The sequence below is a fragment of the Nocardioides marmoriginsengisoli genome (assembly GCF_003725695.1).
GTDB lineage: Bacteria > Actinomycetota > Actinomycetes > Propionibacteriales > Nocardioidaceae > Marmoricola > Marmoricola marmoriginsengisoli.
This window is the reverse complement of the sequence record NZ_RJSE01000007.1, coordinates 758963-814465: the sequence shown is the minus strand read 5'-3', so window position 1 is coordinate 814465 and position 55503 is coordinate 758963. Positions and strand designations below refer to the sequence as shown.

Annotated in this window: 56 protein-coding genes and 1 pseudogene (1 of these 57 running past the window's edge); 16 read left to right on the top strand and 41 right to left on the bottom strand. The window is 71.6% G+C overall.

From position 1 onward, the window contains the following. The 5 genes from EFK50_RS12430 to rsmI all read right to left on the bottom strand — a co-directional run. On the bottom strand, positions 1-729 hold the 5' portion of the coding sequence (locus tag EFK50_RS12430; RefSeq protein WP_123227862.1) for a 4-(cytidine 5'-diphospho)-2-C-methyl-D-erythritol kinase. The gene continues 186 nt to the left of window position 1, outside the view; only the first 729 of its 915 coding nucleotides appear in the window; it begins with the start codon at positions 727-729; the stop codon falls past the left edge of the window. Further along, the gene (gene rsmA, locus EFK50_RS12425; RefSeq protein WP_123228645.1) at positions 726-1571 is read right to left on the bottom strand and encodes a 16S rRNA (adenine(1518)-N(6)/adenine(1519)-N(6))-dimethyltransferase RsmA; all 846 of its coding nucleotides are present in this window, start codon (positions 1569-1571) and stop codon (positions 726-728) included. The genes EFK50_RS12430 and rsmA overlap by 4 nt, the downstream gene beginning before the upstream one ends. 163 nt (positions 1572-1734) lie before the next feature. Next, positions 1735-2847 carry a resuscitation-promoting factor gene (locus EFK50_RS22820; RefSeq protein WP_183407797.1) on the bottom strand — a complete coding sequence of 371 codons (1113 nt, stop codon included), beginning with the start codon at positions 2845-2847 and terminating at the stop codon, positions 1735-1737. A 221-nt stretch (positions 2848-3068) separates the two neighbouring features. Next, positions 3069-3935 carry a TatD family hydrolase gene (locus EFK50_RS12415; protein WP_123227860.1) on the bottom strand — a complete coding sequence of 289 codons (867 nt, stop codon included), beginning with the start codon at positions 3933-3935 and terminating at the stop codon, positions 3069-3071. Then, positions 3932-4789 carry a 16S rRNA (cytidine(1402)-2'-O)-methyltransferase gene (rsmI, locus tag EFK50_RS12410; RefSeq protein WP_123227859.1) on the bottom strand — a complete coding sequence of 286 codons (858 nt, stop codon included), beginning with the start codon at positions 4787-4789 and terminating at the stop codon, positions 3932-3934. Before rsmI ends, EFK50_RS12415 begins: the two co-directional genes overlap by 4 nt. A gap of 52 nt (positions 4790-4841) precedes the next feature. Between rsmI and EFK50_RS12405 the strand changes: the two genes are divergently transcribed. Next, positions 4842-6503 carry a dolichyl-phosphate-mannose--protein mannosyltransferase gene (locus EFK50_RS12405; RefSeq protein ID WP_246004137.1) on the top strand — a complete coding sequence of 554 codons (1662 nt, stop codon included), beginning with the start codon at positions 4842-4844 and terminating at the stop codon, positions 6501-6503. A gap of 64 nt (positions 6504-6567) precedes the next feature. On the opposite strand, the gene EFK50_RS12400 is transcribed toward EFK50_RS12405, so the two are convergent. Genes EFK50_RS12400 through EFK50_RS12390 form a run of 3 tightly spaced genes read right to left on the bottom strand, consistent with a single transcriptional unit; the run spans position 6568 to position 7961 of the window. Continuing rightward, positions 6568-7092, bottom strand: coding sequence for a ferritin (locus EFK50_RS12400; protein WP_123227857.1), 525 nt, complete (start codon positions 7090-7092; stop codon positions 6568-6570). A gap of 21 nt (positions 7093-7113) precedes the next feature. Beyond that, a complete protein-coding gene (locus EFK50_RS12395; RefSeq protein WP_123227856.1) occupies positions 7114-7401 on the bottom strand; it encodes a hypothetical protein in 288 nt (95 codons plus the stop codon). Positions 7402-7454: 53 nt separating this feature from the next. Beyond that, entirely contained in the window at positions 7455-7961 is a 507-nt protein-coding gene (locus EFK50_RS12390) for a nitroreductase family deazaflavin-dependent oxidoreductase (RefSeq protein ID WP_123227855.1), read from the bottom strand. A 95-nt stretch (positions 7962-8056) separates the two neighbouring features. Here EFK50_RS12390 and EFK50_RS12385 point away from each other — a divergent pair, with 95 nt between their 5' ends. Then, a complete protein-coding gene (locus EFK50_RS12385; protein WP_123227854.1) occupies positions 8057-9667 on the top strand; it encodes an AMP-binding protein in 1611 nt (536 codons plus the stop codon). Here EFK50_RS12385 and EFK50_RS12380 read toward each other — a convergent pair. Both EFK50_RS12380 and EFK50_RS12375 read right to left on the bottom strand, forming a co-directional pair. Next, positions 9662-10516, bottom strand: a complete 855-nt coding sequence (locus tag EFK50_RS12380) for an LLM class F420-dependent oxidoreductase (RefSeq protein ID WP_123227853.1) — start codon at positions 10514-10516, stop codon at positions 9662-9664. The two genes, EFK50_RS12385 and EFK50_RS12380, sit on opposite strands and share 6 nt — an antisense overlap. Positions 10517-10556: 40 nt before the next feature. Next, the gene (locus EFK50_RS12375) at positions 10557-12731 is read right to left on the bottom strand and encodes a glutamine synthetase III family protein (RefSeq protein ID WP_123227852.1); all 2175 of its coding nucleotides are present in this window, start codon (positions 12729-12731) and stop codon (positions 10557-10559) included. Positions 12732-12955: 224 nt separating this feature from the next. Between EFK50_RS12375 and EFK50_RS12370 the strand changes: the two genes are divergently transcribed. Next, the gene (locus EFK50_RS12370; RefSeq protein WP_246004136.1) at positions 12956-13219 is read left to right on the top strand and encodes a DUF3263 domain-containing protein; all 264 of its coding nucleotides are present in this window, start codon (positions 12956-12958) and stop codon (positions 13217-13219) included. 12 nt (positions 13220-13231) lie between these two features. Here EFK50_RS12370 and EFK50_RS12365 read toward each other — a convergent pair whose 3' ends face one another. Continuing rightward, positions 13232-14428 carry a sulfotransferase family protein gene (locus EFK50_RS12365; RefSeq protein ID WP_123227850.1) on the bottom strand — a complete coding sequence of 399 codons (1197 nt, stop codon included), beginning with the start codon at positions 14426-14428 and terminating at the stop codon, positions 13232-13234. Beyond that, complete coding sequence (locus EFK50_RS12360) at positions 14425-15090, bottom strand: TetR family transcriptional regulator (protein WP_123227849.1); 666 nt, start codon at positions 15088-15090, stop codon at positions 14425-14427. The genes EFK50_RS12365 and EFK50_RS12360 overlap by 4 nt, the downstream gene beginning before the upstream one ends. 54 nt (positions 15091-15144) lie before the next feature. Here EFK50_RS12360 and EFK50_RS12355 point away from each other — a divergent pair, with 54 nt between their 5' ends. Continuing rightward, the gene (locus EFK50_RS12355; RefSeq protein ID WP_123227848.1) at positions 15145-16173 is read left to right on the top strand and encodes a quinone oxidoreductase family protein; all 1029 of its coding nucleotides are present in this window, start codon (positions 15145-15147) and stop codon (positions 16171-16173) included. A gap of 9 nt (positions 16174-16182) precedes the next feature. Here the strand turns inward: EFK50_RS12355 and EFK50_RS12350 are convergent, their stop codons facing one another. The 3 genes from EFK50_RS12350 to EFK50_RS12340 all read right to left on the bottom strand — a co-directional run bounded on the left by EFK50_RS12350 (position 16183) and on the right by EFK50_RS12340 (position 19016). Beyond that, a complete protein-coding gene (locus tag EFK50_RS12350; protein WP_123227847.1) occupies positions 16183-16989 on the bottom strand; it encodes an ABC transporter permease in 807 nt (268 codons plus the stop codon). Next, complete coding sequence (locus EFK50_RS12345) at positions 16986-17981, bottom strand: ATP-binding cassette domain-containing protein (RefSeq protein ID WP_425454382.1); 996 nt, start codon at positions 17979-17981, stop codon at positions 16986-16988. Before EFK50_RS12345 ends, EFK50_RS12350 begins: the two co-directional genes overlap by 4 nt. Before the next feature lie 105 nt (positions 17982-18086). Next, positions 18087-19016 carry a siderophore-interacting protein gene (locus EFK50_RS12340; protein WP_123227846.1) on the bottom strand — a complete coding sequence of 310 codons (930 nt, stop codon included), beginning with the start codon at positions 19014-19016 and terminating at the stop codon, positions 18087-18089. A 62-nt stretch (positions 19017-19078) separates the two neighbouring features. On the opposite strand from EFK50_RS12340, the gene EFK50_RS12335 reads away from it, so the two are divergent. Further along, a complete protein-coding gene (locus EFK50_RS12335) occupies positions 19079-19453 on the top strand; it encodes a nuclear transport factor 2 family protein (protein WP_123227845.1) in 375 nt (124 codons plus the stop codon). A 1-nt stretch (position 19454) separates the two neighbouring features. Further along, the gene (locus EFK50_RS12330; RefSeq protein ID WP_123227844.1) at positions 19455-19928 is read left to right on the top strand and encodes an acyl-CoA thioesterase; all 474 of its coding nucleotides are present in this window, start codon (positions 19455-19457) and stop codon (positions 19926-19928) included. 10 nt (positions 19929-19938) lie between these two features. Here EFK50_RS12330 and EFK50_RS12325 read toward each other — a convergent pair whose 3' ends face one another. Next, on the bottom strand, positions 19939-20277 hold the full coding sequence (locus tag EFK50_RS12325) for a hypothetical protein (RefSeq protein ID WP_123227843.1): 339 nt from the start codon (positions 20275-20277) through the stop codon (positions 19939-19941). Positions 20278-20528: 251 nt separating this feature from the next. Between EFK50_RS12325 and EFK50_RS12320 the strand changes: the two genes are divergently transcribed. Together EFK50_RS12320 and EFK50_RS22650 are read left to right on the top strand one after the other, a co-directional pair. Continuing rightward, a complete protein-coding gene (locus tag EFK50_RS12320) occupies positions 20529-21101 on the top strand; it encodes an RNA polymerase sigma factor (protein ID WP_123227842.1) in 573 nt (190 codons plus the stop codon). Positions 21102-21161: 60 nt separating this feature from the next. Further along, complete coding sequence (locus tag EFK50_RS22650; RefSeq protein WP_148046143.1) at positions 21162-22727, top strand: LuxR family transcriptional regulator; 1566 nt, start codon at positions 21162-21164, stop codon at positions 22725-22727. A 6-nt stretch (positions 22728-22733) separates the two neighbouring features. On the opposite strand, the gene EFK50_RS12310 is transcribed toward EFK50_RS22650, so the two are convergent. Beyond that, positions 22734-23951 (bottom strand): cytochrome P450, encoded by a 1218-nt coding sequence (locus EFK50_RS12310; RefSeq protein WP_123227840.1) that lies wholly within the window; start codon positions 23949-23951, stop codon positions 22734-22736. A gap of 208 nt (positions 23952-24159) precedes the next feature. On the opposite strand from EFK50_RS12310, the gene EFK50_RS12305 reads away from it, so the two are divergent. After that, a complete protein-coding gene (locus tag EFK50_RS12305) occupies positions 24160-24720 on the top strand; it encodes a TetR/AcrR family transcriptional regulator (protein ID WP_123227839.1) in 561 nt (186 codons plus the stop codon). A gap of 8 nt (positions 24721-24728) precedes the next feature. Further along, on the top strand, positions 24729-25016 hold the full coding sequence (locus EFK50_RS12300; RefSeq protein WP_123227838.1) for a DUF1905 domain-containing protein: 288 nt from the start codon (positions 24729-24731) through the stop codon (positions 25014-25016). On the opposite strand, the gene EFK50_RS12295 is transcribed toward EFK50_RS12300, so the two are convergent. The 5 genes from EFK50_RS12295 to EFK50_RS12275 are packed head-to-tail and all read right to left on the bottom strand — an operon-like array spanning position 25013 to position 32061. Next, positions 25013-25834 carry a class I SAM-dependent methyltransferase gene (locus tag EFK50_RS12295; protein ID WP_123227837.1) on the bottom strand — a complete coding sequence of 274 codons (822 nt, stop codon included), beginning with the start codon at positions 25832-25834 and terminating at the stop codon, positions 25013-25015. The two genes, EFK50_RS12300 and EFK50_RS12295, sit on opposite strands and share 4 nt — an antisense overlap. 49 nt (positions 25835-25883) lie before the next feature. Beyond that, a complete protein-coding gene (locus EFK50_RS12290; protein ID WP_123227836.1) occupies positions 25884-29261 on the bottom strand; it encodes a pyruvate carboxylase in 3378 nt (1125 codons plus the stop codon). A 3-nt stretch (positions 29262-29264) separates the two neighbouring features. Continuing rightward, a complete protein-coding gene (locus EFK50_RS12285; RefSeq protein ID WP_123227835.1) occupies positions 29265-29888 on the bottom strand; it encodes a LutC/YkgG family protein in 624 nt (207 codons plus the stop codon). Further along, positions 29885-31324, bottom strand: a complete 1440-nt coding sequence (locus EFK50_RS12280) for a lactate utilization protein B (protein WP_342772430.1) — start codon at positions 31322-31324, stop codon at positions 29885-29887. The genes EFK50_RS12285 and EFK50_RS12280 overlap by 4 nt, the downstream gene beginning before the upstream one ends. Beyond that, positions 31321-32061 (bottom strand): (Fe-S)-binding protein, encoded by a 741-nt coding sequence (locus EFK50_RS12275; RefSeq protein ID WP_123227834.1) that lies wholly within the window; start codon positions 32059-32061, stop codon positions 31321-31323. The genes EFK50_RS12280 and EFK50_RS12275 overlap by 4 nt, the downstream gene beginning before the upstream one ends. A gap of 143 nt (positions 32062-32204) precedes the next feature. Between EFK50_RS12275 and EFK50_RS12270 the strand changes: the two genes are divergently transcribed. The 3 genes from EFK50_RS12270 to EFK50_RS12260 are packed head-to-tail and all read left to right on the top strand — an operon-like array spanning position 32205 to position 34549. Beyond that, a complete protein-coding gene (locus EFK50_RS12270) occupies positions 32205-33065 on the top strand; it encodes a fumarylacetoacetate hydrolase family protein (RefSeq protein WP_123227833.1) in 861 nt (286 codons plus the stop codon). Next, a complete protein-coding gene (locus EFK50_RS12265) occupies positions 33062-33814 on the top strand; it encodes an SDR family NAD(P)-dependent oxidoreductase (protein WP_123227832.1) in 753 nt (250 codons plus the stop codon). The genes EFK50_RS12270 and EFK50_RS12265 overlap by 4 nt, the downstream gene beginning before the upstream one ends. A 51-nt stretch (positions 33815-33865) precedes the next feature. Then, entirely contained in the window at positions 33866-34549 is a 684-nt protein-coding gene (locus EFK50_RS12260) for a FadR/GntR family transcriptional regulator (RefSeq protein ID WP_123227831.1), read from the top strand. Between the two features lie 15 nt (positions 34550-34564). Here EFK50_RS12260 and EFK50_RS12255 read toward each other — a convergent pair whose 3' ends face one another. The 8 genes from EFK50_RS12255 to EFK50_RS12220 all read right to left on the bottom strand — a co-directional run bounded on the left by EFK50_RS12255 (position 34565) and on the right by EFK50_RS12220 (position 42449). After that, on the bottom strand, positions 34565-35359 hold the full coding sequence (locus EFK50_RS12255) for an MBL fold metallo-hydrolase (RefSeq protein WP_123227830.1): 795 nt from the start codon (positions 35357-35359) through the stop codon (positions 34565-34567). Then, entirely contained in the window at positions 35352-36329 is a 978-nt protein-coding gene (locus EFK50_RS12250) for a Gfo/Idh/MocA family protein (protein WP_123227829.1), read from the bottom strand. The genes EFK50_RS12255 and EFK50_RS12250 overlap by 8 nt, the downstream gene beginning before the upstream one ends. 5 nt (positions 36330-36334) lie before the next feature. Beyond that, the gene (locus EFK50_RS12245; protein ID WP_123227828.1) at positions 36335-37093 is read right to left on the bottom strand and encodes an SDR family NAD(P)-dependent oxidoreductase; all 759 of its coding nucleotides are present in this window, start codon (positions 37091-37093) and stop codon (positions 36335-36337) included. Between the two features lie 85 nt (positions 37094-37178). Beyond that, the gene (locus EFK50_RS12240; RefSeq protein ID WP_123227827.1) at positions 37179-38003 is read right to left on the bottom strand and encodes an ATP-binding cassette domain-containing protein; all 825 of its coding nucleotides are present in this window, start codon (positions 38001-38003) and stop codon (positions 37179-37181) included. Next, positions 38000-39022 carry an ABC transporter ATP-binding protein gene (locus EFK50_RS12235; RefSeq protein WP_123227826.1) on the bottom strand — a complete coding sequence of 341 codons (1023 nt, stop codon included), beginning with the start codon at positions 39020-39022 and terminating at the stop codon, positions 38000-38002. The genes EFK50_RS12240 and EFK50_RS12235 overlap by 4 nt, the downstream gene beginning before the upstream one ends. 2 nt (positions 39023-39024) lie before the next feature. After that, entirely contained in the window at positions 39025-39870 is an 846-nt protein-coding gene (locus EFK50_RS12230) for an ABC transporter permease (protein WP_148046142.1), read from the bottom strand. Continuing rightward, positions 39863-40810: an ABC transporter permease gene (locus EFK50_RS12225; protein ID WP_123227824.1), complete on the bottom strand. Its 948-nt coding sequence runs from the start codon at positions 40808-40810 to the stop codon at positions 39863-39865. Before EFK50_RS12225 ends, EFK50_RS12230 begins: the two co-directional genes overlap by 8 nt. Positions 40811-40838: 28 nt before the next feature. Then, positions 40839-42449: an ABC transporter substrate-binding protein gene (locus EFK50_RS12220; RefSeq protein WP_123227823.1), complete on the bottom strand. Its 1611-nt coding sequence runs from the start codon at positions 42447-42449 to the stop codon at positions 40839-40841. 204 nt (positions 42450-42653) lie between these two features. Between EFK50_RS12220 and EFK50_RS12215 the strand changes: the two genes are divergently transcribed. Next, the gene (locus EFK50_RS12215; protein WP_123227822.1) at positions 42654-44666 is read left to right on the top strand and encodes an acetoacetate--CoA ligase; all 2013 of its coding nucleotides are present in this window, start codon (positions 42654-42656) and stop codon (positions 44664-44666) included. A 47-nt stretch (positions 44667-44713) separates the two neighbouring features. After that, on the top strand, positions 44714-45508 hold the full coding sequence (locus EFK50_RS12210; protein ID WP_183407796.1) for an IclR family transcriptional regulator: 795 nt from the start codon (positions 44714-44716) through the stop codon (positions 45506-45508). 4 nt (positions 45509-45512) lie between these two features. Here the strand turns inward: EFK50_RS12210 and EFK50_RS12205 are convergent, their stop codons facing one another. The 10 genes from EFK50_RS12205 to EFK50_RS12160 form a co-directional block, all read right to left on the bottom strand. After that, complete coding sequence (locus EFK50_RS12205) at positions 45513-46652, bottom strand: amidohydrolase family protein (RefSeq protein ID WP_123227820.1); 1140 nt, start codon at positions 46650-46652, stop codon at positions 45513-45515. 7 nt (positions 46653-46659) lie between these two features. Further along, complete coding sequence (locus tag EFK50_RS12200) at positions 46660-47049, bottom strand: RidA family protein (RefSeq protein WP_123227819.1); 390 nt, start codon at positions 47047-47049, stop codon at positions 46660-46662. A gap of 26 nt (positions 47050-47075) precedes the next feature. After that, positions 47076-48002: a phosphotriesterase family protein gene (locus EFK50_RS12195; protein ID WP_123227818.1), complete on the bottom strand. Its 927-nt coding sequence runs from the start codon at positions 48000-48002 to the stop codon at positions 47076-47078. 26 nt (positions 48003-48028) lie between these two features. Further along, the gene (locus EFK50_RS12190; RefSeq protein WP_148046141.1) at positions 48029-49183 is read right to left on the bottom strand and encodes an aminotransferase class V-fold PLP-dependent enzyme; all 1155 of its coding nucleotides are present in this window, start codon (positions 49181-49183) and stop codon (positions 48029-48031) included. Between the two features lie 2 nt (positions 49184-49185). Further along, a complete protein-coding gene (locus EFK50_RS12185; RefSeq protein WP_148046140.1) occupies positions 49186-49974 on the bottom strand; it encodes an IclR family transcriptional regulator in 789 nt (262 codons plus the stop codon). A gap of 27 nt (positions 49975-50001) precedes the next feature. After that, entirely contained in the window at positions 50002-50787 is a 786-nt protein-coding gene (locus EFK50_RS12180; RefSeq protein WP_123227815.1) for an amino acid ABC transporter ATP-binding protein, read from the bottom strand. After that, positions 50784-51443 (bottom strand): ectoine/hydroxyectoine ABC transporter permease subunit EhuD, encoded by a 660-nt coding sequence (gene ehuD, locus EFK50_RS12175; protein ID WP_123227814.1) that lies wholly within the window; start codon positions 51441-51443, stop codon positions 50784-50786. The genes EFK50_RS12180 and ehuD overlap by 4 nt, the downstream gene beginning before the upstream one ends. Positions 51444-51445: 2 nt before the next feature. Continuing rightward, on the bottom strand, positions 51446-52105 hold the full coding sequence (locus tag EFK50_RS12170) for an amino acid ABC transporter permease (protein WP_123227813.1): 660 nt from the start codon (positions 52103-52105) through the stop codon (positions 51446-51448). Between the two features lie 53 nt (positions 52106-52158). Then, on the bottom strand, positions 52159-53043 hold the full coding sequence (gene ehuB / locus EFK50_RS12165) for an ectoine/hydroxyectoine ABC transporter substrate-binding protein EhuB (RefSeq protein ID WP_183407795.1): 885 nt from the start codon (positions 53041-53043) through the stop codon (positions 52159-52161). A 132-nt stretch (positions 53044-53175) separates the two neighbouring features. Continuing rightward, positions 53176-54309: an epoxide hydrolase family protein gene (locus EFK50_RS12160; RefSeq protein WP_123227811.1), complete on the bottom strand. Its 1134-nt coding sequence runs from the start codon at positions 54307-54309 to the stop codon at positions 53176-53178. A 101-nt stretch (positions 54310-54410) separates the two neighbouring features. Between EFK50_RS12160 and EFK50_RS12155 the strand changes: the two genes are divergently transcribed. Beyond that, the gene (locus tag EFK50_RS12155) at positions 54411-55361 is read left to right on the top strand and encodes a helix-turn-helix transcriptional regulator (protein ID WP_123227810.1); all 951 of its coding nucleotides are present in this window, start codon (positions 54411-54413) and stop codon (positions 55359-55361) included. A gap of 63 nt (positions 55362-55424) precedes the next feature. Here the strand turns inward: EFK50_RS12155 and EFK50_RS22475 are convergent. Further along, positions 55425-55503, bottom strand: a pseudogene (locus EFK50_RS22475) (pyridoxal biosynthesis lyase PdxS); the annotation flags it as partial.

The window sequence follows — 55503 nt, the reverse complement described above, 5'->3', positions numbered from 1 at the left end:
CTCGGTCAGGCGCAGGTCCGCCCGGAGCTCCAGCGCGACGGATTGCAGGTCGTTGCGGACGCCCGCGGTGAGGGCGTCGAGGTCGGTGCCCGCCAGCGCCGCGAGCACGGCGGCCGAGTCGCTGCCACCGCCGCCATGGTCGTCGAAGGCCGCGTAGACCGCCGGTGTCGACATCCCGGTCGCGTTCGGCACCACCACCCACCACCAGGTGCCGGCGTCGCCGACCGACTCCACCAGCTCACCGCGACCGGTCCCGTGCGCGGTCCCGCCGAGGAGCGCGAACGGTACGTCGCTGCCGAGCTCCGCAGCGATCGCCAGCAGGTCCTCGTCACTGGTCCGCAGGTCCCACAGCCGGTCCAGCGCGACCAGGGTCGCGGCGGCGTCGGCACTCCCGCCGGCCATCCCGCCGGCGACCGGGATGCCCTTGCTGATCCCGATCGACGCCCGCCGGGCGATCCCGTGGTGCTCGGTCAGCAGCACGCCGGCCCGGACGACGATGTTGGTCTCGTCGAGCGGCACCTCGGAGACGTCGACGTCGCCGATCGGCTCGACGCCGACCGACCAGCCGGCGGCCGTGCTGACGGTGATGTCGTCGTACAGGCTGATCGCCTGGTAGACGGTGTCCAGCGGGTGGTAGCCGTCGTCACGGACCGGACCAACCCCGAGGACCAGGTTGATCTTCGCGGGCGCGCGGACGGTGACCGAGCGCGCGGAGGTCGGGGCGGTCATGCCGCCTCCGCGCCGAGGGCCTCGGCGATCCTGACGAACTCGTCGATCCTGAGCTGCTCGCCCCGGGCCATCGGGTCGATGCCGGCGCGGGCCAGCGCTGCTTCGGCCGCCTCGGCGGAGCCGGCCAGGTCGCGCAACGACGGCCGCAGCGCCTTGCGCCGGTGCGCGAAGGCCGCGTCGACGACCGCGAACACCTGCTCCCGGGTGGCGGTGGTCGCAGGCGGCTCGCGTCGGGTCCAGGCGACGAGCCCGGAGTCCACGTTCGGGGCCGGCCAGAACACGTTGCGGCCGATCGAGCCCGCCCGGCGGACGTCGGCGTACCAGGAGGCCTTGACCGACGGGACGCCGTACGTCTTGGATCCGGGGACCGCGGCCAGCCGGTCGGCGACCTCGGCCTGCACCATCACCATCCCGCGCTCCAGCGAGGGCAGCAGCGCCAGCAGGTGCAGTAGCACCGGGACCGAGACGTTGTACGGCAGGTTCGCGACCAGGGCGGTGGGCGCCGGCCCGGGGACCTCGGTGATCCGCAGCGCGTCGGCGAGGACGACCTCGAACGCATCGACCTGGTCCGGGGCGTGAGCGGCGATCGTGGCCGGCAGTGCGCCCGCGAGCAGCGGGTCGATCTCCACCGCGATCACCCGGCGGGCGACCGCGAGCAGCGCCAGGGTCAGCGACCCCAGCCCGGGACCCACCTCGAGCACGACGTCGTCGCCGGTGATCCCGGAGTCGGTCACGATCCGCCGTACGGTGTTGCCGTCGATGACGAAGTTCTGGCCCTTCTGCTTCGTCGGCCGCAGATCCAGCCCGGCAGCGAGGGTCCGGATCTCCGCCGCCCCCAGCATCGTCGGCGGGGAGGCAGCACTGTCGGTCACGGACGAAGAGTATCCGTGACCGACAGGTACGTAGTCGTCAGACGTGGTGCAGGGCAAGGCGGAGGAGCGAAGGAGTCCTCTTGCGGAGCGGACTTCGAGCGACGACAACGCGGCCAGGTGCCGCGTATGGCGGCTACGCGAGCTTTCCGCAGTGGGGCCAGGCTCCATACCCACCGGAGGCCTTGCGGACGCGCTCGGCGACGGCGATCTGCTGCTCGCGACTGGCCTGGTGCGGGTAGCCGACGCCGCCGTTGGCACGCCAGGTGCCGAGCGAGAACTGGAGGCCGCCGTAGTAGCCGTTGCCGGTGTTGATGTGCCAGTTGCCGCCGGACTCGCACTGGGCGATCCGGTCCCAGGCGCCGCCGTTGGCGGTGCTGGCGGGCATCTGCTTGGTGCCGACCTTGACGACGGACGCCTTCGGCGCACGCAGCACGGTCTGCTTCACGACGACCTTGCGGAAGACCTTGGCGTTGCGGAACACGACGCGGTAGGTGACCGAGCGGACTCCGGCGCGGCCGGCCGTGACGGTCTCGCGCTCGCCGACGTACATCGACGCGTCGGCACGCTCGGTGACCGGCGGGGCGACCCGCTCGCGGGCGACGTGCTTGCGGACCGCACGCACCCGGATCAGGGTCACCTTGTCGCCGGCCTGCAGCGGCGCGGTCAGTGCCGGGCGCACGATGTCGTCGGCGTCGTACGGCGCGTTCAACCCGTCCAGCAGGCTGCGCACGTCGGGAGCCGCGACGGTGACCTTGCGCGGGGCGGCGGCGCCGAGCTTGACGACGAACTTCTTCGGCGTGGTGATCAGCAGGGCCATGCCCTCACGGCTGATCGATGCGCTCCGGCTGGCGGACAGAGCAACCTTGCCGGACCGGATGCCGAGCTGGGCGAGGGCCGAGTCGACCTTGGTCGCCGTCGTCCAGTACGTCTTGCTCTTGCCGTCGATGCTGACCGCCAGCGGGCGGCTGTACCGGACGTTGATCTGGCTGCCGTCGTCGACGGCGGAGTCGAGGGACGGGACGACCACGTCCCGCGAGGCGAGCTCGATGCCCTCACCGGCCAGCACGCCGGCGACGTCGTCGCCGAAGGTGCGCACGGTGCGGTCCTTGCCGTCGATCGAGAGGGTGACGGTGCTCGTCATCGTGAAGTAGCCGGCGGTGGTCGCCACGAGGGCGACGGCGATGGTGCCGACCAGGCCGACGAGCCAGGCCTTGCTGCTGATGATGTGCGTGAGGGTGGCGCGCACGGTTCTCCGATGTTCGGACTCTCCGGTCCACGGGGGGCGCATCGCCTACGGCGCTGTTCGCGTCGCTTGCTGCGGCGATGTCCGAGATGTCCTACTTCCCCGTTCCCGGCCAACGGGGTTGACCCTGACATTGCTAACAAGGAGTTAGCAAACCGCTAGCGCGTCGTTGAGCGTGTCGCCGTGGTCCAGGTCACGCCGAGAAGTCCGAATTGTGGCCTGGGTCACGCGCCCCAGGCCCCGCCGAAGGCCCGGTCGGTGTTTGCCTCGATCGCCCGGCAGAGCTCGAGAAGGTCGGTCCCCCGGGTCGTGGCCATCGCCCGGACCGTGGTCGGGATCAGGTACGACGCGTTGGGCCGGCCGCGCCACGGCTCGGGCGTCAGGAACGGGGCGTCGGTCTCCACCAGGATCCTGTCCAGCGGCGTGACCCGGAGCGCCTCCCGCAGCGGCTCCGCGTTCTTGAACGTCACCGTGCCCGCGAACGACAGGTGCGCGCCGCGCTCCAGGCACCGCTCCGCGAACGCGGCGTCCCCGGAGAAGCAGTGCATCACCCAGCGCGGCGGCGGTCCGACCTCGTCGAGGACCTCGAGCACCTCGGCGTGCGCGTCCCGGTCGTGGATCACCAGGGTCTTGTCGAGCTCGTGGGCGAGCTCGATGTGCCGGCGGAACGACCGGACCTGGGCCTCCCGGCCGTCCGCACCGGTCCGGAAGTTGTCCAGGCCGGTCTCGCCGACGGCGCGCACCCGCGGGTCGGTGGCGAGCTCTGCGATCTCCGCCCATGCCGCGTCCAGCCGGCCGTCGGCATCGAGCCGAGGGGCTTCGTTGGGGTGGAGCGCCACGCCGGCGACGATCGCCGGGTGCTCCCGCGCGGTCTCGACAGCCCAGCGGGCACCGGGCAGGTCGCAGCCGATCTGCACGATCCGCGGGACCCCGACCGCCGCCGAGCGGGCGAGCGCGTCGAGGACCGGGACCGGTTCGCCGGGACCGTCGTGAGCCCCGATGTCCAGGTGGCAGTGGTTGTCCACGACCGGGTGCGGGAGCGGCTCCGGCGGTTCGGGGCGGTCTCCGGCTCGCTGGGCGGTGCGGGTCATCGGGCTGCCTTCTTGTTGTGGACCAGGTCGTACACCTCGCGCTTCGGGACGCCGGCCCGGCGCGCCACCTCCGCGATGGCGTCCTTGCGGGTCGCCCCGAGCAGCTCCTCCTCGGCGACCCAGGCGACCAGGGTCTCCGGGTCGTCGACGGGGCCGCTCTCGGGAGCACCGGTGACCACGATGGTCACCTCGCCGCGGATGCCGTCCGCGGCCCAGGCGGCCAGCGCGCCCAGACCGTCGCGGCGTACCTCTTCATGGGTCTTGGTCAGCTCCCGGCAGACCGCCGCGGCCCGGTCGGCCCCGAACGCGGTCGCCATCGCCGCCAGGGCGGCCTCGGTCCGGTGCGGCGCCTCGAAGAACACCATCGTCCGGCTCTCGGACGCCAGTCCGGCCAGGCGGCGCGAGCGCTCCCCCGGCTTGCGCGGCAGGAAGCCCTCGAAGCAGAACCGGTCGACCGGGAGCCCGCTGACGGCGAGCGCGGTGAGCACCGCCGAAGGCCCCGGCACCGAGGTCACCTCGATCCCGGCCTCGACGGCCGCCGCGACCAGCCGGTAGCCCGGGTCGGAGACGCTCGGCATCCCGGCATCGGTCACCAGCACCACGCGATCCCCGGCCCGTAGCAGCTCCAGCAGCTGCGGCGTCCGGCCCTGCTCGTTGCCCTCGAAGTACGAGATCACCCGGCCGGCGGGCTCGATGCCGAGGTCGCTGGTGAGCCGCTTGAGCCGGCGGGTGTCCTCGGCAGCGATCACGTCCGCCTCGGCGAGCTCGCGGGCCAATCGGGGCGGCGCGTCCTCCACCCGACCGATGGGGGTGCCGGCGAGGACCAGCACGCCTGCCGTCTCAGAATCGGTCATGTCCCGATCATGTCAGTCCGGTCGCTGCGCTCGACCTCGTAGGGTGGGCGCCGTGGCGCGAGCAGACGTGGAGGAGGAGACCGTCTCCGTGACGACCCTCTCCCGGACCGCGCAGGGCGATCGGGTCCCGACCGCCACCGAGCGCGCGAAGCCCCGGGCACGCGACCTCGACCCGGTGATCTCGTGGGCCGCCACCCTGGGGATCACCTTCATCGCCGCGTTCCTCCGGCTCCAGGACCTGAGCAAACCGAGTTCGTTCCTCTTCGACGAGACGTACTACGCCAAGGACGCCTGGTCGCTGGTCCACAAGGGCTACGTCAGCGGGTACGTCGAGGGCGCGGACACCAAGATCCTCGCCGGCGACCTGCACGGCCTCTGGACCAACGACCCGAGCATGGTGGTGCACCCCGAGGTCGGCAAGTGGCTGATCGGGCTCGGCGAGCTGATCTTCGGAATGGACCCGTCGGGCTGGCGGTTCGCCCCGGCGATCGTCGGCTCGCTGATGGTCTTCGTGATGATCCGGCTCGCCCGCCGGGTGACCGGCTCGACGATGCTCGGCCTGGTCGCCGGCCTCCTGATGACCTTCGACGGCCTGCAGCTGGTGCTCTCCCGGCTCGCGCTGCTGGACATCTTCCAAGCGTTCTTCGTGCTCTGCGCGGTCAGCTGCCTGGTCGCGGACCGGGACTGGTTCCGCGCCCGGCTGGCCCGGCTGGCGGCGGACACCAACGGCACCCTGTCCGGCTGGGGGCCGCGGGTGCTCTGGCGGCCCTGGCTGCTCGCCACCGGGGTCTGGTGGGGGCTGGCGATCGGCACCAAGTGGTCCTCGATCTTCCCGCTGGCCGCGTTCGGCATCCTCTTCTGGCTCTGGAGCTCCGGCGCGCGCCGCTCCTTCGGCATCCGGTGGGCGTGGGTGAAGTCGGCGCTGATCGACGCCGCGCCGGCGCTGCTCTACGTCGTCGTGCTGCCGCTGATCGTGTACGTCGTGAGCTGGACCGGCTGGCTGATGCACGCCGACGTCTACGAGCAGCACCTCTCCAACACCCAGTACGGGCCCTACTGGGGCAGCTACATCAAGACCGACGCGCACGGGTTCTTCCCCGAGCTCTTCCAGTCGCTCCGGTCGCTGTGGCACTACCACCACGACGTGTACACGTTCCACACGCACTTCCTCAACGACGCCCACCACGTCTACCAGTCGAACCCGCTGGGCTGGCTGGTCCTGAACCGCCCGGTCGGCGTGGACGCGCAGCTCGACATCGCCCAGGGCGCGCAGGGCTGCGACGCGACCGGCTCGGAGACCTGCCTGCGCCAGGTGATCCTGCTCGGCACCCCGGCACTGTGGTGGTTCGCGACGATCGCGTTCCTCTGGTCGGCGGTCTGCTGGATCGGCAAGCGCGACTGGCGCTACGGCATCGTCGTGGTCGGCGTCCTGGTCACCTGGCTGCCCTGGCTCCGGTACGACGACCGCCCGATCTTCAGCTACTACGCAATCGTGATCGAGCCGTTCCTGATCCTCGGCGCGGTGCTGCTCCTCGGCGAGATCCTCGGCCGTGCGGCACCGGGCACCCGGAGACGCCGGATCGGCGCGATCGCCGCCGGCGCGATCGTCGTGACCATCGCGGTGAACTTCGCCTGGTTCTGGCCGATCTACACCGACGGCCTGCTCACCGAGTCCGAGTGGATGCAGCGGATCTGGTTCTCCCGCTGGATCTGACGTCGAAGAGGCCCTTCTTGCCCGTTCAAGAGGCCGTTCCGACCCGTTGAGTCGGCTGTTCTCGTCAGACGCCGGCGATCGGGGGCGCGGTGGCGTCGGCGCCCTCGCCGCCCTGCTCGCGCCGCATGTACTCCTCGATCGCGTTGACGTCGTCCTTGGCACGGGTCACCACGGTGAGCAGGTCGTTCATGGTCGAGACCTCTTCGACCTGCTCCTTGATGAACCACTGCATGAACTGCTCGGCGGCGAAGTCGTTCTCCTCGCGGGCCGTGCGGGTGAGCGCGAAGATCTGCTCGGAGACCCGCTTCTCCTGGGCCAGCGCCAGCTCCACCGGCGCGACGATCGACTCGAACGCGGTCAGCGGCGCCTCGACGCCCGGGATCTGCACCTCGCAGTCGGTGTCGAGCAGGAACTGCACCATCATCATCGCGTGGTCGCGCTCCTCGAGCGCCTGACCGTAGAAGAAGGCGGCCATCTGCGGCATCGTTAGGGCGTCGTAGTGGATCGCGCACGCGATGTACTGCTGGTGGGCGGCGAACTCGTTGCCGATCTGCTCGTTGAGCTGGGCAGCGAATCGAGGTGCGGTCACGGCGGGTCCTCCCGGTTGGGGTCAGGCGGCCAGAGACTTCTTCTTGCCCGACTTCTTCTTCTGGATCTTCACGGCGGCGGCCAGCTCGGACTTGGTGATCTTCTTGGTGACCTTGACCTTCGGACGGACCTTCTTGGCCGTCTTCTTGGTCAGCGGTCGGCCCTCGGAGTCCACCCGGACGAGCGCGCGCCTGTGCACACCGTATCCGGTGGGGAGGTCGCCTTCCTTGAGCATGCGCAGGGGGCAGCGATCGCAGCGTGATTTCGACACGCAGCACTTCGTCTTCGGAAGCTTGATGGCCTTGCCCACGCCGAGGACCCTAACATTCGCTTAGGGGTGCCTTACCTAAGGTGAGACCGGACTCACTCCACCGGCGTGAGCCGGAAGACCCGGATCTCCCGGTCGGTCCGGCCTCGGTACGACGCATAGACGCTGGTCACCGCGACCATCCGCTGGTACGCCGCCTCGGCCTCCTCGCCGGCGAGCAGCTCCGCCCGCACCGGGATCCGCTGGCCCCGTACGACGATCGCGGTCTCCGGCGACGCGAGCAGGTTGCCGGTCCAGGCCGGATGGTGCTGCTGCCCGAAGTTCGATCCGACCACGATCGCGGACCCGCCGTCGCGAGCGAACAGCAGCGGGCTCACCCGGACCTGCCCGCTCTTCCGCCCGAGCGTCTCCAGCAGCAGCGTCGGCGCTCCGACCGGGCCGAGGATCGTCCGCCGCCCGTCCGAGCGCAGCATCAGCCGCCGATCGAGAGGCATCAGCTTCCGAATGGTCCAGGACCCCGGCCTGGTCGAGGCGACCCGGGTGCCGATCCGCGCCAGCGCGCCGTCGCGGTTGCCCCAGAACTCATCGGGAATCTCGGCCATGTCGCGAGTCAAGCAGATGGACATTCCCTAGGCGAACCCTCCGACTGTCCCTACCATGGTCGGATTCACGTTACTGACCAGTACCGAGGAGTCCCATGCCGAACCCGCTCGAGCTGATCAACCGCGCCGGCATCGAGGCGCGCGCGCTGACCGCGCTGCTCCGGGCCGGGGCCATCGGCGGCTCCTCGCCGGCCAAGACGGTGGCGATCCTCAAGACGCTGCGCGCCTTCGGCCCGTTCGGATCCGCGGTGCACCTGGCCGCGATCCGGCACCCGGACTCCCCGGCGATCGCCGACGAGCGCGGCGAGCTGACGTACCTCGAGTTCGACGAGCTGATCAACCGGCTCGCGAACGCCCTGCTCGCCCGCGGCCTCCAGCAGGGCGACGGGATCGCGATGCTCTGCAAGAACCACCGCGCGCCGCTGCTGATCGGCTTCGCGGCCTCCCGCGCGGGCCTGCGCAGCCTCTGGCTGAACACCTCCTTCTCGGCGCGGCAGGCGACCGAGGTCTGCGCCCGTGAGGGCGTCGACCTGCTGATCCACGACGCCGAGTTCACCGAGCTGCTCGCCGATGTCACCCCGCCGCACGGCAAGTTCGCGATCGACGTGGCCGCCGGCGGCGACGACCTGGACGCGCTGATCGCCGAGGGCTCCCCCGACCTGCCGCCCGCGCCGGCGAAGCCGGGCCGGATCGTGCTGCTGACCAGCGGCACCACCGGTACGCCGAAGGGCGCCCCGCGAGCCGATCCGAAGGGCTTCGCGATCCCGGGCGGCGTCCTGGAGCGGATGCCGATGCGGTCCGGCGAGTCGACCGTGATGGGGCCGCCGCTCTTCCACGGCACCGGGCTGCTGCTCGCCACGCTCGCCATCTCGGTCGGCAACAAGCTGGTGCTGCGGACGAAGTTCGACCCCCGGCAGATGCTCGCCGACATCGACACCCACCGGGCGAGCACGATCTGCGTGGTCCCGGTGATGCTCCAGCGGATGGTCGAGCTCGGTCCGGACGTCCTCGCCGAGTACGACACCCGCTCGCTGAAGTGCGCGTTCACCGCCGGGTCCCAGCTGCCGGCGGCGCTCTCGAAGCAGTTCTCCGACCAGGTCGGCGACGTCATCTACAACCTGTACGGCTCGACGGAGGTCTCGGTCGCCACGATCGCCACCCCGGTCGACGTGCGGGAGGCGCCGACGTCGGTCGGCCGGCCGACCCTGGGCGTGCGGATCAAGATCCTCGGCGACAACGGCCAGGTCCTGCCGCAAGGAGAGACCGGGCGGATCTTCGTCGGCACCACCTCGCCGTTCGAGGGATACACCGGCGGTGGCGGCAAGGACGTCATCGACGGCCTGATGGCGACCGGCGACGTGGGCCACTTCGACGCGCAGGGCCGGCTCTACATCGACGGCCGCGACGACGAGATGATCGTCTCCGGCGGCGAGAACGTCTTCCCGCGCGAGGTCGAGGAGCTGCTCGTCACGCACCCGGCGATCGCGGACGCCGCCGTGCTCGGCGCCGAGGACGAGTCCTTCGGCCAGCGGCTGCGCGCCTTCGTCGTGCTCCGTCCCGGCGAGACCCTCGAGGTGGTCGAGGTCCAGGACTTCGTCAAGGACAACCTGGCGCGCTACAAGTCGCCGCGGGACGTGCTCTTCCTCGACGAGCTCCCCCGTAACCCCACCGGGAAGGTGCTCAAGCGCGAGCTCGCCCAGCTATAGGGAGCGGAGCTCGCCCACCTGCGGGGCAAGGGCGCGAACCAGGGCGAGCGGCTCGGCGCCGAGGTGCATCACGTGCACCTCGCTGACCCCGAGGTCGGCGTAAGGCTTCATCGCCTCGACGAAACCCGCCGGTTCGCAGTCGCCGGTCCACAGGATCGTCTTCGCGACCGCGTCGTAGTCGCGGCCGAGGTCGGCGCAGTGGCGGCGGAGCACCTCCAGCTTGGCCGCGATCGCCTCCGGGCCCGACTCGGCGCTGGCGAAGAGGTTGCAGGCGTCGGCGTACCGGGCGACGAGCCGCAGCGTCTTCTGCTCGCCGGACCCGCCGATCATGATCGGCACCGGGCGCACCGGCTTCGGCGAGCAGATCGTCTCGGCGAGCTGGTAGTGCCGGCCGTCGTACGGCCCGTCGTCGTCGGACCAGAGCTGCCGGACGACCTGGACAGTCTCCTCCAGCCGCTCGAACCGCTCGCTCAAGGGCGGGTACGGGATGCCCAGGGCACGGTGCTCGCGTTCGTACCAGGCCGCGCCGAGACCGAGCACCGCACGCCCGCCGGAGAGCGCGTCCAGGGTGGCGACGATCTTGCCCAGCACGCCCGGGTGCCGGTAGGTCACTCCGGTGACCAGCAGCTGCAGGTCGACGGTCGAGGTGTGCGCCGCCAGGAAACCGAGCGTCGTGTACCCCTCCAGCATGGAGCTGCTCGGCGGACCCATGAACTCCAGCTGGAGGTAGTGGTCCATCACCGACAGGTTGTCGAACCCGGCCTCCTCGACCGCGGCACCGATCTCGGCCAGGGCCGGGCCGACCGGGCCCTCGAAGTCGAAGTTGACGAGGTGGAGTCCCAGGCGCATACCTGCACGCTACGCCCGGGACCCCGCCCGCCTAGAAGCCTCAGAGGATGTAGAGCATCTCCTGGTACGTCGGCAACGGCCACAGGTCGTCGGCCACCACGCTCTCCAGGGTGTCCGCGGCGCCCCGGACCGCCGCCATCGCGGGCAGCAGCACGTCGCGGGTGTACGTCGCCTCGGCCAGCGGGTCGTGCGGCGTCTCCGCGGTGAGCGCACCGGCGAGAACGGCCAGTCCGGCGCGCAGCTCGGCCAGCGGCGCCGAGACGGTCTCGAGCGGCTCCAGGTCCGGCTCCACCCCGACGGCCTTGAGCGCGGCCAGGTTGGTCGCCACCTCGGTCTGGTAGCGGACCGCCGCCGGCAGGATCACCGTGGTGCCGAGCTCCAGCGTCGAGCGAGCCTCGACGCCGACGCTGTTCACGTACTGCTCCAGGCCGATCTCGTAGCGGGAGTGCATCTCGGCCTTGCTGAACACCTTGTACGTCGAGAACAGCTCGATCGCCTCGTCGGTGATCAGCTCGGGCAGCGCGTCGACGGTGGTGCGCAGGTTCTTCAGCCCGCGCTGCTCCGCCTCGATCTGCCACTCGTCGGAGTAGCCGTTGCCGTTGAAGATCACCGCGCCGTGGTTGCTGACGATGTCGGCGAGCACGTCCTGGACGGCCTCGTTGAACTCGGTGCCCGCGGCGACCTTGGCCTCGAGCTCGGTCGCGATGAAGTCCATCGCCTCGGCCATGATCGTGTTGATCACGACCATCGGGGCAGCGACGGTCTGCATCGAGCCCGGCGCGCGGAACTCGAACCGGTTGCCGGTGAAGGCGAACGGGCTGGTCCGGTTGCGGTCGCCCGGGTCCTGGCCCAGCGGCGGCAGGGTGTCCACGCCGACCAGCAGCGTGCCCTTCTCCTTCGAACGGGTGGCGCCGCCCTTCGCGATCTGGTCGAAGACGTCGGCGAGCTGGTCGCCGAGGAAGATCGAGATGATCGCCGGCGGGGCCTCGTTGGCGCCGAGGCGGTGGTCGTTGCTGGCCGAGGCGACCGAGGAGCGCAGCAGGCCCCCGTGCAGGTGCACCGCGCGGATCACGGCGGCGCAGAAGACCAGGAACTGGGCGTTGTCGTGCGGGGTGTCGCCCGGCAGCAGCAGGTTGCCCTGGGCGCTGTTGCCGAACGAGAAGTTCACGTGCTTGCCGGATCCGTTGACCCCGTCGAACGGCTTCTCGTGGAACAGGCACTCCATGCCGTGCTTCTGGGCGACCGACTTGAAGATCGTCATCAGCAGCTGCTGGTGGTCCGAGGCCACGTTGGCGCGCTCGAACATCGGCGCGACCTCGAACTGGCCGGGGGCCACCTCGTTGTGCCGGGTCTTGGCCGGGATGCCGAGCTTGAAGAGCTCCCGCTCGGTGTCCATCATGAAGCCGAGCACCCGCTCCGGGATGGCGCCGAAGTAGTGGTCGTCGAACTCCTGGCCCTTCGGCGGCTTGTGGCCGAGGAGGGTCCGGCCGGCGTTGAGCAGGTCGGGGCGGGCCAGGAAGAAGTGCCGGTCGACCAGGAAGTACTCCTGCTCGGGGCCGCAGTACGCGACCACCCGGTCCGGGGTGTGCCCGAAGAGCGTCAGGATCCGCTCGGCCTGGGTCGACATCGCCTGCTCCGAGCGCAGCAGCGGCGTCTTGTGGTCGAGCGCCTCGCCGGTCATCGAGACGAAGACGGTCGGGATGCAGAGGGTGTTCCCGTTCGGGTTCTCCAGCACGTACGCCGGGCTCATCACGTCCCAGCCGGTGTAGCCGCGCGCCTCGAAGGTGTTGCGCAGGCCGCCGTTGGGGAAGCTGGACGCGTCCGGCTCGCCCTGGATCAGGGTCTTGCCGGAGAACTCGGCCAGCGCCGAGCCGTCGCCGGCCGGCTCCAGGAAGCTGTCGTGCTTCTCCGCGGTCATCCCGGTCAGCGGGTAGAAGACGTGCGCGTAGTGGGTGGCGCCCTTCTCCATCGCCCAGTCCTTCATCGCGGACGCGACCGCGTCGGCGACCAGCGGGTCGAGCGGCTCGGAGCGCTCGATGGTGGCGATCACGGACTTGAAGACCGACTTGGGGAGGCGGCGCTGCATCACCGAGGTGCTGAAGACGTTCTCGCCGAAGATGTCCCCGGGAGTCTCGTGGAGCGCGAAGCTCGCTGCCGGAGGCACGTACGCCTCGACGTCTTTGATGGCCTGCAGTCGAACGTTGTTGCCGCTCAAGGTGAACCCCTAGGTGAAGTAGGTCGGTGCTGCGCCGAACTCAGGCGCGGTCGTCACCGTAGGAGTCGCGACGACGCCGCCTGTCTCCGCAATGTTTCAGGAAGATGAAGTTGTGCCGGAAAGCGTGTGATCTCGCTGACACCGCCCGGGTGAGAGAACCTCGTAACGCAGAGTTCAAGGACCCGAAACCCGACCGCTCAGGTCGGCATGGCAGTCTCTTCCCCGTGGCCGAACTGACACAGCAGCAGCAGGCGATCCTGGACTTCGAGCGCCAGTGGTGGCGCTACTCCGGGGGCAAGGCCCACGAGCTGGAGCAGCAGCTGGCGATGACGGCCTCGGAGTACTACCGCACGCTCAACGAGATCATCGACCTTCCGGGCGCGCTGGAGCACGACCCGACCCTCGTCCGCCGGCTGCAGCGGGCCCGTGCGCTGCGTCGCCGCCGCCGCTCCACGGCCTCGTTCCGGCTCGCGCACCTGCCGCACTAGGGGTCTCAGCCACTAGCCCAGTTCTTCGGACTCCACGTCGAAGTACTCCTGGTACGCCCGTGCCCGCTCCCGGTACTCGCCCTCGTCGAGCCCGGTCTCCGCGAACGAGTACCGCTTCAGGCTGCCGCCCTGGTCGCCCGGATGCGCCGCCAGGAAGGTCCGCATCCGAGCCTCCGCCTCCGCGGTGAGCTCCAGGCCGATCTCGTCGTAGATCCGCGCGACCCCGCCGATCAGGTCGTGCCGGATGTCCTGGTAGCGGATGTCGATCACCCGGCCGCCCGCACCGTCCGCGTCGGCGAACACCCCGTCGCGCCGAGCCTCCAGCGCGCGATCCAGGCCGAGGACGATGTCCTCGCCGTACTGCGCCGCCAGCCGGGTCACCTCGAAGTGGTCGGTGGTCATCTCGCGCAGGCTGGCGCCGAGGGCGCTGATCGAGGCGATCACCTTGAGCGGGTCGCGGTGGTTCTGGATCACGATCGCGTCCGGGTACTCCGCCATCAGCGCGGGCAGGCTCCACAGGTGCGCCGGCGACTTCAGCAGCCAGCGCTCGGAGTGGTGCTCGGACTGCAGGTGCTGCAGGAAGCGCCGGTGCCACCGGTACGCCGGCGCCATGTCCGCCTCGTGCATCAGCCAGCGGTTGTACGCCGGCACCTCGAACTGCAGCGAGTGCTGCATCGAGCGGAAGTCGCTCGTGAAGATCCGGACGTCCTCCTGCGCCAGCTGGGCGCCGAGCTCGTGGAACGACGCGAAGCCCGGGATGAACGCGTCGACCAGGTCGAACCCGGCCTGGGCCTCGGCGATCCGCGGGTCGGTGTCGAAGCTGGCGGTCCGCGGCGCCGGGACCGGCCGCTCGATCTCCCAGCTCAGCGGTGCCCGGTTGGCCGGGTCCTGGGCCATCAGGTCGAGCAGGATGGTGGTGCCGGTGCGCGGCTGCCCGACGATGATGATCGGCGCCCGGACCTCCTGCTCCGCGACAGCCGGATGGGTCTTGCGCCACTCCTCGATCCGCAGCCGGTTGGCCAGGTCGCCGACGATGCCGTCCTCGGCGACACCGACGCCGACCTCGTTGAGCCGGGCGCTCTCGGCGAGGGAGGCGAGATAGATCTCCAGGCCCTCCTGCCAGGAGTCGGCGCCGAAGTCGTCGGAACCCGCTGCCGCGATGGCGGCGTCGACGAGGCGGTCGCGGCGTTGCAGAGTGCTCTCGGTCATGACTCTCCTTGCGGGCTGGTCGGGCTGGTCGGGGTGCTCGTCGGGGACGCGGCGAGGTACTGCTGGATGAGCGCGGGGAGATCACCGCGTCCGGCGTCGGCGACCCACTCGTCGCAGGCCAGCCGGGCGGCGGTCATGGTGTGGGCGCCGAGCATCCGCGGGCGCGGGTCACCGGGGCGCAGGTCGGTGAACCGGGAGGCGACCGCCTCGGCGATCGCGACCTCCCAGTCGACGTACAGGTAGAGCGTCCAGGCGAGCATCGCCGGCGACGACCGGCTCAGCTGCGCCTGCTCCAGGAACATCGGCCGGTACGCCTCGAAGTCCTCCCCGAGCCGGGCGTAGGCGGCGCGGACCGCGTCCAGCGGCCCCAGCCGAGCCGGTACGTCGGCCAGCACCCCGGCGAGCACGTAGGCCCCGGCGTCGGAGAGCCCGGTCGCGATCGCGAGCTCCTTGGAGTCGAAGTACCGGAAGAAAGTGGCGCGGCCGATCCCCGCAGCGGTCGCGATCTCGTCGACCGTCGTCTCGGCGATGCCCTGGTCGGTGGCCAGCCGGGCGGCGGCCTCGGCGATCCGCTGCTGGGTGGCCGAACGCTTCCGCTCCCGCAGGCCGGGCTCCGCACCCGGACGCCGAGCCTGTCGAGACGTCGTTCCCTTGACCACCATGGTGACTCGAATGATACTGAGTCTCACATTCTTGTCCAGCCCCCGAGGAGCACAATGCGCGCGCTGCAGGTCACCCGGCACGGCGATCCGATCGACGTCCTGGCCGTCAACGACATCGAACGGCCGGCGCCGGGACCCGGCGAGGTGCTGATCAGGACCTCCGCCGCGGCGCTCAACTACAACGACATCCTGCGCTGCCAGGGCGGACTGGTCTCAGTCACCCAGGATCCGCCGTTCACCCTCGGGATGGATCTCTGCGGAGTCGTCGAAGCGGCCGGCGCAGGAGCCGAGAGCTGGACCGGCCAGCGCGTGCTGGCGGTCGCCAAGGACGCGCTCGGCGGTCTCGCCGAGTACGTCGTCGCCCCGGCCGCGGGCGTGTTCGCCGCGCCGGCCGAGCTGACCGACACCGAGGCGGCCGCCTTCCTGCTGCCGTTCCACACCACCTACCTGGCCCTGCACGTGCGAGCCGGGCTGGGGGCCGGGGAGACGCTGCTGGTGCACTCCGGGGCCAGCGGTCTCGGCACCGCCGCGATCAAGCTCGGTGTCGCCGCCGGCGCCCGGGTGCTGGCCACCGTGAGCTCACCGGAGAAGGCCGCGCTGTGCCGCTCCCTGGGAGCGGACCTGGTCATCGACCACACCGCCGAGGACTGGGTCGAGGCCGTCCTCTCCGCGACCGGCGACGCGGGTGCCGACGTGATCCTGGACCTCGCCGGCGGCGAGTTCGTCGGCAAGTCCTGGACCTGCGTGGCGCGCGGCGGCCGCTACCTGCCGGTCGGCTTCACCGACGACCCGGAGAACGGGATGAGCGGACGCCCGCTGCGGATGATCAGCATCGGCAACTTCTCGGTCGTCGGCGTCGTCTGCGCCTGGGTCGACGCCGTCGACCCCGGGATGCGCCGGTTCGGCTTCAACCCGTTCCTCCGCGAGGAGGGCGACCGGGTGCACGCGGCCCTGACCGACCTGGTCACGACCGAACTGCGCCCGCACGTCGGCCGGGTGGTCTCCCTCGACGAAGCCGGCGCGGCGCTGGAGGATCACCTCCAGCGCCGCGCGGTCGGCCGGACCGTCGTCCGGCTCGGTTGAGCTACTCGATCACTTGCTCGACGCGAGCCGGTACTGCCGCACCGAGAGCGGCACGAACACCAGCAGGATGCCGACCACCCAGAGCAGCGTGTAGAGCGCCGGGTGCTGCAACGACCACGCGTCGGAGACGGTCTCGCCCGGCGGCAGGTTGCCGAAGAGGTCCCGGGCCGCCTGGGTCAGCGCCGACACCGGGTTCCACTCGACGATCGTGCGCAGCACCCCGTCGAAGGACTGGATCGGCACGAAGGCGTTGGAGACGAAGGTCAGCGGCATGATCACGATGAACGAGGCGTTGTTGATCACCTCGACGCTCGGGACCAGCAGGCCCACCCACGCCATCACCCAGCTGATCGCGTAGGCGAAGAGCAGCAGCAGCCCGAACCCGGCCAGGGCGTCCAGCGCCCCGTCCCGGATCCGCCAGCCGACCAGCAGTCCGGTCAGCGCCATGATGATCAGCGACAGCACGTTGTAGACGACGTCCGAGGTGGTCCTCCCGACCAGGACGGCAGCCGGGGACATCGGCAGCGACCGGAACCGGTCGATGATCCCCTTCTGCATGTCCTCGGCCAGACCCGCACCGGTGAAGGTCGCCCCGAAGACGACCGTCTGGGCGAAGATGCCACCGATCAGGAACTCCTTGTAGGAGACCCCGTCACCCGGGTTGATCGCGCCGCCGAACACGAAGGCGAACAGCAGCACGAACATGATCGGCGAGATCAGCACGAAGATCAGCACCTCGGGCACGCGCTTGATCTTGATCAGGTTGCGCTTGGTGATGACCCAGCCATCGGTCAGCGCGCGGGACACGGCGTTCATGCGCCCTCCCCTCCGGCGGAGCCGGCATCGGAGTCGGTATCGGACTCGGTGGCGTGTCCGGTCAGGGACAGGAAGACGTCGTCCAGCGTCGGGCGACGCAGGCCGATGTCGAGCACCGCGATGCCGCCGGCGGCGAATCCGGCGAGCACCTGGCTCAGCGAGTCGGCTCCCCCGGTGACCGCGGCGGTCAGCGCACGCTCGCTGTCCCCGGACTGGACCTCGCCGGTGGCGACCTGACCCAGCACCGCCACCGCGGCGTCGCGATCGCCGTCGTCGACCAGGACGACCTCGATCCGCTCGCCGCCGGTCTGCGACTTGAGCTCGTCGGCGGTGCCGCGGGCGATCTGCCGGCCGTGGTCGATCACCACGATGTCGTCGGCGAGCTTGTCCGCCTCCTCGAGGTACTGGGTGGTCAGCAGCAGCGTCGAGCCCGCACCCACCAGCTCGCGGATGACCTCCCACATCTGCTGCCGGCTGCGCGGGTCGAGCCCGGTGGTCGGCTCGTCGAGGATCAGCACCGGCGGCGCGGCGACCAGCGCACCGGCCAGGTCGAGCCGGCGGCGCATGCCGCCGGAGTAGGTCTTGGACGGACGGTCGCCGGCGTCGCTCAGGTCGAAGCGCTCGAGCAGCTCCCGGGCGCGCGCCTTCGACGCCACCCCGCCGAGCCCGTAGAGCCGGCCGACCATCTCCAGGTTCTCGAACCCGGTCAGGTGCTCGTCGACCGCGGCGTACTGGCCGGAGAGGCCGATGCTGCGACGGACGCCCTCGGCGTCGTTGAGGACGTCGCGGCCGGCGACGACCGCGGTGCCCTCGTCGGGCTTGATCAGGGTGGCAAGGATGCGCACCGCCGTCGTCTTGCCGGCACCGTTGGGGCCGAGCAGGGCCAGCACCTTGCCCTCGGGAACACTCAGGTCGAGGCCGCGGAGGGCCTCGACGTTCTTGTAGCGCTTGACCAATCCGGTCGCGCTGATCATCTCTGTCAACTCGTCCACACCCTCATCTCCGTCGTTGCCGGCGACAGCCATTCGCCGGCCCGGCCGACCTTAGTCAGCCGCACCGACAACGGGCCCGGGCCGAGGAGAGTTCCCCGGGAGCGGTCAGGACTTCATCGAGACGCCCTTGCGCCAGTAGCCCATGAAGGCGACCTGGGAGCGCTCGACGCCGAGCTCCTTGACCAGCGCCCGGCGCAGCGTCGTGACCATCCGGGACTCGCCGGCGATCCACGCGTAGAGGTCGGCGAGCGGCCCGTCCGAGCGCGCGTCCTGGTCGAGATCGGCCCCCGAGGAGGACCAGGTCGGCGTCTCCCAGAGGTCCGGGTCGATCTCGGCGTCGGTGGCCCACTCCCCGGCGCCGAGACCGAAGTGCGCCCGGATCGCCGGGACCAGCCGGGCGCCGGCGTCGGTGTGCCCGCGCGGCAGCCAGCAGAGCTCCATCCCGGGAGGCGCCGCCAGGTCGAGGATGTCGCCGACGTCCGGGACCTCGAGGAAGACCCGGCCGACACTGGTAGCGTCGAGGTCGGCCAGGATGCTCGCGATCGCCGGCAGCGCGGTCTCGTCGCCGACCAGTAGCAGGTGGTTGACCTGCGGCGGCGCGAACTCAATCCCGCCGAACGGTACGCCGCGGCGGGGCGCCATCACCTGCACCCGGTCACCCGGGACCGCCCGGAGCGCCCAGCTGCCGCCGGGGCCGGCGAGGCCGTCCTCGTGCACGACGATGTCGACCACGAAACGGGTTTCCCGGCCGCTGCCGAGGACGTCGCGGATCGTGTAGGTGCGCATGTGCCCGCGCTCCTCCTCCGGAAGGCCCCACCAGGCCTGCATCGACTCCTCGTCGAGCGCGGCCGGAGCGGTCTGCCGCGCGCCGGGGAAGATCAGCTTGATCCGCTGGTCGTAGCGCGGACCCTCGATGCCGTAGTCGGCGAGCTCGGGACTGCCGAGGACGACCCGGACGAAGGACGGCGAGAGCCGCTCGACGCTGAGCGTCTCCAGCTCGACGAACAGCAACGGCAAGGACGAAGTCGTGACCATGTAACAAAGGGTAGCCTTACCTAATCAACAGCCAGGGCCCGGGCAGTGGTAGAACATGTTCTATGCCCATCACGAACGAGCAGGCCGAAGCCAACGTCCGTCGCTACCTCGAGCTGGTCGCCACCGGCACGGCCGCCGAGATCGTGGCGCTCTACGCCCCCGACGGCGTCCTGGAGGACCCGGTCGGATCGGAGCCGCTGGTCGGCCGCGAGGCGATCCAGGGCTTCTACGCGACCCTCGAGCCGATGAAGGTCACCACCGAGCTGCTCGCCATCCGCGCCTCCGGCGGCGAGGCGGCCTTCCACTTCCACATCGAGACCGACACCGGCGCCGGCGTCGCCGTCCTCGACCCGATGGAGATGATGGCCTTCGACGAGGACGGGCTGATCCGCTCGATGCGCGCCTGGTGGAACGACGGCGACATGACCTTCGGCTGAGATGACCGGCCGCCGGTTCGACACCGAGATCCAGACCCGCTTCCGCGACATCAACGTCGGCGGGCACGTCGACAACGTCGAGGCGGTCCGGGTGATCGACGAGGCCCGGATCCAGTTCTTCATGTTCGCCCCGGTCTTCGACGACCGCTCGCCGGAGAGCCGGCCGGGCCTGCTCCGGAACCGGCCGGCCGGCATCGTCGAGCTGATGGGGTCGCAGCGCGTCGACTACCACGCGGAGATGCGATTCATCCCTTACACGCCGTTCCTGGTCCGGATCTGGGTGAGCCGTCTCGGCCGGTCCTCGTTCACCGTCGCGACCCAGATGCGGACCTCCGCCGAGCACCCGCCCGCCCTCGTCGCCGAGTCGTCGTTCGTCTTCTGGAACTCGGAGACGGCGACGTCGTGGGAGATGGACGACGCCGTCCGCGCCGACCTGGAGCAGTTCCACGGCCCCGGCGTCGGCCTGCGTCCCTGACGCTCCCCGATCACCGTTCGCCGGCACCGACCGCGGCGTCGCCGACCGCCCCGTCGATCGCCGGCGCCAGCCGGAGCGGCGGGTACAGCGGGGTGACCCGGAAGATCATCTGGCTCGACGGCCCGACCGAGCGCCGTTCGTGGTCGGCCACCTGCTGGGCCTGGGCGTAGGACGCGAACGGCCCGGAGAAGGTGGCATCCCCCAGCGACAGGTCGACGCACACCACCAGGTGCGGCAGCTGCGCCTCGTAGCGATCGATGTCGCCGAGGACTCCCCGGACCAGGACCTCGAGTGCCTCCAGGTCATCCTCGCGTTCCGACGACCAGGCTCGTTCGACTGACTCGCTCACAGCTCTCCTCCTGACGACGCGGCACGGCTGTGCAACCGCGCTCACCTCGATTGATCGCCCGACGCGCCATTCGTGACGCGCTTGCCCGGGCAGTTGTGGACGAACCCGCGGGGCGGAGGCCGGATCTCATCCTTTTCCTCCTCCTTTTCGACGCAAGATCACCCTTTTGTGTGATTCGGCGGCTATGTCCTCGCGCCGAGCATCGATCCCGGGGGCCCGACCTGTGGCCGCACGAGGAAGGGATCGGCAGCATGGTGGAGCTGGGGACGGACCTGGAGGAGCTGGACGACGCGACGCTCGTCACCGGCGTCCGGCAAGGAGACCTGGACTGCTTCGGCGTCCTCTACACCCGGCACTTCGACTGCGGGGCGCGTGCCGCCCGGCGGGCCGGCACCCCGGCCGACCAGGTCGAGGACGTCGTCGCGGAGGGGTTCGCCCGGACCTTGCGCGCGATCCACGGCGGCAACGGTCCGACGACGAACTTCGCCGGCTACCTGTCGATCACGACGACTCGGGTCGCCTGGCAGCACAGCAAGGAACGGTCCCGGTGCCGGCCGACCGACGACACCGGTTTCCTCGACACCCAGGTCGTCGAGATCGACCTGCCTCCGGCGTCGCCGGTGCTCGACGCCCTCCGCGACCTCCCGGAGGCCTGGCGCACCCTGCTCTGGCGCCTGGAGGTCGAGAACGAGAGCATCCTGGAGCTGGCGCTCGACCTCGGGAAGTCCACCGGGGCGATCTCGGCGATGGCCACCCGGGCTCGGCACCGGCTCCGCAGCCACCCGAGCCTGGAGGACCTCCACCGGCGACGCGCCTGCGCCTGATGACCATCAGATCTTGGACGTTCCGCGTAATGCGTGCGCGCTGCCGGAGTCTGTACTGGTGTGGCTGGGCAACCCTGGGTTCCTTCGGACGAGCTCCCGAGCGCCGACGGCGACGGGGATAGTCGGATCGCGCCCGACCCGTACGACGACCCGGAGGTGATCGCCTGGCTGGAGGCCGAGTCGGCGACCGCCGCGAACACGGCCGCGGCGCCGTACCTGATCTTCGCGCTCGCCCGGACCGGTCACCTCGGCGCGAGCCTGCAGCTGGTCGAACGACTCCGGTACCAGTCGCTGAGCGAGGACCTCACCCACCGGTGCGACGTCGTCACGCTGCGCCTGTGGTCCGCCCGGGTCCAGCTGCGTCCGGACCCGGAGGCCTACGCCCTGGCTGCGGAGCTGCTGACGGCACCGGCGGCACTGCACCCGTGGCAACGCGTGCTGCTGCACCTGAACATCGCTGCCTGCATCCAGGCCGACATGACCGCGGACCTGGACGCGATCGACTCGGCGACGGAGCACCTGGTCGCCGCCCTGACCCTGGTCAAGGTGCTGGGGGTCCGCGGCCCGGAGGCGTCGATCCTCTCGCGGCTGGCGCTCGCCGAGATTCCGCGCGGCCGGCCGAGCATGGCCGCCCAGTTCGCCCGGGCCGCGCTCGACCTCGGCCACCACGACGCCGCGAGCGGACCGCCGCCGTTCTGGAAGGTCCGCGCCCAGCTCACCCTCGGCTGGGCCGACCACTTCCAGGGCGCACCGGTCGCCTGGGACCTGCTGGCCCAGCTCCCGACCGTCCGGCCGGAGGCCGAGGCCGATCCGACCCTGGCCTCGCTCGCGATCGCGATGGCTGCCCACGACGCTCTCCACACCGGGCAGATGCAGGCCGCCAGGAGCGTGCTCGCCAGCGCCTCGGTGGACCACCGGGTCGCCCGCGGCGGAGTCTGGGCACTGCCCCTGATGATGCTGGATGCCTACCTGGCGGTGCAGCAGGGCGACCGGGCCCGCGCGCAGGCGTACACGTCCCGGCTCGACCTGGTCCCGGCACCGGCGGAGGCGATCATGGTGCGCGCCATGATCGCCGGCAAGCGCGGTGACCTCGACGAGGCCCTGGCGCTGCTCGACCCGATCACCTCCGGTCGGGTGCGGCACCTCTCGCTGACCTTCGCCTGCGCCTGCGCGTACGAGTCCGGCCTGCTGGAGAAGCTCGGTCGCTCCGAGGACGCGGATGCCAGCATGCAGCAGGCGCTGGCGTGGACCGAACCTGTCAACGCTCGCCGGGTGTTCGCCCTCTTCCTCCCGACCCAGAACCTGGTGCTTGCCCGGCGGGCCCTGGCAGCGTCGCCCGGCAACGCCTGGGCCGCCGAGATCGTCGCCTTCCTCGAGGGAGGGAGCTCGCACGTCGCGGTGCCGGCGCCGGCACCCGTGGACCTCACCGGCGACACCCCGCTGACCAGCCGGGAGCTCGAGGTGCTCGCCCTGGTCAGCCGCGGCCACAGCCAGTCCGGGATCGCCGAGGAGCTGTACGTGTCCCTGAACACCGTCAAGACCCACCTGCGATCGATCCGGCAGAAGCTGGGGGTGGCGAAGACCGGCGAGGCGGCCGCGCTCGCCCGGAGCGCCGGGTGGCTCTGACCGGCGTCAGCGGAACCGCAGCGGGAGGGTGCGGTGCCGGCGTACGAAGATGCTCGGCACCCACGTCGGCAGGGCCTCCGGGTCGAGATCGACGTGCTCGGTCCGGTCGAGCAGCAGGCGGAGCGCCGCCGTCGCCTCCATCCGGGCCAGCGACGACCCGACGCAGAAGTGGGCCCCCTTCCCGAACGCGAGGTGCTGGCGGATGCCCGGCCGGTCGAGGTCGAGGACGTCGGGGTCGGTGAAGCGCGCCGGGTCCCGGTTGGCCGCACCCCAGAGCAGCAGCAGGTGGCTGCCCGCCGGCAGCGGCACGCCGCCGAGCGCGGTGTCGCGGGTGACGACGCGGTAGTGCCCGCGGAACGGCGACTCCAGGCGCAGGCACTCGTCGAGGAACGGGTCGATCAGGGCCGGGTCGGAGCGGAGCCGGGCCTGGACCACCGGGTCCTCCGCCATCCGCCGGGCCGAGGTCGCGATCAACCCGGCGGTGGACTCACCTCCGGCGCCGACCAGCTGGAGCAGGATCAGGACGGCCGTCTCCGGCTGCAGGCCGCCGTCGGCACAGGCTGCGGCCAGGGTGCCGAGCAGGTCGTCGCCCGGATGCCGACGTGCCCGGTCGAAGTGCTCGGCGAGGTAGCCGTACAGCTCGATCGAGGCGGCGACGAGGCGGTCCATCCGGTCCGCGGCGACGATGCCGCCGAGCAGCTCGGTGCTCTCGTAGGCGAGGTCCAGGAGCCGCGGCACGTCGGCTTCGGGAAGCCCGATCAGGCGCGCGACCATGGCGAGCGGCAGCCGGTCGGCCATCGCGTCCGCCCAGTCGACGTGACCGTCCCGGGCGTGCGCCTCCCAGAGCTCGCCGGCGAACGCGGTCACGTCCTGGTCCAGCGCGCGGATCCGCTTGCCGAGCGTCTGCAGCACCAGGCCGCGGTGGAGCTTGTGCGACGGGTCGTCCGCGGTGGCCAGCACCTGCTCGATCGTGCCGCCGCCGTCCATGCCCAGCTCGGTGGCGGCACCGTCGGCCCCCTGCAGGATCACCGAGCGCAGCTCGGAGGAGAAGTCCTCGGTCCGGGCAACCGCCTCCTGGACCAGGTCCCAGGTGGAGACCAGGTGGAAGCTCGTGCCCGGCACTCGGTGCACGGCGGCGGTACGGCGGAGGCGCTCGAACAGCGCAGCCGGATCGTCGACGTGCTCGGGGGCGAACAGGTCGAGGGGCACGGTGGTCGCGGTCATGGTTCCTCCGAACGGGCGGGTGCTTGCCGGCAATCGTGGTGCCGCGCGATGCTCCGGACAAGGCGTTCGGGAGGACTGAGACGCGGGCGGTCCGGCGTACCCGACGGGCCCTCTCACCGCGGTCCCGGACCGAGCCCGAACCCGGGCGACAGTGGAGCCGAATCTGTCTTAGAGTGAGACAAATTGGTTCACCTGTCACGGAGGTGGGATGAGCACGCCGAGCACCGATTGGCTCACCGGCGGCGAGCGCCACGAGCTCGCGATCGCCCGGATCCGCGGCGCCGCCCGGGACCTGCTGACCGAGCGCGGACTCGACAAGTTCACCGCCGAGGCGGTCGCCGCGCGGGCCGGCTGCTCCCGGGCAACGCTCTACCGCCACGTCGGCGGGAAGAGCGCGCTGCTGGCGATGGTGCTGGCCGACGCCGCGTCCCGGGTCGGCGACCGGGTCGAGGAGAAGCTGCGCGGGATCTCCGGACCGGAGCGGGTCGTCGAGGCGATCCTGGTCTCGGTCGCGGCGGTCCGTGCCGACCGGGCGCTGGCCGCCTGGTTCGGAAGCCGCCGCAACTCCTTCGCCGACGACTACCTGCGCGGCTCCGCGGAGCTGACCTCGGTCGCGTCCGCGCTCACCGGCCTCCCGGCCACCGACGCCCTGGGCGCCCAGTGGGTGGTGCGGGTCGTGCTGATGCTGCTGGCCTGGCCGGCCCAGGACGCCGCGACCGAGCGGGCGCTGGTGACGGCGTACGTCGCGCCGGCCTTCGGTCGGGCATGATGGCGACGATGGATTTCGAGTTCGAGGGCCCGGTCGTCGAGTGGCGCGGTCCGGCGCCGTACTACTTCCTGCGCGTGCCGGAGGAGGAGAGCGCGGACATCAAGTTCGCCGCCAAGGGACTGGAGTACTGGGGCCAGGTCCCCGTGATCGCGCGGATCGGCGACACCGAGTTCAGCACCGCGCTGTTCCCGAAGGACGGCCGCTACCTGATCCCGTTGAAGAGCGCCGTCCGCAAGGAGGCCGGGATCGAACCCGACCAGGTGCTGGCGGTTGCCCTGAACGTCGGCCGGCCCTAGGCGGTCCCCGGCCGCGCGACCACCTCGAACCAGCGGATCCGGCCGTCGATCGTCCCGGACCCGAAGTGGTCGAGCAGCGCCTGCTCGGCGATCCCGGTCGCGGTCGCGACGTCCAGCGTCGGATGCCGGGCGAGCTCTCCGCTCCACGGCGTGCCCTGGCAGAACGCGACCGCCGCGTCCGCCGCGGTGGTGACGCCGATGCCGTCGACCGCAACGATCTCCACGTCGGTCATCCCCGCCACCGCGAGGTCGGCCCGGATCCGGTCGGGGTCGAAGTACCCGTGCGGGGTGCGGCTCATGAACCGGGGCGGATCGGCGGGCGCCGCCAGCGCCATCGCGGACTCGATCACGTAGGTGACCTCGTTGTTCTCGATCCGGTCCCAGACGTTGAGGACGAAGGTGCCGCCCGGAGCGAGCACCCGGCCCGCCTCCCGGTAGCCGGCGCTTCGGTTCGGGAAGAACATCGCGCCGAACTGGCAGACGACCACGTCGAACGACCCGTCCTCGAACGGCAGGTCCAGCGCATCCGCCTGCTGCCACCGGACCCTTGCGGCAGTCCTCGTGGCGGCGGCATCCAGCATCGGCTGGTTCAAGTCGGTGGCCGTGATCCGCGCGTCCGGGCACTGCTGCACCAGCGCCCGGGTCAGCACTCCGGTCCCGGCGGCGGTCTCGAGGATCGTCCGCGGCGAGGTCGCCGCGACGACGCCGGCCAGCCGGGTCGCCGGCCCCTGGAAGATCATCGGGACCAGCAGGCGCTCGTACAGGTCGGGGATCGATCCCCCGAACTGCGCGTCACCGCTGGACCGCCGATCGTCCATCCTGCGAACCTACTCCCGTTCGCCGGTCACGCACACCCGCCGGGAACGCTCAGGCCTTCTCCACCGTCAGCACCAGGTCGCCGCCGTCGACCTGCTGGGGGCCGCTGAGCGCCACCCGCCCGACCCGGCCCGCGATCGGGGTGGTGATCGACGCTTCCATCTTCATCGCCTCGATGGTGGCCACCGTCGCACCGGCCTCGACCAGGTCGCCCGCCGAGACCACCGTGGTGACCACGCCCCCGAAGGGCGCGGCGATCTGACCCGGAACGTTCGCGTCGGCGCGCTCCTGGGCCGGTGCCGCGGCGGCGACGCCGCGATCGCGGGCCGGGATCGGGCGGAGCTGCCCGTTGATCGTGCACATCACCGTGCGGATGCCGCGCTCGTCCGGCTCGGTCACCGACTGGAGGCCGAGGTGCAAGGTCTTGCCCGCCTCGATCTCGACCTCGTGCACCTCGCCCGGGCGCAGCCCGTAGAGGTAGTCCCGGGTCGCGAGCGCGGTCAGGTCGCCGTAGTTCGCCCGGGATTCCGCGAAGTCCCGGGTCGGCCCCGGGAAGAGCAGCCGGTTGAGCGTCCGGCGCCGGTCCACGGCCAGACCGCGGCGCTCCTCGTCGGTCAGCGCCGCGACCGGGGCCGGCCGGTTCCGCCCGGCGAGGGCCTTCGTCCGGAACGGCTCCGGCCACCCTCCCGGCGGGTCGCCGAGCTCGCCGGCGAGGAACCCGATCACCGAGTCCGGTACGTCGAACCGCCCCGGTTCGGCGGCGAACTCCGCCGGGTCGGCCCCGACCGCGACCAGGTGCAGCGCGAGATCGCCGACCACCTTGGAGCTGGGGGTGACCTTGACGATGTTGCCGAGGATGTCGTCGGCCGCGGCGTACAGCTCCTCGACCTGCTCGAACCGGTCACCGAGCCCGAGCGCGATCGCCTGCTGCCGCAGGTTCGACAGCTGGCCGCCGGGGATCTCGTGCCGGTAGACCCGCCCGGTCGGCGCCGGCAGGCCGGACTCGAACGGCCGGTAGAGCCGCCGGGTCGCTTCCCAGTACGGCTCGAGGTCGCACACCTCGGTCAGGTCCAGCCCGGTCGCCCGCGCGGTGTGGTCCGTCGCCGCGACCAGCGCCGAGAGCGACGGCTGCGAGGTCGTTCCGGCCATCGCCGCGGAGGCCGCGTCGACCGCGTCCACCCCGGCATCGATCGCGGCCAGCAGGGTCGCGAGCTGACCGCCAGCGGTGTCGTGGGTGTGCAGGTGGACCGGGAGGTCGAACTCGCTGCGGAGCGCGCCGACCAGGGTCCGGGCGGCCGGCGCGCGAAGCAGGCCGGCCATGTCCTTGATCGCCAGCACGTGCGCCCCGGCGTCGACGATGCGCCGCGCCAGGCCGAGGTAGTAGTCCAGCGTGTAGAGCGACTCGGCCGGATCGGACAGGTCGCCGGTGTAGCAGAGCGCGACCTCCGCCACCGCGGTCCCGGTGGCGCGCACGGCCTCGATCGCGGGGCGCATCTGCTCGACGTCGTTGAGCGCGTCGAAGATCCGGAACACGTCGATCCCGGTCGCCGTCGCCTCCTCCACGAAGGCCTGGGTGACCTCGGTCGGGTACGGCGTGTAGCCCACGGTGTTGCGCCCCCGCAGCAGCATCTGCAGGCAGAGGTTCGGCACCGCGGCGCGCAGTGCCTCCAGCCGCTCCCACGGATCCTCGGCCAGGAACCGGAGCCCGACGTCGTACGTCGCCCCGCCCCAGCACTCCACCGACCACAGCTGCGGCGTGTTCGCGGCCACGTGGCCGGCCACGTCGAGCAGGTCCCGGGTCCGGACCCGGGTCGCCAGCAGCGACTGGTGCGCGTCCCGGAAGGTGGTGTCGGTGACCGCGACCGCCTCCTGGTCGCGCAGCGCCCGGGCGAACCGCTCGGGTCCGAGCTCGAGGAGCAGCTGCCGCGACCCGGGGACCGGCGGCCCGGAGAGCGCGGGCAGCTTGGAGGTCGGCTCGGTGGTGCTCGGCAGGTCGCCGTACGGGCGGTTCACGGTGACGTCGGCCAGGTAGGTGAGCAGCTTCGTCCCGCGGTCCGCGCTCGACCGGGCACGGAGCAGCCCCGGGTGCGTCTCGATGAACCCGGTCGTCGCGCGCCCGGCCCGGAAGTCGGGGTCGTCCAGGACCGCCTGCAGGAACGGGATGTTGGTCGCCACGCCGCGGATCCTGAACTCGGCGACCGCGCGCCGCGCCCGGGCGACCGCCGCGGTGAAGTCGCGGCCGCGGCAGGTCAGCTTGGTGAGCATCGAGTCGAAGTGCGCGGAGACCTCGGCACCGGTGTACGTCGTGCCGCCGTCCAGCCGGATCCCGGCTCCGCCGGGCGACCGGTACGTCGTGATCACCCCGGTGTCCGGGCGGAAGCCGTTCGCCGGATCCTCGGTGGTGATCCGGCACTGCAGCGCGGTGCCGCGCAGCCGCACCGACTCCTGGGTCAGGCCCAGGTCGGCCAGGGACTCGCCGGACGCGATCCGGAGCTGGGCCTGGACCAGGTCGACGTCGGTGACCTCCTCGGTCACGGTGTGCTCGACCTGGATCCGCGGGTTCATCTCGATGAATACGTAGTCGCCGGCCGGGTCGAGCAGGAACTCCACGGTGCCGGCGTTGACGTAGCCGATCTCGCGCGCGAACCGGACCGCGTCGGCACAGATCCGGTCGCGCACCTCCGGGTCCAGGTTCGGCGCCGGCGCGATCTCGACGACCTTCTGGTGCCGGCGCTGGACCGAGCAGTCCCGCTCGAAGAGGTGGATCACCTCGCCGTGCGCGTCCGCCAGGATCTGCACCTCGATGTGCCGCGGATCCACGACGGCCTGCTCCACGAACACGGTCGGGTCGCCGAACGCCGCACTGCCCTCGCGCATGCAGGTCTCGATCGCCTCGCGCAGGTCGGCGACGCGCTCGACCCGGCGCATCCCGCGGCCCCCGCCGCCGGCGACGGCCTTGACGAAGACCGGGAACGGCAGCGCCGAGGCCGCCTCGACCAGCGCGTCCACGTCGGTGCCCGGATCGATACCGCGCAACGTCGGTACGCCGGCAGCGCGCGCCGCGGCGATCGCCCGGGCCTTGTTGCCGGTCAGGGTCAGGATCTCGGCCGGCGGACCGACGAAGGTGATGCCCGCGGCCGTGCAGGCCTCGGCGAGCTCCGGGTTCTCCGAGAGGAACCCGTACCCGGGGTAGACGGCGTCGGCACCGGCCTCCACCGCCGTCCGCACCATCAGCGCGGCGTCGAGGTACGCCCGCACCGGGTGCCCGCGCTCGCCGACCTGGTAGGCCTCGTCCGCCTTGAGCCGGTGGTCGGAGCCGCGGTCCTCCCACGGGAACACGGCGACCGTCTCCGCGCCGAGCTCGTACGCCGACCGGAACGCGCGGATCGCGATCTCGCCTCGGTTCGCCACCAGGACCTTGTTGAACATCGCTCAACTCCTCGGCTCGACGAGCACGACCACGAGCCGGCGCGGGCCGTGCACGCCCTCGACCCTGATCAGCTCGATGTCGCTGGTCGCGGACGGGCCGCTGATCCAGGTGGTCACCGGCTGCCCCGCGACCGCCTCGATGGCGGCGGGCACGTCGGCGAGGACCTGCTCGGCCGCGACCACGCAGACGTGCAGGTCGGGGACCAGGGAGAGGGCCCGCCGGCCCTGGCCGGGACCGTGGGTCAGGACGATGGTGCCGGTCTCGGCGACGGCCGCCGCGGCCAGCGTGACCACGCCCTCGATCGCGTCGAGCTCGCGCGCACCGAGACCGTCGTCGACCAGCGCGCCGTCGACGTCGAACCCGAGACCCTCGGGCACCACCACGCCGGCGACCCCGGTCAGTGCCGACCCCACGGAGCCGGCGACCTCGTCCGGCCGGCAGCGGACCACCTCGGCGCGGTAGTCGCGCACCCGCTCGACGAACAGGTCCACGTCCGCGGGGCGACCCGCCGCGGGCCGGTGCCGCGCGGCCCGCGGAGCCCGATCGGTGCCGGCCAGCGCCCGTCGTACCGCGGCGAGGACGGCGTCGCGCGCCGGGTTCGTTCCTGAGCTCTCCCCGGGGCTCATCCGCGTCCTCCGGTGCGCTTCCACCAGGCCCGGAACGGCTCCCGCGCGGGCTGCGGCAGGTCCCGCTCGCGGGTCCATCCCTTGCCGGGACCGGGGAGACGCCGGCCGCGGAGGTCGAGACGCCCGACCAGGCCCGCGATCCGTTCCGCACGACGGACCTTCCGTGCCGAGCCGAGCGTGCGCGCCGCCGCCTTCATCGCGAGCGCCTCACCTCCGGGCACGCCCCCGCGACGGGCATCCACCACCTGCGCACGCAGGTCGACCAGGATGCTCGGGATGTCGATCAGCACCGGGCAGGCCTCGAAGCAGGCGCCGCACAGCGTCGAGGCGTACGGCAGCGAGTCGGTCTGCTCGTCGTGCCCGGGCCCCTGGAGCAACGGGTTCAGGATCGCGCCGATCGGACCGGGGTAGACCGACCCGTAGGCGTGCCCTCCCGTGCGCTCGTAGACCGGGCAGACGTTCAGGCAGGCCGAGCAGCGGATGCAGCGGAGGGCCTGGCGACCGACCTCGTCGGCGAGTGCCCGGGTGCGGCCGTTGTCGAGCAGGACGACGTGCACCTCCTGCGGCCCGTCGCCGGGGACGACCCCGGTCCAGGTCGACGTGTACGGGTTCATCCGCTCCCCCGTCGAGGACCGCGGCAGCAGCTGCAGGAACACCTCGAGGTCCGACCAGGTCGGCACCACCTTCTCGATGCCGACGACCGAGATCAGCACCTCCGGCAGGGTCAGGCACATCCGGCCGTTGCCCTCGGACTCCACGACGACCAGCGCGCCGGAGTCGGCGACGGCGAAGTTGGCACCGGAGACGGCGACCTTGGCGCGGAGGAACTTCTCCCGCAGGTGCAGCCGGGCGGCCTCGGCCAGCCGTGCCGGGTCGTCGGTCAGGTCGGCCGGCGCCGGGCGGCCGACGCCGCCCATCTCGCGCAGGAAGATCTCCCGGATCTCGGCCCGGTTGCGATGGATCGCCGGCACCAGGATGTGGCTGGGCAGGTCGTCGCCGAGCTGCACGATCAGCTCGGCGAGGTCGGTCTCCCAGGCCGCGATGCCGTCAGCGGCGAGCGCCTCGTTGAGGCCGATCTCCTGGGTGACCATCGACTTGATCTTCAGCACCTCCTCGACCCGGTGCGACCGGGCGATCCCGGAGACGATCCGGCAGGCCTCCGCGGCGTCGCGCGCCCAGTGCACCGTGGCACCGGCCGCCTGCAGGTTCCGCTCGAGCTCGACCAGGTGCTCGTCGAGGTGCAGCAACACCTCGTCCTTGATCGCCGCACCCGCCCGACGCAAGTCCTCCCACCCCTCGACCTCACCGACCACCGCGAGCCGCTTCGCCCGGATCGTCCCGGTGGCGTGCGCCAGGTTGGTGCGCAGCTGGGCGTTCCGCAACGCTTCCGCCGCCGCCTCGGGGAAGGCCGGCATCCCCACGAAGGTCCCGCTCACGAGCCGGCCTCGGTCGCCGCGAGCACGTCGGCCAGGTGCAGCGCCCGGATCCCGGAGCCCTGGCGTCCGAGCAGGCCGCCGAGGTGCATCAGGCAGGACCGGTCGCCGGCCACGAGCACCTCGGCACCGGTCTCCTGCACCTGTCGCACCTTGTCCGTGCCCATCGCCACCGACACCTCGGAGTTCTTGACGGCGAAGGTGCCGCCGAAACCGCAGCACTGCTCCGCCGCCGGGAGGTCGACCAGCGTCAACCCGCGCACCGCCTCGAGCAGCCGGGTCGGACGGTCGCCGACACCGAGCATCCGCAGCGAGTGGCAGGTCGGGTGGTAGGCGACGGTGTGCGGGAAGTAGGCGCCGACGTCCACGACGCCGAGCACGTCGACGAGGAACTCGGAGAGCTCGTAGACCCGGGGCGAGAGCTCGGCGACCCGGTCGGCGAGCGTCGCATCTCCGGAGCGGGCGGCGACCAGCCGGTGCTGGTGCCGGACCGAGCCGGCGCACGATCCGGACGGGGCCACCACGGCGTCGTACCCGGCGAACGCCTCGACGAAGGTGCGCACCACCGGGACCGCCTCGTCGAGGTAGCCGGTGTTGATCATCGGCTGGGCGCAACAGGTCTGCGCCTCCGGGAAGTCGACCTCGACCCCGAGCCGGCGCAGCAGCCGCACGACGTTCCGGCCGGTCTCCGGGTACAGCGCGTCGTTCAGACAGGTCACCAGGAGGGCTACTCGAGTCATCGGAGCTCCTTGGGTCGGATCGATGCCTGAGGCTAGACATCGGATGTTTCATCTGTCAACATCGAGGCCATACGCGGAACACGTCCGCTTGATCAGGCGTTGTTCTCTGTAAAGATCGAATCTCTAGTCGTGGAGGTAGTCGCATGAAGTTCGCTCGACTGGGCCCGGCGGGCCACGAGCAGCCGGTCGTCGTCCGCGAGGACGCCGTCTACAGCCTGGCCGGACTGGTCGCCGACATCAACGCCGACTTCTGGGAGACCGACGGCCCCGCTCGCGTCCGCGCGGCCCTGGAGGCCGGCACGCTGCCCGTCGTCGAGGACGCCGACCGGCTGCGGATCGGCTCGCCGATCGCCCGGCCCGGAGCGATCGTCTGCATCGGGATGAACTACGCGGCGCACGCGGCCGAGTCGGGCGCCGAGCCGCCGCCGGTCCCGGTGATCTTCTTCAAGGCCCCCAACACGATGGCCGGACCGAACGACCCGGTGACCATCCCCAAGGGCAGCACCAAGACCGACTGGGAGGTCGAGCTCGGCATCGTGATCGGCAAGCGCGCCTCCTACCTCGACTCCCCCGCGGACAGCCTCGAGCACGTCGCCGGCTTCGTGGTCGCCAACGACCTCTCCGAGCGCGCCTTCCAGCTCGACCTGTCCGGCGGTCAGTGGAGCAAGGGCAAGATCGCGCCCGGGTTCAGCCCGCTCGGTCCGTGGCTGGTCACCCCGGACGAGGTCGAGCACCAGAAGCTCGGCCTGCGCAGCTTCGTCAACGGCGAGCCGCGGCAGGACTCGACCACGGCCGACCAGCTCTTCGACGTCGCTCACGTGATCCACCACCTGAGCCAGTTCATGGCCCTGGACCCGGGCGACCTCGTCCTGACCGGGACCCCGGAGGGGGTGGCCCTCTCCGGCCGCTTCCCGTACCTCGTCCCCGGTGACGTCGTCGAGATCGAGATCGACGGACTCGGCCGCCAGCGCCAGGAGTACCTCGCGTACGACGCCGGCCGATGAGCGAGCTCGACGGCCTGGCCGCGATCGTCACCGGCGGCGGCTCGGGGATCGGCGCCGCCGTCTGCACGGCGCTGCTCGCCCGCGGTGCCCGGGTCGCCGCGCTCGACCTCGACCCGTCGTACGGTCCGGACGGGGTGCTGCCGGTCCGCGCGGACGTGACCGACGACGACAGCGTCCGGCAGGCGGTGGCCGAGGTCGTCGACGAGTTCGGGCGCCTCGACGTCGTGGTGAACAACGCCGGGATCGGCGCCCAGGGCACCATCGAGTCCCACCCCGACGCCCTCTGGCACCAGGTGTACGACGTCAACGTGCTCGGCATCGTCCGGGTGACCCGGGCAGCGCTCCCGCACCTGCGCCGGTCGCCGGCCGCCGCGGTGGTCAACATCGCCTCGGTCGCCGCGACCACCGGACTGCCCGAACGGGCGCTGTACGCGGCGACCAAGGGGGCCGTCCAGGCGCTCACGCTCGCGATGGCCGCGGACCACCTGCGCGAGGGGATCCGGGTGAACTGCGTCAACCCGGGGACCACGGACACGCCCTGGGTGCAGCGGCTGCTGGACACCGCCGCCGACCCAGCCGCCGAGCGGGCCGCGCTCGACGCCCGCCAGCCGCACGGCCGCCTGGTCCGCGCCGACGAGATCGCCGGAGCGGTGGCCTACCTGGCCGGCCCCGGCTCGGGCTCGACGGCCGGGACGACGCTGGCCGTCGACGGCGGCATGGCTACGCTGCGACTCCGACCCGCCACCTGACCCGGCCCGGCACCTGCCGGCAACCTGACGCTCCGGAGAAAGGGGAGACCGATGGCCCTCACCGACGACGCGATCGAGAAGATCAAGGCGATGATCATCGACGGCAGCCTGAAGCCGGGGGACCGTCTCCCCCGCGAGGCCGACCTGGCCGAGCAGCTCGGCATCTCGCGAGGCTCCCTCCGCGAAGCCGTGCGCGCCCTCTCGATGATGCGGATCATCGACGTCCGCCAGGGCGACGGCACCTACGTCTCCGGCCTCACTCCCGAGATCCTGCTGGAGACGATGGCCTTCGTCATCGACTTCCACCAGGACGCCAGCATCCTCGACCTGTTCGAGGTCCGCCGCGCCCTCGAGCCGATGGCCGCGGAGAAGGCGGCCCGGCTGATGACCGACGACGAGACCGCGCGCCTGCTCGCGCTGGTCGACGAGATCGGGCCGGACTCCTCGATCGAGGACCTGGTCGCCAACGACCTTGAGTTCCACCACCGGATCGCCGAGGCGTCGGGCAACGCGGTGCTGTGCTCCTTCATCGACGGCGTGTCCGGCAGGACCCAGCGGGCCCGGATCTGGCGGGGCGTCACCCAGCAGGACGCGCTCGAGCAGACGCAGCGCGAGCACCGCGCGATCGCCCGGGCGATCGGCGACCGGCAGCCCAGCATCGCCGCCGCGTACTCGCTCGCGCACGTGGCCGGGATCGAGGGCTGGATCCGCCAGAACCTCGCCGAGCAGGACTAGGCGCTCCACGACGACCTAGCCGAAACGCGTCGCGTTCGCGAGGTCGTGCAGGGCGACCGCGTGGTCGCACTCCGCCCGGTAGCGCTGTATCGCCCGGCGGCAGCCGGCGACGTCCTCGGCGATGCCGATCGGCACGCCGTTGTCGAGGTCGGCCTGCAGGAACGCCGTCTCCAGCAGGCCGACGACGCCCTCGGCGGTCCGGACCCGGACACCGGCAGAGCCGGGATGGTGCCCGCCGGTCGCCTCGAACGTCACCCCCGGTACGACGACCACCGGTTCGTCGACCAGCCGCAGCCGGCCCTGGATCGCGAGCGTGCGGAGCGAGCGCCAGGAACGCTCGGTGAAGTAGAACTCCGGAGCCGGGTGCCCGGGCGGACCGCCCAGCAGCTCGTCGACGCCGCCGCGCGCCAGGTAGAACGTCGCGTTCGGGAGCAGCTCCGCGTCGAGGCCGCCGGAGTGGTACGTCACCGTCTGGGTGACCAGCGCGAAGTCCACGTCGGCGCCGTCCAGGCCGGCGGACCGCAGCAGCTCGGGCAGCAGCACGACGTCCCGGAACCCGTCGCCGAAGACCCGGTTCGAGTCGCTGATCGCCTGCGCGTCGGCGGCGTCCAGCGGGAGGCCCAGGTCGATCAGGCCGACGGTCGCGCCGTCGGTCACGATCCAGACGTAGAACCCGAGGTCCTGGAGCGACGTGTCGTGGGCGCCGAAGGTGGTCGCCCACCGCGGCGTCGGCAGCACCCCGACCGGGAGCGCCCGGAGCCGCCAGACCCGGTCCTCGCCGGCACCTCCGGCAGCGCCGGGATCAGGCATCCGGCACCATCCAGGAGTCCGAGGTGGCGGCGCGCTCGGCGGCGAGCGCGCACTGCAGCGCCGCGCGTCCGGCCGCGATCCCGGGGAAGGGGAACCCGTCCCCGTCGACCGCGCCGGCGAAGGCACCCAGCTCGTGACCGAGCCAGTCGTCGTCCGCGTGCGACTCGGTCAGGACCCCGTCGGCCGTCGTCACCCGGAGGGTCCGGTCCTCGTCGATCTCGAGCATCCCGCGCTCGGCCTGGAGGACGAAGAGCGTGCGGGGCACCGCGTCGTACGTCCTGCCGAAGGAGAGCGAGATGCCGGCGACCAGCCCGGACCGGTAGGTCGCCGAGATCTGCGCGGACACCTCCGCGGAGCCGGGCGGGCGGACGATCCGGCAGGAGACGCCGGTCGCGTCGCTGTCGATCAGCCAGGCGATCCGGTCGAAGCTGTGGTGCGACTGCAGCTGGATCGTGCCGCCGCCCGCCGCCGCGTCCCAGTACCAGCCGGGCGTCGAGACGTAGGCCTCGATCGCGGTGTCCAGGACGAAGTACGGCAGCCCGAGCTCGCCGCCGGCGATGATCTGCTGGGCCCGCTGCCACTCGGCGCGGTAGCGGTAGCTGAAGCCGACCATCCAGACCCGGTCCGAGGCGGCGGCGAGCGCGCCGATCCGGTCGGCCTCCGCGGCCGTCGTGCACAGCGGCTTGTCGACGAGGACGTGCACCCCGGCCGCCGCGGCCGCGGCGCACGCCTCCAGGTGCAACGCGTGCGGCAGGCCGACGTAGACGGCGTCCAGATCCGGCACCGCGCACAGGTCGGCGACGCCGCCGTGGGCGCTCGCGCCGTACTCGCCGGCCAGCGACTCGGCGCGGACCCGGTCGGCGTCGGCGACCGCGACCACCTCGAACCGCCCGGTCCCGACGGCGGCCGCCGCGACCCTGCGGCCCATGATCCCCGCGCCCAGGACGCCCAGGCGGATCGTGGTTGCCATCCCCGTCACATCCCGAGGAGTTCGCCGCCGTCGACGACCAGATCGGCCATCACGATGTGCCGACTGGCCGGCGAGAGCAGGAACGCGACCGCGGCACTGATGTCCTCCGCGGTGGCGACGTGCCCGGCCGGGATCCGCGGGCGGGACGCCTCCAGCGAACCGCTGGCGAGGTCCACCACCGACTTGTGGTCGCTGGCGAGCTCGCGCATCATCTCGGTGTCGGTGGGGCCCGGCGAGACCGTGTTGATCCGCACCCCCTGGCCGGCGACCTCCATCGCCAGCACCCGGAGGCCCTGGCGCAGCGCGGCCTTGGAAGCCGAGTACGCCGCCTGGCGCATCCGCGGCATCCGCGCCGAGATCGAGGCGACCGCGACGACCGCTCCGCCGCCGTTCTCCACCATCGCCGCGGCGTAGAGCTGGGCGACGTGGAAGCAGCCGACCGTGTTGACCGAGAGCACCTCCTCGAACTCGGCCGGCGGGGTGACCAGGGCGGAGGAGCTCCGGAAGATCCCGGCAGCGATCGCGACCCGGTCGGCCTCCCGGCTCTCGGCGACCAGGTCGGCGACCGAGCTCGGCGACCCGACGTCGACGGTGCGCGCGGTGGCCTTCACCCCGCGGGCCGCCAGCTCGGCGGCGACCTGCTCGACGGCGGCGCCGTCGATGTCGGCCAGGAGAAGGGGACGATCGGGCTCGGCGCGGGCGAGATCCTCGGCGATCGCGCGCCCGATCCCACGTGCTGCGCCTACAACGACACTAAGACTCATCGGCTTACTTTCCGTAGTGAGGCCACGCCCGGGGGCGTGGTGGTGCGGGTGAGGGTGGTGCGGTTCCTGGGAGTCGGTCCGGGGCTCAGGGCGACGGCTCCCGCTGGAATCTCGGGTGCGGGTGCGCCGCCAGGAGCCCCTGGGTATAGGGGTGCTGCGGGTCCTCGAAGATCGCGCGGGTGGTCGCGAGCTCGACGAGCGCGCCGGACCGCATCACCGCGATCCGGTCGGTCAGCGCGGCCAGGACCGGCAGCTGGTGCGAGACGAAGACGATCGACAACCCCATCTCGTCGCGCAGGTCGAGGAAGAGGTTCACGATCTCGGTCTGCACCGAGACGTCCAGCGCGCTCACCGCCTCGTCGGCGACGATGATCTCCGGATCGGTCGCCAGCGCCCGGGCGATCGCCACCCGCTGGCGCTGACCGCCGCTGAGGTCGCGCGGGCGCCGGTCGGCGAACGACTCCGGCAGCCGGACCATGTCCAGCCGCTCGCGGACGAACTGCCGCGGCGCCGTCGTACCGAGCTGGCGGTGCACCCGGCCCGCCTCCAGGATCGCGTTGCCGATCGACATCCGCGGGTTCAACGAGGCGTACGGGTCCTGGAAGACCATCTGGATCCGCCGCCGGACCTCGCGCAGCTCGCGCCCGGCGAGGGCGCGCACGTCGATCCCGTCGAAGACGATCGTCCCGCCGTCCGGTTCGACCAGCCGGTTCAGACAGCGGGCGGTGGTCGACTTGCCGCTCCCGGACTCGCCCGCGATGCCGAGGATCTCGCCGCGGCCGAGGGTGAAGCCGACGTCGTCGACCGCCCGGACCGGCACCGTCTCCCGGCGTCGCGCGCGCTGGAGCAGGGACGGACGGGTCGCGAAGGTCTTCATCAGGCCCTCCACCCGGAGGATCTCCTCGCTCACGACACCTCCTGGACGACGGCCGCGACGCCGGCACCGGCGTCGTCGGCGAACGGGCACGCGGTCAGGTGGTCCCCGGCGACCGGCTCCAGGCTCATCGGGACCGAGCCGCACGCGTCCCGGGCGAACCGGCACCGCGGGGCGAACGGACAGCCGGCCTCGTAGGGCACCGACCCGAGCGGCGGACCGGGGATGGCCGGACGCCGGTACCCGGGCGGCGGCAGCGTCAGGTCCGGTACGGCGTTCAGCAGCGCCCGCGTGTACGGGTGCGCCGGCGCGCCGTAGACCTGCTCGATGGAGCCGGACTCGACCACGAAGCCGCCGTACATCACGACCACCCGGTCGCAGATCGCGGCGACGACGCCGAAGTCGTGGGAGACCAGCAGGATCGACATCCCGCGCTCGTCCCGGATCCGGCGCAGCAGCGCCAGCACCTGCGCCTGGGTCGAGACGTCCAGCGCCGTGGTCGGCTCGTCGGCGATCAGGAGCTGCGGGTCGGCAGCCATCGCCAGCGCGATCATCACCCGCTGCCGCATGCCGCCGCTGAGCTCGTGCGGGTAGGCCCGGAGCCGCTCCTCGGGCAACGGGATCTCGACCTGGGTGAGCAGCTCCACCGCGCGCCGGCGGGCCGCCTCGCGGGAGAGTCCGCCGTTGGCCCGCAGCGTCTCGATCACCTGGGTGCCGATCCGCAGCGTCGGGTTCAGCGAGGTGAACGGGTCCTGGAAGACCATCCCCACCTGGTGCGCCCGGACCTCGCGCATCTCCTTGGCCGAGAGGTCCAGCAGCTCCTGCCCGCCGAGCCGGACGTCGCCGGAGGTGATCCGGCCGCCGACCGGGATCAGCCGGAGCACCGAGCGGCAGGTCAGGCTCTTGCCGGAGCCGGACTCGCCGACCAGCCCGACGATCTCCGCCGGGTTCACCGTCAGGCTGACGTCGTGGACCGCGGTGTGCCGGCCGGCGCCGTTGCCGAAGCCGATCTCCAGGTTCTCGATCCGCAGCAGCGGAGCGTCCTGCTCGGTCATCCTCACCCCTCCCTCGTGTTGAGACCGCGACCGGTCAGGCCGTCGCCGATCAGGCCGATCCCGATGCCGAGCAGCACCAGCAGCAGGGCGGGCAGCGTGCAGATCCACCACGCGGTCAGCAGGTAGGGCTGGCCGCTGGCGATGATCGACCCGAGGTTGGCCGCGGGAGGCTGGGCGCCGAAGCCCAGGTAGGACATCGCGGCCAGCGCGACGAGGTTCGAGACCGAGTCCATCGTCGTGTAGGTCAGCCCGGAGTGCGCCACGTTCGGGAGCACGTGCCGCAGGATGATCCGGGTGTGGCTGTACCCCAGCGCGCGGGTCGCCAGGATGAACTCCTGCTCCCGCAGCGCCAGCATCTCGGCCCGCGCGATCCGGGCGTAGACGGCCCAGCCGACGGCGACGATGCCGAGGCAGACGCCCAGGGTGCCGGCTCCGATCACGGCGACGATCGCCAGCACGACGACCAGGAACGGCAGCGCGATCGCGGTGTCGGCGACCCGGGAGACGATCACGTCGGGCCAGCGGCCGAAGTAGGCGGCGACGGCACCGGCGAGGGTGCCGACGACGAACCCGATCGTGGTCACCGCGAGCACGATCAGCAGGTCCGCCCGCATCCCGTACAGCACCCGGGAGAAGACGTCGCGGCCGACGAAGTCGGTGCCCATCCAGTGCGATCCGGACGGCGGCAGCAGGCTGTCGAGGACGTTCGGGGCGTTCGGCTCGTAGGGCGCGATCACCGGCGCCAGCAGCGCGGCGAAGCCGATCACCAGCACGATCGTGGCGCCTACCTGGACCTCGCGGGGCAGGCCCTTGACCCTGCGCAGCGCGCGACTCCGCCGGCTATCCACGGGACACCGCGATCCGGACCCGCGGGTCGATGGCGGCCTGGATCAGGTCCGCGGCCAGTCCGGCGAGGATCACCACGGCGCCGGCGAGCACGGAGATCACCTGGATCGTCGGGTAGTCGCGGCGCTGCACCGCCTGGATCAGCAACGAGCCGATCCCGGGGATCTGGAAGACCTGCTCCAGGACCGCCGTACCGCCGACCAGGGCGCCGACGGAGACCGCCAGCACCGAGATCGTCGGCATCGCGGCGTTGCGCGCGGCGTGCCGGGCCACTACCCGGGTGCTGCTCAGCCCCCGGGCGGTCGCCGCCTCGGCGTACTCGGTCGACAGCTCGCGCCGCATGCTGCCGCGCAGCGTGCGGACGACGACGGCGAGCAACGAGAGCCCGAGCGCGAACGCCGGCAGGGTCGTCGAGCGGACGTGCCCGCCGAACCCGGACTCGTAGCCCAGCACCGGGAACCAGCCGAGCTGAAGCCCGAACACCAGCGCCAGCACCAGGCCCAGCCAGAACGCCGGCATCGTGAACGTGGCGGTCACCAGGATCCGGATCAGGTAGTCGACCGGACGCCCGGGCCGCACCGCCGAGATCATCGCCAGCGGCACGCCGATGACGACGGCGACCAGCAGCCCGTAGACGATCAGGAAGACGCTGGGCCCGATCCGGTCGCCGAGCAGGGAGCCGATCGACCGGTTCAGGGTGAACGACTGGCCGAAGTCACCGGTGAGGAGGTTGCCGAGGAAGGCCCCCAGCTGCGACCAGAGGGGCCGGTCGAGCCCGAGCTCGCCCCGCACCTGGTCGACGTAGTCCTGCGAGACCCGATCGCCCAGCATCGTGCGCACCGGGTCCCCGGGCACGATCTGCATGATCAGGAACGCGATCACCGCGAGGGCGACGAGCTGGACCAGGCTCGTGGAGAGGCGCCGGAGGAGGTAGCCGGTCATCGCGCACCACCTCCTCCGGTGCCGGTGCCTAGCCTGCGATCCACGTGAGTCCCAGCGAGCTGTTGCCGGTGGCGTTCGCCTTGAAGTCGCAGACGTTCTGCTGCCGGGCCTCGAGCAGCGGCAGGTCGAGGACGTTGATCGCCGGCTGCTGCTCCAGCAGCGCGGCCTGGATCTTCGGCCACTGCTCGGCGCGGGACGCCTCGTCGGTGGTGTGCACGAAGGTCTTGGTCAGCGCCTCGATCGCCGGGTCGGCCCACCAGGTGAAGAACCCGTTGGTGCCGCCGGGGATCGCGTAGAACGCCCCGAACTCGTCCGGGATCGGCACGTCGCTGGCGGCGAAGGCGTACGGGAGGATCAGGTCGTAGGTGCCGCCGTTGAAGCTCTTGCTCAGCGTGGCCTGGTCCTCCGGGTGGAGGGTGAGCTCGACCCCGATCTCGGCCCAGGCGCTCTGCAGCACCAGTGCCAGACTCTGGAACGCCGCGTTGCCGCTCGGGAACTCCAGCCGGGCCTTGAAGCCGTCGGCGAAGTCGGAGCCGGCGATCAGGCTCTTCGCCTTCTCGACGTCGTACGGCGTCGGCGGGATCTCGGAGTCCGGGGCGTCGTACTTCAGCCGCGGGAGCGCGCTGTTCGGCAGCTCGCCCAGACCGGAGTAGATGCTCTTGTTGACGCCCTCCCGGTCGATCGCGAGCGAGAGCGCCTGGCGCACCTGGACGTCCTTGAACTGCGGCTTCTTGTTGTTGATGGACAGCAGGATCCAGGACGCGATGGTGAGGGCGTCGAGCTTGACGTCCTTCTGCTTCTGCAGCGAGGTCACCTGGGCGAACGGCACCGAGTCGACCAGCTGCGCCTCACCGGAGCGCAGTGCCAGCATCCGGGTGTTGTCATCGGTGACGAAGTTGACGAGCACCTCGTCGAGCTTCGGGACGCCTTCCTCCCAGTAGTGCTCGTTCCGGGTGTAGCTGATCGACGAACCCTTGTTCCAGGTGGCGACCTGGAACGGGCCGCTGCCGATCGGCTTCTCGAAGAAGTCGGCACCCTGCGCCTTCGCCAGCTTCTCCGGCAGGATGCTCGCCGAGATCATCGCCAGCGAGTACAGGAACCCGCCGGTCGGCTCGGAGAGGTCGATCCGGACGGTGGCGGGGTCGATCACGGTCGTCCCCTTGTAGCCGGCCGCGAAGGTGGCCCAGGAGTTCTTCTCCGGGTCCGCCCAGGTGTCCAGCGAGTACTTGACGTCAGCGGCCGTCACCGGGTCGCCGTTGGAGAACGCCGCGTTGGAGCGGATGTTGAACGTGTAGGACTTACCGTCCGGCGCGACGGTCCACTTCTCGGCGATGGCCGGGACGATGTCCTGGGTGGCGCCGGTCGGGTCCATCCGGACCAGGCCCTCGAAGATCATGTTGATCGCCTCGGTGTCACCGAAGCCGCCCGGGGTGTTGTACGGGCTGAGCGAGAGCGTCTCGTTCTGCTTGGCCGCGACCAGCTTGCCTCCCGTCTTCGGCTCGCCCTGGCAGGCCGCGGACTCGGCACCGGCCGACGGCAGCGTGGCCTTGTCCGGATCCTTGTCGTCACTGGAACAGGCCGAGAGACCGATGGTCGCCGCCAGCACGGCTGCCATCGAGATCGAGATGCTCTTCTTCACGAGGACTCCTAGGAGGTACGGTTCGCGTAGTTCATAGTTATGAACTTGAGTTCACAATCAATCGGTGGACGGTTTATAGCACCTCCGGAAGACGGCCCACAAGGCCCCGGGCGAAAGATTTCCGACCTTGACGCGTGACACCATCGGATTTACGTTGTGTTCGTCCCACTGAACACTGTTCGATATCTCGATCAAAGGAGTGCGGTGCAACCCCCGAATCCGCAGGCTCTGTGGCAGCCCGCGAGCGACGGCGGCTCGCAGCTCGAGGCGTTCGCGACGACGACCGCGGCCCGCCGCGGCGTACCCGTTCCGGACTACCCGCAGCTCTGGAAGTGGTCGGTCAGCGACCCCGCCGGCTTCTGGGGAGCGTGGTGGCAGGAGCTCGCGATCCCGTACGACGGCGACCCGCGGACGGTGCTCGCGAGCACGGCCATGCCCGGCGCCGCCTGGTTCCCCGACGTCCGCCTGAACTACGCCGAGGCGGTGCTGGCGATGCCCGGCCGCGCCGACGCCGACGTCGTCGTCCGGGCCACCTCGCAGACCCGGCCCGATGTCGAGCTCACCGCTGCCGAGCTCCGCGACGCCGTCGCGCGCGCCCGCGCCGGCCTCCTCCGGGCCGGCGTCGGCACCGGCGACCGGGTCGCCGCCTACGCGCCGAACATCCCCGAGACCCTGGTGCTGATGCTCGCCGCCGCGAGCCTCGGCGCGGTCTTCAGCTCCTGCCCGCCCGAGTTCGGACCGAGCAGCGTGCTGGACCGTTGGCGCCAGCTCGAACCGACCCTGCTGCTGGCCGTCGACGGCTACCGGTACGGCGCCAAACCGGTCTCCCGCGAAGCGGCGGTCGCGGAGGTCCTCGCCGGCCTGCCGAGCATCCGGTCCGTGGTGTGGCTCCCCTACCTCGACCCGGACGCCGAGGGGCCGGACGGCGCGATCCCCTGGTCGTCGTTCGTCGGCGAGCCGGCGGCACCCGCCTTCACCCGGCTCCCCTTCGACGCTCCCCTGGTCGTGCTGTTCTCCTCCGGGACCACCGGCCTGCCCAAGGCGATCGTGCACGGCCACGGCGGCATCGTGGTCGAGCACCTCAAAGCGCACCGGTTGCACCTCGACCTGGGCGCCGGCGACCGGTTCCTCTGGTTCACGACCACCGGCTGGATGATGTGGAACTTCCTGGCCTCCGCGCTCGGCGCCGGGACCACGATCGGCCTGGTCGACGGCGATCCGGCGTACCCGGGGCCGGCGGCGCTGTGGGAGCTCGCGGATCGCTGGCAGCTGACCGCCCTCGGCCTCAGCCCGGCCTTCCTGGCGCAGTGCCGAGACGCGGGTGTCGTCCCCGGCGAGGTCGGCGCCCTGGACGGGTTGCGCCTGGTCGGCGTCACCGGGGCACCGCTGAGCGCGGAGCTGCACACCTGGGCCGCGCGCAACGTTCCGGACCGGGTGCAGGTGGTCCCGATCTCCGGGGGCACCGACGTCTGCACCGCCTTCCTGGGCGGTGCGCCCACGGTGCCGGTCCGCGCCGGCGAGATCCCGTGCGCGTGGCTCGGCTGCGCGGTCGCGGCCTGGGACGACGACGGCAACTCCCTGACCGACGAGGTCGGCGAGCTGGTGGTGACCGCTCCGATGCCCTCGATGCCGGTCGGCTTCTGGGGCGACGCCGGGGGCGACCGGTACCGGTCGGCGTACTTCGCCGAGCGCCCCGGGGTGTGGACCCACGGCGACCTGGTCACCACCACCGCGGCGGGCGGCTGGGTCGTGCACGGGCGCAGCGACGCGACCCTGAACCGGCACGGCGTCCGGATCGGCACGGCCGAGTTCTACGCGGTGCTGGACGAGGAGTCCGCCGTCGGGGACAGCCTGGTCGTCCACCTCGAAGCAGGTGCCGGGCGGGCGGATGCCCTGGTGCTGCTGGTCGCCGATCCGCCGAGCGGCCGGCTGGCCGACGACGACCTGGGCCGGGTCGTCGACGAGCTGGCGCGACGGCTCTCGCCGCGGCACCGGCCGGACCGGGTGATCCACCTCGCGCACCTGCCCCGGACGCTCTCCGGCAAGCGGCTCGAGGTGCCGGTCAAGCGGATCCTCGGCGGCGCCGACCCGGACCTCTGCCTCGACCGGGGATCGGTGACCCACCCCGACGCCGTGGACGAGATCGCCCGCCACGCGATCACGGATGCCCGGGAGCAGGCGCCCTCCGGACCCGGCCCGAAGCGCGTGCCATCATGAGTCCGGCCACGGCAAGGGCCGCCGGCCCGGCAGGAAGCGACGGAGACGTGGACGCAGCGAACGCAGGCCCTCCGCAAGCGGCCGGAGCGGGGTCGATCAAGTCGGCCGAACGCGTCCTCGACCTGCTCCAGCTGATCGCCTCCGAGGGCTCGCAGGCCTGGACCTTCAGCGACCTCCGGGCCCGCCTGGACCTGCCGAAGAGCAGCCTGCACGGACTGCTCCGCGTCCTCACCGACCGCGGCTACCTCGACCTCGACCCCGACGACAAGAGCTACCGGATCGGGGTCAGCGCCTGGCAGGTCGGACGGAGCTTCCTCTTCGCCGAGCAGCTCGCGACCGTCGCCCGGATCCACCTGCGGCAGGCCCGGGTCGACCTCAACGAGACCTTCCAGGTGTCGATCCTGGACGGCGTCGACAACGTCTACATCACCAAGGAGGAGTCCGACCAGCCGCTGCGCCTCGTCTCCGAGGTCGGCTCGCGACTGCCGGCGTACACGACCGGCCTGGGCAAGGTCCTCCTCGCCGGCCTGACCGTCGAGGAGGTGGAGGACCGCTTCCGCGGGCGCGAGTTCGTGACCTTCACGCCGAGCACGGTGGCCTCGTACGACGCGCTCAAGAGCCAGCTCGACGAGGTCCGGGCGCAGGGGTTCGCGGAGGACCACGGCGAGTTCACCGAGGGTGTCTACTGCGTGGCGGTCCCGATCCGCAACGCCGCCGGCGCGACCGTCGCCGCGGTCAGCTGCTCGATCCCCTCGGCACGGTTGCAGGACGCGCACGCGACCCGCGAGCGCGCGCTGGCCGTGCTCCGGACCTGCGCCGACGCGATCTCCGAAGCCCTCTAGCACCTCACCCGATCGGGTCGCCGGCCAGCCCGCGCGGGTCGTGGACGACCCGGCCGCCCCGGATCGTCAGCACCGGCACCAGCTCGGTGCTCGACTCGATCGGGTTGCCGAAGCCGTCGTACAGGGTGCGCGGCCGCTCGACCCGGTCGAAGACCGCGACGTCGGCCGGGGCGCCGACGCGCAAGGTGCCGAGTCCGCTGTCCGCGCGCCCGATCGCCGCGACGGGCGCCTCGCTCGCCGCCCGCAGCGCGTCCGCGAGCGGCATCCCGAGGGCGACCAACCGGCAGATCACCTGGGGCAGCCCGCCGACCGAGACCGCCGAGTAGGCGTGCAGGTCGGTACTGATCGTGTCCGGCGGGAAGCCTCGGGCCAGCATCCGGGCGGCGACGGTCGCGTCGAACCCGGACTGTCCGTGCCCGAGGTCGAAGCGGACGCCGCGCTCGCGGGCCGCGACGAGCGCCTCGGCGACGGCGGGACGCGCCAGGTGGTTGCCCTCGAAGCCGGTGAAGCAGTGGGTCAGGATGTCGCCGGGACCGAGCAGCTCGAGGACCTCCTCGGCCGTGGCCGGGGGCGGACCCAGGTGCACCATCAGCGGCAGGCCCGCCTCGGTGGCCAGCTCCCGCGCCGCGCGCAGGGCGGCCGGTCCGTGCGATCCGGCCACGTCGGCGGAGGGCCGCACCTTGACCCCGACGATGGTGTCGTCGCCGGAGGTCAGCACCGCCAGCGCCGCCTCCCGGGAGAGGTACGCCGGCGTCTTGAGCTCACCGGAGAGGGTCAGGCTGGTGATGCCGATCGTGGCGACGTTCAGGAAGGCGAGCACCCGCACCGGACCGTCGGCCGGCATCGAGGTACGCCGGAACGCGCCGAGCAGGTGCGCGCCGACGCTGCCCGCGTCGACCATCGTGGTGACCCCGGTGGCCGGCCCGATGGCCTGGGCGTCGACGCCGGCGTCCTGGCCGAGGAAGACGTGCGTGTGCAGGTCGACCAGCCCGGGGACGACGACCAGGCCGGTGACGTCGACGACCTGCTCGTCCGCTGCCGGCGGCGGCCCGGGATCGGCGATCGCTCCGCCGTCGAGGCGCACCGCCCCCGGCGCGAGGTCACCCGCGCCCGGCGGCAGGACGCTGCCGTTCAGGAGGATCACGGCACGGTCACCGCCGGTCCTCGGGCAGCACCGCCAGCGCGTCGATCTCGACGAGGAGTCCTTCCGGCAGGCCGACGTACACGGTGGTCCGGGCCGGGTACGGCGCCGAGAAGAAGGTCTCGTAGACCTTGTTCATCGGCGCGAAGTGCTCGACGTCGGTGAGGTAGACCCGCACGTGCAGGACGTCGCTCTCGTCCACCCCGGCGGTGGCGAGCGCGGCGACCATGTTCGCGAGCGTTATCTCGGTCTGGCGCTCGATCCCGGCACGGACGATCTCGCCGTCCGCGTCGATCGCGGCCTGGCCGGAGCAGGCGATCGTGTCGCCGATCCGGACGCAGGGCGAGTAGGGGCCGGCGGGGGGCGCGAGGCCCTCCCCGGTGGCGACGGTGCGCGGCATGCGACTGACCTTTCCGTGGACGGGCGCTACCGGGTGACCGACAGAGCGCGGGCGATGTTGTGGACCAGCAGGTCGTCGACGACGGCTGCGTCCAGGCCGGCGGACCGCATCCGCGGGACGAAGGAGTCGATCAGCCAGGAGTACCCGCGACCGCCGCCGGCGTGCAGGGCATCGACGGTCGATATGTCGGTGCCCAGGACGATCTGCGCGCGGTGCCCGCGCTCGACGAGGGCGGCGATGTTCTGCAGGCGGACCTCGTCGGCCGGGTACCCGTCGCGCTCGTACCCGATGTTGTCGATGCTCAGGTAGACGCCGGTCTCGGCGATCCGGAGCAGGTGGTCGACGTCGCGCCGGTCGCCGAGGTGGCTGACGATGATCCGATCGGGTGCGACCCCGGTGCCGGTGAGCAGCTCGATCTGCTCGACCGCCAGCTCGCCGAAGTGGGTGGTGTGGGTGAGGATCGCGACGCCGGTGCGCTGGCTGGCGATCGCCGCCGCCCGGAAGACCCGCTCCTCGGCCGGCGTGATCCGGTAGCGCTCGGTCCCGATCTCGCCGATGACGCCGGCCCGGACGTCGGTGCCGTCCATGCCCTGCTCGATCTCCTCGACCAGGACGTCGGCGAGGTGCTCCGAGGTCCGGTCGCGGACCACCTGCGGGTAGAGGCGCTCGCGGTACCACCCGGCACCGGCGACCAGGTGCACCCCGGTGCGCGCGGAGATCTGCCGGATTCGGAGCGGGTCGACCCGGATGCCGACCGTGCTCGCGTCGACCATCGCGCCGCCGCCGGACGCCTTGAACAGGTCCAGCTCCGCGCACGCGAGGGCGACGTCGTCGTGGATGTGGTTGTACGACGGCAGCAGGTCCCAGTAGTCCCAGAGGATGTGCTCGTGGCTGTGGGTGATGCCGAGGTCCGCGGCATCGATGGTGCCGTTGACGGTGATGATGTCGGGCATGTCCGGTGGTTCCTTCGTCTCGGGGGTCAGGCGGGTCGGCCGGAGCGGGCGAGCTCCTCGAGGAGCGCGTCGGCGAGGATCGCCCCGTCGCCCTCGACCAGGGCCATCGGGTTGAGCGCCAGCACGCCGCGCCAGGCGGTGCCCTCCTCGACGAAGACCGGGACCGGCCTGCCGGCCAGCCGCACCAGCAGGTCGTCGGCGCCGGTCTCCGGGAGCGGCACCTCGAGGTTCCGTACGTCGAGCGCGGGATCGTGGTGCCAGGTGGCCGTCGTACCGGCTGCGGCGAGGCGCTCGGCGACCACGGCGAGCTCGGCCTCCCCGAGCGCGTCGGCCGAGGTGCCGGCGAGGTACTCCTCGACCGCGACGACGAGGCCCAGGAGCTGCTCGCGGCCGAGCTTCAGCGACCGGCCGATCCCCTGCCGCGGTGCACCGCCGCCGTCCCGGCCGGGGCGCCGGCCCCAGGTCGCGTCGCGCACGTCCATGTCCTGGTGGTGCAGCGCCGCCGCCGTCAGCAGCGCCGGGTCGCCGAGCAGGAGGCCGCTGGCCTGCGGGCCGCGGAAGCACTTGCCGCCGCTCACCGCGACCAGGTCGGCGCCCTGCTCGAAGTACTCGTGCAGCCGGTCGACCGGCGGCACGTGCAGCGCCCCGTCGACGATCACGACGGCTCCGGCACGGTGCGCCAGGTCGGCGAGCTCCCGCAGGCCGACGTGCTCCCCCGGCCGTCCCGGACGGTAGAGCACCGCCGCGGTGCGCTCGTCGAGCGCGCGGGCCACCTCGCCGGCGCGGGTCGTCCCCGGATAGCCGACCTCGACCAGCCGGGCGCCGGTGGCCGTGATCGCGTGGTCGTACGGATCGCGATGGGCGGCCTGGACGACCACGGTGTCCCGGGTGCCGAGGACCGTCGGCAGCGCGTCGATCAGGCGCGCCTCCGTCCGGGTCAGCGCGGCGGCGGTACCGAGCAGCAGGGCGGCGGACGCACCCGGTGTCACGTAGGCACCCGGCACGCCGAGCAGTCCGGCCAGGTGCCGGCCGGCAGTCAGCTGCAGCTGCTCGATGTCGATCGCGACCGCGGTCGCCTCGGACATCGCGGTGAGCACCCCGGCGCTGAGCGGCACGCCGCCGAACCTGGTGGCCGGCCCGACCGCGTTGACGACCCGGACCGCTCCGATGCGCTCGTACACGTTCACTGCTCGTTCCCCTCGTCGTGGATCTCGCCCGGGCTGACGTAGCCGAGCCGGGAGGACAGCTCGCGGGCCGCCTCGACGACCAGGACGCTGAGCCGCTCCTCGGTCTCGGGCGTCATCCGGTTGGCGAGCGTCGAGATGCTGATCCCGGCGACGACGGTGCCGTTGCTGTCCCGGACCGGGCTGGCCACGCAGCACACGTCGCGGCTGGACTCCTCCCGGTCGTAGGCGACACCGAGGCGGGCCACCGAGGCGATGTCGGCCCGGAGCAGGTCGGCGTCGACGATCGTCGACGGCGTCAGCCGGTCCAGCGGCGAGCGCCGCAGGAAGGCCGACAGCTCCTCGGGCGGAAGCGCACCGAGGATCGCCTTGCCGACGCCGGTGGCGTGCGCGGGCACCCGGCCGCCGACCTCGGATCCCATCCGGATGTGCTGGCTGCCCTCCTCCTTGACCAGGTAGACCACGTCCTCGCCGTCGAGGCGCGCGACGTGCACGGTGGAATCGGCCCGGCGCGCGAACCCGCCGGCCAGCGCCGCGGCCTCGGAGACCAGGTCGATGCCCCGGGCGTAGGCGCTCCCCCACTCGAGCAGGCGCGGGCCGGGCACCAGGGTGCCGCCGTCGAGCACGTTGACCAACCGGGCGTCGGCCAGGGTGCCGACCAGCTCGTAGGCGCTGTTGCGCGGAATGGCGAGCGCGGCGGCCAGCTCGGCGACCTTGATCGGCTCGGGCGCCGCGGTCACCATGTCCAGGATCGCCACTGCTCTTTGGAGCGCGGGCACTTTGCGCACGGGCTCCTCCTTTCGAATCGCTGTCGGTCAGTGGTTGAGGAGCCGGCGGAGGAAGCGCTGGGTCCGTTCGTTCTCCGGGTCGGCCAGCACCTTCTCCGGCGGCCCCTGCTCGACGACCGAACCGCCCTCCATGAAGACCACCCGGTCGCCGATGTCGCGGGCGAACTGCATCTCGTGGGTGACGATCAGCATCGTCACATCACTCTGGGCCGCGACGCCGCGGATCACCTCGAGCACCTCGCCGACGAGCTCGGGGTCGAGCGCCGAGGTGACCTCGTCGAAGAGCAGGACCGACGGCTGCATCGCCAGCGACCGGGCGATCGCGACCCGCTGCTGCTGGCCGCCGGAGAGCCGGGCCGGGTAGGCGTCCGCCTTGGCGCCGAGGCCGACGAGGTCGAGCAGCCCGGCGGCGCGCTCCCGCGCCTCCGCCTTGTCGACGCCGAGCACCTTGACCGGCGCGATGGTCAGGTTGTCCAGCACCGTCATGTTCGGGAAGAGGTTGTACTGCTGGAAGACCATCCCGACGCCGCGCATCGCGGCGGCGACCTCTGCGGACGCCTTGCCGGAGCGTGCGTCGGCCATCCGGGCGATCTCGTGACCCTCGATCCTGATCGACCCCGACTCGATCGCCTCGAGCCGGGCGATGCAGCGCAGCACCGTCGTCTTCCCGGAGCCGCTCGGCCCGATCAGCGCCACCCGTTCGCCGCCGCGGACGTCGAGGTCGATGGCGTCCAGGACGCGGTGATCGCCGTACTGCTTGGTCACGCCGGCCATCGCGATGCCGCTGCCGGCCTTGCCGCTGAGCTCGGTCATGCTCGCACCGTCCTGTCGTTGAGTCGTCGTTCGTAGCGCCGGACACCGATCGACGCGGGCAGGGCGATCACCAGGTACATCAGACCCATCGCCGTGAACAGTGTCGTGTACTGGAAGGAGGTCGATGCCAGGTTCCGGGTGGTGCCGAGGAGCTCCATGATGGTGATCGCGTAGAGCACCGCCGAGTCCTTGAACATCGAGATCAGCAGGTTCGTCAGGGTCGGGATCACCGGCGGCAGGGCCTGGGGCAGGACGACGCTGCGCAGCGTCGTCAGGTTGCCGAGCCCGAGCACCTGGCACGCCTCCCACTGACCCTTCGGGACCGCGAGGAAGCCGCCCTTCAGCGCTTGTGCCGCGTAGCAGGAGAAGTGCAGCCCGAGTGCCAGCGCCCCGATGGTGAACGCGTCGAAGCGGATCCCGTAGCGCGGCAGCACGTAGTACATGAAGAAGAGCTGGGCCAGCAGCGGGGTGTTGCGGATCGCCAGGACCAGGACCGTCACGACCTGGTGCACGACCGGCACCCGGAACACCTGGACGCAGGCGATCAGCAGCCCGAGGACCAGCGCGATCGCGGCACCGAGGAGCGTGGCGACGACCGTGACCCGAAGGCCGCCGAGCAGCTCGGGGAACACCGACTGCAAGTAGTCGAGATCCATCCCTACCCCTCCCCGAACGTCGAGAGGTGGCGGCGGGAGCGCTTCTCCAGCAGGTGTCCGCCCCAGGTGATCGGGACGGAGAGGAGCAGGTAGCCGACCAGCAGCAGCGAGAACGCCAGGGTGACGTCGATGACGCCGGTGGTCGCCCACCGGGTGACCTCCCTGGTGAAGTCGGAGACCGTGATCAGGGAGACCAGCGCCGAGGCCTTGAGGACGTCGATCGCGACGTTGCCGAGGGCGGGCAGCATCACCGGCCAGGCCTGGGGCAGCACCACCCGGCTCATCGTCGTGGTGGTGGAGAGCCCGAGCACACCGGCGGCCTCCAGCTGCGGACGCGGTACGGCGAGGATCGCTCCTCGGATCACCTCGGCGGCGTACGCGCTGGCGTTGACGCCGAGGACGACGAAGCCGGCGACGAACGCGCTGATCGCGAAGCCGAGCTCGGGGAGGACGAAGTAGACCCAGAACAGCTGGACCAGTGCCGAGGTGCCGCGCAGGAATTCGACGTAGACCAGCGCGGCACCCCGGACCAGCTTGAAGCGGCTGACGCGTGCCAGGGCAACGGTGAGGGCGAGCGGAGCGGCGACCAGGATCGCCAGCGTGACGACTTCGGCCGTGACGACGACACCGTCGAGGATCGACCGCAGTACGACTTCGTTCACGCATCCTCCTGCTCACCGTTGGTACTGCACACGTCGGGACCCATCCGGTCGGCCTACTTGGCCCAGTCGGCGTCCGGGCAGAGCGACGCGGAGGTCACTGCCGGGTCCGGCATCGCGTCGGCGTTGTAGCCGAAGGGCTCCTGGAGCTTGAGCAGCTCGCCGCTCGCGAGCATCTCGGCCAGCTTCTCGTTGAATGCCTCCCGCAGCTCGTTGTCGTCGGAGCCGAGCGCCCAGGCGCCGTACGCCACGACCTCCTTGCCGTCGACGATCGGGCCCTCGAACGGAGACGCCATCTCCAAGCCCTTGTCACCGTAGGTCTTCAGCGCCTGGATCACGGAGAATTCGGCGTTCAGGTAGACGTCGATCTGCTTGTTGCGGACGGCCTCGACCGCGAGGGCCTCCTCGGAGAACAGCTTGATCTGCGACTGCTTCACGCCGTTGTCCTTGGCCCACTCGATCTCGGCGTTGCCGGACTGGATGCCGACGCGCACACCCGGCTTCGCGAGGTCCTTGTAGCTGGCCAGGCCCAGCGGGTTGCCGGACTGCACCAGCGCGCCCTCGAGGTACTGGGCGGTCGGGTTGGTGAACGCGACCTCCTTGCACCGCTCGGGGGTCACGTAGAACGGGAACGCGGACATCCGCCAGCGATTGGCCTTGAGGCCGGGGATGATCGCGTCGAACTCGGTGAGGATCGGATCGACGTTCTTGACGCCGATGCTGGTCATGATCGCCTTCAGCACCGTCGGCCCGCTGCCGTCGAGGAGTCCGGACTTCTCGTCCATGTAGGCCAGCGGCTTGGCGTTGATGAAGGCGGACCGGATCGTTCCGGTCTTCTTCAGCTCGGCGAGGGAACCTGCGGAGTTCGATGCCGATTCCTTGTCGGAGGATCCACACCCGGCAGTGGCGAGCACCAGGGCAGCCAGCGAGGCAGACGCCACGGCCCGGCCCCATGTCTGTCGAGAAGTCACTAGAAACACCCTTCGTTCGATATATCAGACACTATCCGAGATTTCGTACCAAACCTAGGAGGGCGTCCTACCGGGTGTCAAGGGGTACGGCGTGCACGCGTTTCAGCGCACTGCGGTGCCCGCGAAGAAGAACCGCAGATCGGCGACGACCGCGTCCGGGTTCTCCAGCACCGCGAAGTGGCCACCGTGGTCGAACTCCGACCAGTGCTGGATGTTCGCGTTGTCGCGCTCGGCCAGCGACCGGATCGTCTGGAAGTCGTCCCGGAAGACCGCGACCCCGATCCGGCCCTGGCTCACCACCGGCTCCGCGCCGGCGTGCTGCTCCTCGTAGTGGTAGCGCACCGACCCGGCCGAGGTGTTCGTCAGCCAGTAGAGCGACACCTGCTCCAGCACCTGCTCCGGGGTGACCAGCGAGGTCCCGTTGCCGAAGCTCTCGAACAGCTCGGAGTAGGCGAGCTGGCCGACGGGTGAGTCGGAGAGTCCGGCCGCGACGGTCTGCGGCCGGGTGCCGTTCATCGTGTTGTAGCCGCCGACGCTCTGGAACCACTGCATGTGCTCCAGGGCGGCGTACTCCTTCGGCCCGAAGCCCTCGAACTCCGCGGGGTCGCCCGACGGGAACGAGAACAGCTGCAGCACGTGCGCGCCCAGGAAGCCCTCCGGGTCGAGGACCGCGAGCTCGCGGCCGATCATCGCGCCGCCGTCCGAGCCGTGCACCCCGTACGACGAGTAGCCGAGCTCGCGCATCAACGTGTCGTAGGTGCGGGCGACCCGCGCCATCGTCCAGCCGGTGTCGACCACCGGGGTGCTGAAGCCGAAGCCGGGCATCGACGGGATCACCAGGTCGAAGGCGTCCTCGGCCCGGCCGCCGTGGCTCTCCGGGTCGGTCAGCGGGCCGATCACGTCGAGGAACTCCACGAACGAACCGGGGTAGGTGTGCGCGAGCAGCAACGGGGTCGCGTTCGGCACCGCGGAACGCACGTGCACGAAGTGGATCGTCTGGCCGTCGATCTCGGTGACGAAGTTCGGGTGGGCGTTGATCCGCTCCTCGACCGCGCGCCAGTCGAAGTCCTGCCACCGCTGGACCATGTCCCGCAGGTAGCCGGTCGGCGTCCCGTAGGTCCAGTCGTCGCCCGGGACTGCCGCCGCGAAACGGGTCCGCGCGAGCCGGTCGCGGAGGTCGTCGAGCTCGGCCTGCGGGACGCTGACGGTGAAGGGAAGGATCTGCGTGGTGCTCATGTCGTGCTCCTCGGTCTGGTCGGGTTCCCGGGTCCTCGTCGACCCGGTGAGACCACGTTAGGAACCTATTAGGAAAGATACGTTCCTGTATTCTCGACCTCGTGCGAGAAACTTCTGCGCGCCTGCTGGCGCTCCTCGGCCTGCTCCAGTCCCGCCCGGACTGGTCGGGCACCGAGCTGGCTCAGCGCCTCGATGTCACCGGCCGGACCGTCCGCAACGACATCGTGCGGTTGCGCGCCCTGGGCTACCCGGTGGACACCGTCCGCGGGCGCAGCGGCTCGTACCGGCTCGGCGTCGGCGGCAAGCTGCCGCCCCTCCTGCTCGACGACGCGGAGGCGGTCGCCGTCGCGATCGGGCTGCAGGCCGCCACCGGGATCACCGGGGTCGAGGAGAGCAGCGCCCGTGCGCTGGGCAAGCTCGAGCAGGTGCTGCCCCACCGGTTGCGCCGTCAGGTCACCGCACTCCGCGAGGCGACGACGACCGGCCCGGTCAACACCGACTCGAACGTCGAGGACCCGGCGGTCGACCCTGCCGTGCTCACCGAGCTCGCGGCGGCGATCCGGGACCACCAGGGACTGCGCTGCGACTACCAGGACCAGCGCCTGGAGCTCGAGCCGTACCGGCTGGTCGCCTGGCAGCGCCGCTGGTACCTGGTCGGACGCGACCGCTCCTCCGGCGACTGGGCGCCGTACCGGGTGGACTGGCTGACCCTGCGCACCCCCGGTGGCCGCCCGTTCACCCCGGCGGACTTCCCCGGCGACCTGACCGAGTTCGTGGTGCGCGAAGTGGCCCGCACCGGGTGGGCGATCCACGCGCGGCTGGTCATCGAGGCCTCCGCCGACGAGGTCATCTCCCGGATCAACCCCGCCGTCGGCACCGTCGAGCCGCTGCCCGACGGCCGCAGCGTGCTGGTGACCGGCGGCGACAGCCTGGAGGTGGTGGCGGTCTGGATCGGCATGCTCGGCCTGGACTTCACCGTCGAGGAACCGGCGGAGCTGGTGCAGCACCTGAGCGTGCTGGCGCAGCGGTACGCGCGGGCTGCCCGCACCTAGCACCGTCCGCGGGATGCCCGGGCACCGCAAGGCCCGAGGCAACGGAAGAGTTGAGGCGGCGGGCTACCAGCCGCGTTCGGCGAGGCGGTGGGGCTGGGGGATGTCCTCGACGTTGATGCCGACCATGGCCTCGCCCAACCCA

What these genes read in the sequence shown, in the direction of transcription:
- rsmA (WP_123228645.1), bottom strand. Translation starts at nt 1,571, where the DNA reads ATGCTGGGGGCGGCGGAGATCCGGACCCTCGCTGCCGGGCTGGATCTG.
- EFK50_RS12415 (WP_123227860.1), bottom strand. Translation starts at nt 3,935, where the DNA reads ATGACCCGCACCGCCCAGCGAGCCGGAGACCGCCCCGAACCGCCGGAG.
- rsmI (WP_123227859.1), bottom strand. Translation starts at nt 4,789, where the DNA reads ATGACCGATTCTGAGACGGCAGGCGTGCTGGTCCTCGCCGGCACCCCC.
- EFK50_RS12390 (WP_123227855.1), bottom strand. Translation starts at nt 7,961, where the DNA reads ATGGCCGAGATTCCCGATGAGTTCTGGGGCAACCGCGACGGCGCGCTG.
- EFK50_RS12385 (WP_123227854.1), top strand. Translation starts at nt 8,057, where the DNA reads ATGCCGAACCCGCTCGAGCTGATCAACCGCGCCGGCATCGAGGCGCGC.
- EFK50_RS12380 (WP_123227853.1), bottom strand. Translation starts at nt 10,516, where the DNA reads ATGCGCCTGGGACTCCACCTCGTCAACTTCGACTTCGAGGGCCCGGTC.
- EFK50_RS12365 (WP_123227850.1), bottom strand. Translation starts at nt 14,428, where the DNA reads ATGACCGAGAGCACTCTGCAACGCCGCGACCGCCTCGTCGACGCCGCC.
- EFK50_RS12360 (WP_123227849.1), bottom strand. Translation starts at nt 15,090, where the DNA reads ATGGTGGTCAAGGGAACGACGTCTCGACAGGCTCGGCGTCCGGGTGCG.
- EFK50_RS12355 (WP_123227848.1), top strand. Translation starts at nt 15,145, where the DNA reads ATGCGCGCGCTGCAGGTCACCCGGCACGGCGATCCGATCGACGTCCTG.
- EFK50_RS12350 (WP_123227847.1), bottom strand. Translation starts at nt 16,989, where the DNA reads ATGAACGCCGTGTCCCGCGCGCTGACCGATGGCTGGGTCATCACCAAG.
- EFK50_RS12340 (WP_123227846.1), bottom strand. Translation starts at nt 19,016, where the DNA reads ATGGTCACGACTTCGTCCTTGCCGTTGCTGTTCGTCGAGCTGGAGACG.
- EFK50_RS12335 (WP_123227845.1), top strand. Translation starts at nt 19,079, where the DNA reads ATGCCCATCACGAACGAGCAGGCCGAAGCCAACGTCCGTCGCTACCTC.
- EFK50_RS12330 (WP_123227844.1), top strand. Translation starts at nt 19,455, where the DNA reads ATGACCGGCCGCCGGTTCGACACCGAGATCCAGACCCGCTTCCGCGAC.
- EFK50_RS12320 (WP_123227842.1), top strand. Translation starts at nt 20,529, where the DNA reads ATGGTGGAGCTGGGGACGGACCTGGAGGAGCTGGACGACGCGACGCTC.
- EFK50_RS12310 (WP_123227840.1), bottom strand. Translation starts at nt 23,951, where the DNA reads ATGACCGCGACCACCGTGCCCCTCGACCTGTTCGCCCCCGAGCACGTC.
- EFK50_RS12305 (WP_123227839.1), top strand. Translation starts at nt 24,160, where the DNA reads ATGAGCACGCCGAGCACCGATTGGCTCACCGGCGGCGAGCGCCACGAG.
- EFK50_RS12300 (WP_123227838.1), top strand. Translation starts at nt 24,729, where the DNA reads ATGGATTTCGAGTTCGAGGGCCCGGTCGTCGAGTGGCGCGGTCCGGCG.
- EFK50_RS12295 (WP_123227837.1), bottom strand. Translation starts at nt 25,834, where the DNA reads ATGGACGATCGGCGGTCCAGCGGTGACGCGCAGTTCGGGGGATCGATC.
- EFK50_RS12290 (WP_123227836.1), bottom strand. Translation starts at nt 29,261, where the DNA reads ATGTTCAACAAGGTCCTGGTGGCGAACCGAGGCGAGATCGCGATCCGC.
- EFK50_RS12285 (WP_123227835.1), bottom strand. Translation starts at nt 29,888, where the DNA reads ATGAGCCCCGGGGAGAGCTCAGGAACGAACCCGGCGCGCGACGCCGTC.
- EFK50_RS12275 (WP_123227834.1), bottom strand. Translation starts at nt 32,061, where the DNA reads ATGACTCGAGTAGCCCTCCTGGTGACCTGTCTGAACGACGCGCTGTAC.
- EFK50_RS12270 (WP_123227833.1), top strand. Translation starts at nt 32,205, where the DNA reads ATGAAGTTCGCTCGACTGGGCCCGGCGGGCCACGAGCAGCCGGTCGTC.
- EFK50_RS12265 (WP_123227832.1), top strand. Translation starts at nt 33,062, where the DNA reads ATGAGCGAGCTCGACGGCCTGGCCGCGATCGTCACCGGCGGCGGCTCG.
- EFK50_RS12260 (WP_123227831.1), top strand. Translation starts at nt 33,866, where the DNA reads ATGGCCCTCACCGACGACGCGATCGAGAAGATCAAGGCGATGATCATC.
- EFK50_RS12255 (WP_123227830.1), bottom strand. Translation starts at nt 35,359, where the DNA reads ATGCCTGATCCCGGCGCTGCCGGAGGTGCCGGCGAGGACCGGGTCTGG.
- EFK50_RS12250 (WP_123227829.1), bottom strand. Translation starts at nt 36,329, where the DNA reads ATGGCAACCACGATCCGCCTGGGCGTCCTGGGCGCGGGGATCATGGGC.
- EFK50_RS12245 (WP_123227828.1), bottom strand. Translation starts at nt 37,093, where the DNA reads ATGAGTCTTAGTGTCGTTGTAGGCGCAGCACGTGGGATCGGGCGCGCG.
- EFK50_RS12235 (WP_123227826.1), bottom strand. Translation starts at nt 39,022, where the DNA reads ATGACCGAGCAGGACGCTCCGCTGCTGCGGATCGAGAACCTGGAGATC.
- EFK50_RS12225 (WP_123227824.1), bottom strand. Translation starts at nt 40,810, where the DNA reads ATGACCGGCTACCTCCTCCGGCGCCTCTCCACGAGCCTGGTCCAGCTC.
- EFK50_RS12200 (WP_123227819.1), bottom strand. Translation starts at nt 47,049, where the DNA reads ATGCCGCGCACCGTCGCCACCGGGGAGGGCCTCGCGCCCCCCGCCGGC.
- EFK50_RS12195 (WP_123227818.1), bottom strand. Translation starts at nt 48,002, where the DNA reads ATGCCCGACATCATCACCGTCAACGGCACCATCGATGCCGCGGACCTC.
- EFK50_RS12180 (WP_123227815.1), bottom strand. Translation starts at nt 50,787, where the DNA reads ATGACCGAGCTCAGCGGCAAGGCCGGCAGCGGCATCGCGATGGCCGGC.
- ehuD (WP_123227814.1), bottom strand. Translation starts at nt 51,443, where the DNA reads ATGGATCTCGACTACTTGCAGTCGGTGTTCCCCGAGCTGCTCGGCGGC.
- EFK50_RS12160 (WP_123227811.1), bottom strand. Translation starts at nt 54,309, where the DNA reads ATGAGCACCACGCAGATCCTTCCCTTCACCGTCAGCGTCCCGCAGGCC.